We start from the raw sequence: 56,174 nt of genomic DNA, 5'->3' as shown, positions 1-56,174 counted from the left end.
CTGATGAAGCTGACCAATATGAGCGCCGTCGCCATGAGCCCCAAGGCAGGCGCACATGGCGAATTGTGCGGCATTTTGTGCATGCGCGCCGCGCTGGAAGCGCGCGGCGACGCGCGCGAGGTGATCCTTGTGCCCGAAAGCGCGCATGGCACCAATCCCGCCACGGCGGCGTTCGCGGGTTATCGCGTGGAGAACATCCCTGCGACCAAGGACGGCCGCGTCGATCTGGCGAAGCTGAAGGAACGGCTGGGTCCGGACGTGGCGGGGGTGATGATCACCAATCCCAACACCTGCGGCCTGTTCGAACGCGATATGAAGGCGATTTCCGACGCGGTGCATGCGGCAGGCGGGCTGGTTTACTGCGACGGCGCGAACTTCAACGCCATCGTCGGCAAGGTACGCCCCGGCGACCTTGGCGTCGATGCGATGCATATCAACCTGCACAAGACCTTCTCCACCCCGCATGGCGGCGGCGGTCCGGGCAGCGGGCCGGTTGTTCTGTCGGAAGCACTGGCGCCCTTCGCGCCGATCCCCTTCGTCCGCCGCGACGACAAGGGACGGCTGCGCATGGTGGAGGAACGCGCACGCGCCGATCATGCCGCGCAAAGCTTTGGCCGCATGGCCGCGTTCCACGGGCAAATGGGCATGTTCACCCGCGCGCTGACCTATATGCTGTCGCATGGCGCCGACGGGCTGCGTCAGGTTGCCGAGGATGCGGTGCTGAATGCGAACTACATTCTGCGCAGCCTCGAAGACGTGCTCGACGCGCCCTATGGCGATGCCGGCCCGTGCATGCACGAGGCTTTGTTCAGCGATGACGACCTGCCCGAAGGCATGACGACGCTCGACATCGCCAAGGGGCTGATCGACGAAGGGTTCCACCCGATGACGGTCTATTTCCCGCTGGTCGTGCATGGCGCGATGCTGGTCGAACCGACCGAGACGGAGAGCAAGATCGGCCTCGACCGGCTGATCGGATCGCTCCGTTCGCTGGCAGAGCGGGCGAAGGCGGGTGACGAGACGCTGAAATCCGCGCCCCATTTCGCCCCGCGCCGCCGGATGGATGAGACCAAGGCCGCCCGCAAACCCGTGCTGACGTGGAAATCCGCGCCCGGTCAGGCAGGCGAACCGGCGCTGAGCGAGCTGGGCGGAAGCTGATGCAGGACGGCGGCGGCGATGGCGGCACGCATGCGGGCGTGCGCTTTCCGCCGCCGCTGATCTTTCTGGGGCTGTTGCTGGCGGGGCTGGCGGCGGACGATCTTCTGGCGCTCAACCCCGCGATACCGCAATGGCTGCGCGCAGCGGGCTATGTGATCGCGGCCACCGGCCTGCTGTCGATCGCATGGGCGCTGGCGCAATTCCGGCAGGCGGGAAATAACCCCGAACCGTGGAAGCCGGACACTGCCTTCGTTGCGGCGGGCCTGTATCGCATTACCCGCAACCCGATGTATCTGGGCATGGCGCTAGCCTATCTGGGGCTGGCGCTGGCGATGGACAGCCTTGGCGCGCTGCTGCTGTGGCCGGTCGCCGTCGCGCTGATCGACCGTCTGGTCATCGCGCGTGAGGAACGCCATTTGCTACGGCGTTTCGGCCCGGCTTACGAGGAATACCGAACCCGTGTCCGCCGCTGGATCTGATAGGCCCGACAGGGGGCACGACCCTGCCGACCGCTGGGTGGACGACCGCCGCCACGCCCCCGCGACGCAGCGCAACCGCGAACCCATTGGCGATTGTCTGGCCACGATCCTGCCTGCCACCGGCCTCGTGCTGGAAGTGGCAAGCGGGTCGGGCGAACATGCGCTGTTTTTCGCGCGGCGATTTCCTGCGCTGGAATGGCAGCCCAGCGATCCCGATGCGGATGCGATCCGGTCCATCGCCGCATGGCGCGGGGCGGAGGGCACCGCGAACCTGCGTGCGCCGGTGATGCTGGATGCCAGCGCGCCCGACTGGCCGGTGGACCGGGCCGATGCGATGCTATGCGTGAACATGGTCCATATCAGCCCGTGGGACGCGACAATCGGCCTGTTCGCGGGGGCCGCGCGTGTGCTGCCTGCCGGTGCGCCGCTGGTGATCTATGGCCCGTTCCGCTCTGCCGATATTCCCACCGCCCCGTCCAATCTGGAATTCGACCGGTCGCTGAAAATGCGCGATCCGCGTTGGGGGCTGCGCGATCTGGCCGATGTCGATGCGCTGGCACAGGCAAGCGGGCTGATGCCGGCGGCGCGGCATGGGATGCCCGCCCATAATATGCTGCTGGAATTTCGCCGCATATGAAAACGCCCGCCGATGGGGCGGGCGCTTTGCATGTGCGACTTCGGCAAGAAATTAATCGATGGCGTCTTCGCCGGCCTTGCCGACCGATTCGATATCCTCACCCGCACCCTTGACGGTGTTGCAGGCGGTTGCGGTCAGCGCCAGCGAGCCAAGCGCGCAGGCAATAGCGATACGACGGATCATAAGACGGCTCCTTCGGTTTCTGTTGGGCGAATAACGCTGTGACAGTTAACCGGTTCCGCAGCATGCGATTTGCCCTTACGGTTCCATCGTGCGCATCCGCCTGCGCCGCAAGATCTGTTCGCGCACCACGATGATCACGCCCGCCGCGATAATCAGCGGCGCGCCCAGCCACAGGCTGGCAGGCGGCAGGCTTGCGAACAGGTACCAGCCATAGAACGCCGCCGCGATCAGCGAGACGTAATCCATCACGATGACGCTGGCGACCTGCCCAAAGCGCAGAGCAAGGGTCAGCAGAACCTGTGCCAGCGTGCCCGATACGCCAATGGCCAGCAGAAGCGCGAAATCGACCGGATCGCTCGTCCATCCGTCGAAGAGCGACCAGACCAGCAGCAACGGCGACGTGAACAGCGAGAAATAGAGCACGATCACCACGCTGTTTTCCGTTTGCGCCAGATCGCGGATCTGGATCGAGACGACCGCCACCATAAAGGCCGCCGCAATCGCGACGCAGGCCCCGATCAGCGGAATGTCCGCTCCGCCCGGGCCCGCCACCAGCAGCACGCCGGCAAAGCCCAGCAATACCGCCATCCAGCGCCATTTGCCGACATGTTCGTGCAGCACCACGGCCGACAGGATCACGGCAAAGATCGGCGCGGTAAAGCTGAAGGTCGTGGACACCGCCAGCGGCAGCAGGATGGGGGACAGGAAATTCAGAACCATGCCCGTTCCGCCGTAGAGCGAGCGCATGAAATGCCCGCCCAGACGTTTCGTGCGCAGCACCGCAAAGCCGCTGGTCAGCCCCAGCCACACCAGCAGGATCGGGATCGATGTCGCCTGCCGCACCAGCAGCATATGCGACAGTGGCAGCCCGTGTTCGTGGCCCAGCTTTACCATGGCGAACATGGTGGCCAGCGTCAGCGCCGCGCCCAGCCGCAGCACCAGTGCCAGCGTGGGCCGTTGATGCGCCTGCGGCCGTGCGCCCGTTTCGGCCTGTTCGCTGCCGGTCGCGGCCGTGTTTTCCGCAGCTTCGGCCACAAGCGTGTCGGGCGTTTCGTCGGCAGGGCTTGGGGTGCGGGCCATGGGGCCCTATGGAACCGTCACGCCCTGCGGATCAAGCGCGTTTTTGCGCTGCAGCATGGCATGATGACGGAAAGGGCGCAAAAGTGATCGACTGGCTGATCGCAAGCGATGCGGGGCACTGGACGATGCTGGCGGCGGCGGCGCTGCTGGTGGCGGCACTCGCATGGCTGGGCGACTGGCGCAGGGCGCGCAGGGCCGTGCCCGATGCGGTGGGCTGCATGCCATGGACCGCGGTATTCATGGCCGCGCTGCTGGTGACGGTGATCGCCGGAACGCTGGCGTTCCTGACGTGGATGTCGCCCTAGGCGCGCGGATCAAGCGGATCAAAAGGGGGGGGCGCAACCGAAGCTGCCGCCCCCGAACGCCTTACAGACAGGCCTGCAGGAATGCCTGATCGAAGCCGTACTGGCGTGCCTTTTCCAGCGTATAGGGGCGCAGGCCGGTCGAACGGTGCTCGCCGATGATCTTGCCGTCCTCACCCTCGTCCAGATATTCGAACTTGAACAGGTCCTGCGTGACGATGACGTCGCCTTCCATGCCGATCACCTCGGTAATCTGCGTGGTGCGGCGCGAACCATCGCGCAGACGCTTTACCTGTACGATCAGGTCCACCGAATCCGCGATCTGCTTCGAAATCGCGGCCTTGGGGATCTTGATGTCGCCCATCAGGATCATGTTTTCCATACGGCCAAGGCATTCGCGCGGGCTGTTGGAGTGGAGCGTACACATCGAACCGTCGTGGCCCGTGTTCATGGCGGCCAGCAGGTCGAAACATTCGGCGCCACGGATTTCGCCCAGGATGATGCGGTCAGGACGCATACGCAGGGCGTTCTTCACAAGGTCGCCGATGGTGATCGCGCCTTCGCCTTCAAGGTTCGGCGGGCGCGTTTCCAGCGGCAGCCAGTGCGGCTGCTGCAAGCGAAGTTCGGCGGCGTCCTCGATCGTCAGCACGCGTTCGCCCGGGTCGATCATCTTGGACAATGCGTTCAGCATCGTCGTCTTACCCGAACCCGTACCGCCCGAAATCACGATATTCATCCGGCTGGCGCCCGCGATTTTCAGCGCGGTGGCCATATTGTCGGACATCGAACCGAAATCGCGCAGCATGTCGATCGTGATCGGCTTTTCGGAAAACTTACGGATCGAGATCGCCGTGCCCTTCAGGCTGAGCGGCGGGACGATGACGTTGACGCGGCTGCCGTCCTTCAGGCGGGCGTCGGCCAGCGGGGTCGTCTGGTCGACGCGGCGGCCGACCTGGTTCACGATGCGTTGCGCGATCTGGAACAGATGCTGTTCGTCGCGGAACTGGATCTTGGCGAGCTGCAGCTTGCCCTTTTTCTCGATATAGGTCTGCTGCGGGCCGTTGACCATGATATCGGACACGTCAGGGTCGTTCAGCAGCTCTTCGAGCGGGCCAAAGCCCAGCAGCTCGTCGACCAGCACTTTTTCCAGCGCGAATTGCTCGCGCCGGTTCAGCGTGATCTTCAGCTCCTGAAGAACCTCCATGATGATCGGACGGAATTCTTCCGACAGCTCTTCCTTGGTCAGCGTGGCGGCCGCTTCGGGGTCGACGCGTTCCAGCAGGCGGGGAAGCACCTGTTCCTTGATCTTGTGAACGCTGGCCTCGAACCCCTCGGGGCCCTTGTCCGCCTCGTGCACCGCGTTCGACCGTTCGGCGAGGCGGGCCAGCGCCTCGTCCTGCGCATCGGGCTTATGTTCGGGCAGGGGCGGGAATTGTTCGTCCATGCCGGGCGGCGGCGGCGGAGTGGTGCGCAGCGGTTCGGACCCGCCCTTCATCGGCCGGGCAACCCCGAATGCGGGGCGCTGCCCCATGCCGCCCATTCCGTTCTTCCGGCCGAAAGCGTTCATTCCAAACTCCGCAACATGCGATCAGGTTCGCCGACAGAGACACCTCCCGGTTCGGCTGTGACGGGCTATGCCGGAATTTGGTGAATAAGTTGTAAAACTCTCGTGCCTCGAAGCGCGGGATTTGCTCTTCTAAAATCCAGTCAGTCACGTTTTCTTAGTACAGCAGGCCCACACGGCAACAGCGGGTCGTGCGCGGTTGGCAGCCGCTACGTGGAAGCGACTATCGGGAGTGGAAGTTGCTGATTAAGATCGCCAAAAGCAACGTCAGCTGGTTGGCGCTGGACCGAATTGCAAGACTGGCCCTGGGACTTTTGGTAGGGGTTCTGGTGGCGCGCTATCTTGGTCCGTACGATTACGGTCGTCTAAACCTGTCGATAGCCTATGCTGGAATTTTTGCTGCCCTTTCTACTGTTGGCTTAGAGGCCGTCGCTGTCAGTCGATTAGCAGACGGCCATCACGATCAGGCGGCCGTCGTGGGGACGGGGTTGATGATCCGACTGGCTGGCTCGGTTGTCGCCGTCTTGCTCGCAAGCCTCTCGGCAGCACTTATCCAAGGTGATGCCGCTCTGGTTATATTGACCGCAATTTCCTCCGGTGTTTTCATCGCGCAGGCAGGCTACGTACTCGATTGGCTGGCGCAGGCGCAGCATAGGAATTGGATTCCGTCCGTCGCGCAAACAAGTGCTTCAATATGTTCTGGCTTAGTCAAGATGTGGTTGATCATTTGGGAAGCCGATCTCGTATGGTTCGCACTCTCGAACGTTGCAGAGGCGGCATTGGCCAGTCTCGCCATGTTTGCCTTATTTCGTTCGCGTAGGCTGGATATAAGTTTCCGCTTCGATGGCAGTCTTGCGCGAACTATGCTCACGGACGCACTTCCGCTGGTAATTTCCGGCTTTGCGTTCTTTATCTATACGAGAATGGACCTGATCATGTTGGGCCGAATAGCTGGAGAGAACGATGTTGGAAACTACAGTGCTGCCTTACGTATCGGTGAAGCGATAGGCTTCATACCACTCGCATTCATTACTGTAGGATTTCCGAAATGGGTGCGACTGTTCGGTAAAGATCGCCAAGCATACGAGAGGAATATTCTTATCGATTTCCGTAGGATAGTCGTAATTTCATTAGTAATTTCGTCTATTGTTTCGTTGTCGGCCCAGTCGATCTGCCAGTTCCTCTATGGTGATCGGTTCGACGATGCGTCCGACATCCTAGTGGTGAGTGCATGGATATCCGCCTTGTCTGTGTGGGGATTTGCCAGTAGCAGGCTGATCATAATCGAAGGAAATGCCAATCTGATCGTCTACCGAAACCTTGCAGGTATAGCTGTCAACTTCGTCGGTAATGCGATTCTTATCCCTATTTTGGGAGCGGTTGGTTCGGCATTGTCGACTGTTACTGCCTATTTATGCGCCAATTTTCTGTTTTACGCTTTTTCAAGCAAGTTGAGACCTTTGTTGATTCTTTACATGCGTTGTTTTCTAACGATACCTGCTTCATTTAAAGTGCAAATCAAATGACGATCGCGCTGTTTGATCCATCTATTTCTTCCGAAAATCTTGGCGACCAAATTATTCGCGACGCTGTTCTGACTGAATTGACGAGGCGAATGCCGGAGCAGCAGATCGTGCATCTTCCTACGCAGGAAATAATTGCAAAACATTCGATCCGCATCGCTTGTGAGGCGGACTGGCGCATCGTTGGCGGAACGAATCTACTGTCAGCCCATATGTTGCGTTATCGTCAGTGGCAGATCGGGTGGAGGACGGCGCGCAGGATCGGCCCAGTACTGCTGTGCGGCGTTGGCTGGTGGCAGTATCAAGGCAAGCCGGACGCATACACCAAAGCGGTTCTACGTGCGGCGCTTTCCCGCGACGGCCTGCACTCGGTAAGAGACGAGTATACCAAGCAGAAACTGGCTTCCATCGGCATCACCAATGTTGTCAATACCGGTTGCCCAACAATGTGGGCCGAAGGTTTTGGTCAAGAGGCCAGCAGGACGAAGCGCTCTAATGCTGTCTTATTCACTCTCACTGACTATCATCCAAACCCCGATCGTGACCGACTTCTTATCGGGGTTTTGAAATCAATTTATGAGGATTTGCTATTTTGGCCGCAGGGAAAAGGGGATCGTCGGTATTTGTCCAGCCTCGAATGTGACGATGGCATTCGAGTGATCGAACCGAGCCTTTCGGCATTCGATAGCTTACTGAAGCCCGGCGCGATCGATTATGTCGGCACTCGCCTCCATGGCGGCATTAGGGCGATACAAAATGGTGTTCGCACTATCATCGTGGCAATTGACAATCGAAGCACAGAGCTTGCGAAGCAGACAGGGCTTCCTGTCGTTGAAGCCCTGAACGACTCTCGCTTGCGGGCTTCTATTATCGGCAGTGTTCCGCAGATCAGCGTCAATGCCGAAGCTATCGCGCAATGGCGGGCGCAATTCGGTTAGTCGGCCAAAGGCTGTGATGTCTCTGACCCGCGTCCTTCACATCTCTCAATCCGATTGTCGGGGCGGGGCGGCGATTGCGGCGCGGCGATTGGTGCAGGCGCAGCGCGATGCCGGCATCGATGCGCACATGCTGGTGCTCGACAGATCGGGGCGTGAAGACTGGGGCCACGAATACGCGGGCCCTGTCCGGCGCATTCGGATCAGGGCGCAACGCTTTGCGGCCAAGCGGCTTTGCCGGATATTGTCGCATCATGACCGGCAGGCGATGCGCACGCTGGCGTTGTTCGATGCGGGGCTGGGCCCGCATGTGGCGGCGTTGCGGCCCGATGTGGTCCATCTCCACTGGCTGGGTGCGGAAAGTGCCGGACTGGGCGATATGGCGATGGTCGGAACGAAGGCGCGGAACGGGCATGGCGGGCAGGCAGCGGCGCCGGTCGTCTGGACGTGCCACGACGAATGGGCATTCGGCGGCGCGGCACATTACGACGGTTCCGACGAATATCGTCATGCGTTTCGCGCGCGCCCGTTTCATGATCCCGACCGCTGGACGATGCGCCGCAAGATGCGAAAATGGCAGGGATGGCGACCGACTCTGATCGCGCCGAGCCGGTGGATGGCCGAACGCGCGGCGCAATCGCCGGTCGCTCGCGACTGGCCGGTACAGGTCATTCCCAATACGCTGCCATTCGACCGCTTTGCCACACAGCCAAGGGAACGGGCACGTGAAACGCTGGGGCTGAACCCCGACGGGTATTATCTTCTTTCCGGTGCAATTGGCGGCACCGGCGATCCGCGCAAGGGTTTCGATCTTCTGGCTGCGGCGCTGGATCTCTTGCCGCCGGAATTAAAGGCGCGGACCACCTTGCTGGGTTTTGGCGGGGCCAAGGCCACCTCGCTGGTCAATGGTGTCACGCATCATGCGTTCGGACCGGTCGACGACGAACGCGCGCTGGCAGCGATCTATAACGCTGCCGATGTCTTCATCCTGCCGTCGCGACTAGATAATCTGCCCAATACATTGCTGGAGGCGCAGGCCTGCGGGACGCCGTGTCTGGCCTTTGATGTCGGCGGCGTAATGGATGCGTTGCCGGCCCCGGAATCCGCGCTTGTCCCCGCCTTTCAGATCGACGCGATGGCGCGCGCCATTGTGGCGCAATATTCAGGCATTGGCGATGTCGATCGTGCACGATTGCGGGGCCACGCACTGGCGCGTTTCGGCGGCGAGACGGTGACAGCACAGCACCGTTCGCTTTACGAAGAGCTGATCCGGACCAAAGGTGGCGAAGAGTAAATGACCGGCAGCGAACATGGGGGACACACATTGACGACGCATGGCGGGCCCGCGACGGACAGGCCCAGATTTACCATCGTCACTGCCAGCTTCAACGCACTGGCCGGGCTGCGGCGCACAGTCGAAAACGTGGCAGCACAGGATTTTCCGGATGTCGAACATGTCATCGTTGACGGAGGATCGAGCGACGGGTCGCGGGAGTATCTGGAATCGCAGGGGCAAAAATTGCGCTGGATCAGCGAGCCGGACGAAGGGATCGCTGATGCATTGAACAAGGGGATCGCCATGGCGAGGGGCGATTATATCCTTGTTCTGCAGGCCGAGGATGTGTTCGTCGACGCCACCAGCCTTTCTTCGGTAGCGCGCGATCTGGGCGATACAGGCCGGTTCGGCACGATCGATATTGCCGCTTACGAGGTGATCCTCGATTTCGGTGACCGGACCGTTCTGCGCAAGGCAAGGCCGCTGGGCTGGCTGAGCAGCTTCAAGATGACCTGTCCGCATCAGGGCATGTTCGTTGCGCGCTCGCTATATGCGCGGATCGGCAGTTTCGACGCATCCTACCGTGTGGCGATGGATTACGAATGGCTGCTGCGGGCGCGCAACGCGGGTGCGCGCCTGCTCGCCTTCAGCCGCCCCGTCGCGATTATGCCCGCAACCGGCGTCAGCACGCAGACGGGCTGGTCATCGGTGGCGCGCCGGCTGGACGAGGATCGCAGGCTGCAGGATCAGCACGCCACCAGCGGGCTGCAAAAAATGGCCAGCGGCGTGTTCTGGTCCGTTTACAAGCCGTTCAAGCAGGTGAAGGCGCGCATCGGTTCGGGGCCGGGGTGACCCCGGTGCTGACCATCGTTCTGTGCTTCTATAACGAGGAGCAGTGGATCGCGCGCACGCTTGCCAGCCTTGCGACGCAGACCGACCGGCGTTTCTCATTGATCCTTGTCGACAATGGCTCGACCGACGGCAGCGTGGCGGCAGCGCGTTCGGCATTGAAGGGGATGGCCGATATCGACGCCCGATTTATCAGCGAACCGGTCGCAGGCAAGATCCATGCATTGCGGGCAGGCACGATGGCTGCCGGAACGCGCTATGTCGCGACGATCGATGCCGATACGATCTATCCACCCCATTATACGGCGACGCTACTGGCGATGTTCGCCCGGCGGCCCGATGCATCCTGCGCCATCGGGTTTGGCTTGCCGCCCAACGGCGTGGACGGCTGGACGCATCGCAAGCTGCGATTTTTTGCGTGGGCCTTGCCGCGCAAATGCCATTCGGGCGGTTATGCGCAGGCCTTTGATACTGCGCGGCTGATGGCGAGTGGCGGTTTCGATGCGAAGCGCTGGCCCTATGTGCTGGAGGATCACGAGATCGTGAACGCGATCGCGAAATCGGGGCCTATACTCTATCATCGCGACCTTTATTGCTTTCCGTCCGATCGCCGCAGCGACCGCTCCGCAGTCGGCTGGACGCTGGCGGAACGCATTGCCTACAAGGTGCTGCCGGTCGCGGTCATGGACCGTTTCTTTTACAGCTTTCTGGCCGGACGTTTCCTGCGGCGCGGGGCAGCTAATGTCGCGCTGCGCAATCAGGATCAGTGGAACCGCGCGGATTAGGTGAAGGCCGCCAGTGTCTGGGCCGCTGCGCGCTGCCAGTCGAAATGCTGCCCTGCCGCTTTCTGCGATGCGATCAGCCGGGACGACCGCGCGGTATCAGGCCATTTCTCCACCGTCACGACAGCCGCAGCCCACGCAGGCGCATCGGCAGGCGGCAGCAGCCGGCCCGTAACCCCGTCGATCACCGCATCGCGCAGCCCGTCGCAATCGGCAGCCAGCACCATGCCGCCTGCCGCCGCCGCTTCGGGTGCGACAAGACCGAACCCCTCGTATTCGCCGTTCGCCATCGGGATATTGGGGATCACCACGGCCAGCGCATCGCGATAGGCGCGTATCAAGGCCTCTCCGTGCAGCGCGCCAAGGAAGTGTACGCGCGGATTGTCCAGCATTGCACGTTCGGTTTCGTTCCAGCCCGTGCCCGCGATATCCAGCGTGATATGGGCGGGCAGCAAGGGCAGCACCTCGCGGATGAACCAGCCGCACCCCTTGCGTTCGATCAGGCGGCCCGCGAACAGCAGGCGGCCGTTATGCGTCCCGTCGGGCGGCGGTGCGACAATATCGGTGGCCAGCGGCACGATAGCGGAATTGTGCCAGCCAGTCTCGCGCAGCACCTCTGCCGTGGCCCGCGAATTCGCGATGATCATTGTGTTGCGCAAAAGCCGTGCGCCCAGCCGCAGATAGGCGCCATACAGATGCCCCCTGATCCCGCCGCGCCGGTGATAGGCGACATCGGTGCCATGGGCGGCGATGGCGATCCGCGGCGCACCACGCAGCATGGCCACCAACGCCAATGGCCATATCGCCATATCGCCCAGCAGCGCGGCATCGGGCGTGACGGGCAGGGCGAACAGGCGGCGGATGACCGTAAAGGGAAACGCCAGCAGGCTGACCGCCGATGGCGGCATTCCGTCATCCTTGCCGGGCAGGGCGATCGGTTCCAGCGCGCACAGCCGGGCGAGCGCCTCGGCCATGCGGATCGACCATGTTTCCATCCCGCCCACGGCGGGAGCCCATTTGCGCGTGATAAAGACCATCGACAGGGGCATTTCACCGGCCATGAAGCATCAATATCCGAGCCACAGATCGCCCTGTGGCGCTTTGCCCTGGGGCGGATCGGCAATGTCGGCCCACACCAGCCGCGCGGGGCGCTTGCTACCATTGGCAAGTAAATACATGCCTCTTGCGATGGTGACGATATCGCCCGCCTCGTGCGGGACGCCATCGACAGAGACATCATGGCCTTCGACACGATAGCGGCCGGGGATCAGAAACTCGCTGTCTATCGCCGAACCGGCTGGCAACGACTTGCCCGCCAGCCAGATCGTGCCCCAGTATCGCACGTAATTCTCGCGCCAGGCCCGTGCGTCTTCGGGCAGCAATATGGCCGTTCTGTCCCCGCCGGTCAGGGCGGCGGTGACCATGATGTCGTTTTCGATCAGCAAGGGGACCGTCTGCGTTTCCATCGCCGCGCGATAGCTGTTGGTGCCCGCGCGCCGATATTGCTCGATGCCCCACGGCGTCATGAAGCCGTTGGCCTTCCTGAAGCTGCCGATCATGCCGCTGTGATCGAAATAGGCAGTGCCTTGCGGAAACATGCGCTGGGCCGCATCGGTCACGGATTGCTGGCTGGCCAGCACCTTGCGGTCATCGCTGGCCCATGTCGCCAGCGCGATGGCCAGCATCACCGCGATAACCGGCAGCGCGCCGAAACGCGATCGCAGCCAGTCCAGCCCGCATGATGCCGCAATGGCCAGCGGCGGCAGCAGGAACACATAGAAATACCCGGCGCTGTTGCGATAAAGGGCAAGCGTCAGCACCGGCATCCAAAGCCCTGCCAGCGCCCATTTCGCCGCGCGGGAAAGCCCGCTTCGGGCGATGGCGAGGGGCGCGGTCAGGATCAGCAATGCGAACAAAGGCGCAAGACTGGCTGCCTTGACGATCATCCGCCAATAGGGCGGCACGCCGATAAAGAACATGTCGCTGGCCGAACGGTTCAGCACCGCGCCCGCTTGCGCGCCGGTATCGGGAACGGTCGGTGAAGGCGCTGATGCAGCCTGCGCCAACGGTGCGGCCGAAGCGGCAATCGCGGCGGCGTGCCACAGATAAAGCGCGGCGAATATCGCCAGCGCGGCAAGGCCGATCGCCGCTATCCGCAGCCCGGTGGCGCGGTCGCGACCCGCCTCTGCCCAGCGCAGCCATGCCATGCCAAGGAAGGCGGGCGCGTAAAGCACGGCCTTGATCGTAATCATTCCCGCCAGCCCGATCAGCGCACCGGTCAGCAGCACGCTCCACCAGCGCAGTGGTGCACGCGCCAGAACGGCTAGTGCGACCACCAGCGAGGCGGTGACCGGAGGATCGACACGGAACGACATGCCGTGTTGCAGCACGTAACCGGCCGAAAGATAGGCCAGCACCGCCAGCGCCGACACAAGCGGATCGGTAAAACGGCGCGCCAGCGCATAGATAACGCCCAGCGTGACGAGTTCGAACCCGAACATCGGAATGCGCGCGGCCAGAATGTGATCGACCGTGCTGCCCGGCAAAGCCAGCAGCCATTGGAACGCATGGACGTGGATCGTCTGGAGCGGGGTCGGCAATTGGCCCCGCGCGAACTGGGCGACCTGACCGTAAAAGAAGAATTCGTCCCAATTGACAGCACGCGTGAAAATCAGGGCAAACTGCAAGGCCAGCAACAGGGCAATGGCGGCAATGGTCAGCCGTATCGCACCATGGGTCGAAGGGCCGCCGTCCGCGGCTGCGGGTTGCATGTGCCTATCGCTTACAAGCGCGTCCATATCGCCCCGTTCAAACTGTTTTTTGCCGGAAGATCGGGGTTGCGACCCCAGATCAGCCGCGCGTCGGATTTGCCCGCTGGCGCGATAGTGTGATTGCCGCGCGAAATATCGATGATGCTGCCCGGGGGCAGGATGCGTCCGTCGACGGTGACCGGTCCGCCGATCACCGTATAGGGGCCGGGCACGAGAAAGCGGCTGCTGCGCGGTTCATCGGATGCGGCGATGTCGCGCCCCGCCACAAAGATCGCGCCGGTTACCTGCACATAGTTCTCACGCAGCGCAAACGTATCCTCGGGCACGAAGATGTCGTTTTCCGGATCGTCCAGCTCTGCGAACAGCCACCAGTTGGTCAGCAGCAAGGGTACAGGCTCTGCCTCCATCGCGCGGACATAGCTGGGCACGCCTTGCGCGGCGTATCCCTTCATGCCCCATGGTGTCATGAACCCGTTGCGCTTGGGGAACGCGGCGATCATGCCGGGGTGATCGAAATAGGCGACCGGTTCGGGAAAGATGCGATGCACCGCATCGATCAGCGCGCGCTGGTTGGCCAGCACATCGCTGCGCTCTGTAGCCAGCGTCGCGAGTGAGGGTGCGGCAAGCGCGGCGGCAATCAATAGCGTCGGGCATTTGGCCCGCAGCGGCGCCATTACGGCGATACAGGCAATGCTGACTGGCGCGAGGATGAACACGAAATAATAGCTCGCCGTGTTTTCATAGAATGCCAGCGTGACGACCGGCAGCCACAGGCCCGCCAGCGCGATGCGTTGCGGCCCGCTGAAATGCCGTCCGCGCAGCAGCGCAAACGGCGTGGCAATCGTCATGGCGGTCAGTGTCAAAGCCATCAGCGCGCCCTTGAGGATCATGCCCAGATTATTGGGCATGCCCAGAAAGAACATGCGCTCCGCCGCGTCGCCCAGCAGATGGCCCGATGCGGCATTTGCCTTGCCGATCCCGCCCGATCGATCCGTGGCGGCATCGGTTACGCCGCTGGCATGCAAGGCATAGAACATGGCGAAAAGAGCGACCGTCATGGCGCCGAACATTGCCACGCGCATCAGGGCGGGCCACGGGCGATCCGCCTCGCGCCAGCGCATATAGGCGATTGCGGCAAAGGGCGGCGCATAGAAAATCGCCTTGATCGTGAACATCGCAGCCAGCGCCGCCGATGCCGCGCCGCCAATGGCCATGATCCAGTATCGCGGCCCGCCCGGCGGCATCCACGCCAGCATGGCCAGGGAACCCGTCAAGGCTGCGGTTGCCGCCGGATCGGTGCGGAAGGAAAATCCGTGTTGGAGGACATAGCCCGCCGACAGATAGGCGAGCGCCGCCAGAAGCGCGCCCGAACGATCCGTAAAGCGGCGCGACACGGCATAGATCGCGACCAAAGCGGCACATTCGCATGCCAGCATGACAGTGCGGGCGGCTATGATTGCGTCGATCTCGTGGTCGAACATGGCCGGTAGCCAGACGAACAGGCGGACATGGATATTCTGAAGCGCACGGTTCAGATCGCCGCCCGCAAAGCGGACGACCTCGCCGTAATAGAAGAATTCGTCCCAGTTGATGGCGCGCGTATGCACCATCACGGCCTGTGCGATCAGCAGTAGTGCGATGGCAACCGACGGCCAGATGGCACTTTCCGCATCGGGCAGGGCAGCCCTTGGCCCGGTGCGGGCATGCAAGGGCGCGGACCGCATGGCTCAACGGCTCCGGCGGGTGGGCGTGCGCTTGGCCTTGGCGGGAAGGGGAACCACATCCGCGGCCCGTTCGCCGGTCGGGTCTATGGCAGGCGCCTTGGCGGAGGTGGCGTCCTGTTCCGCCAGCCGTTCCTCCAGCTTGCGGACCTTGTGCAGCGTGGCTTCCAGCAGCTTGCGATTGGCAGTGATCAGGTCGGCCAGCATGCCCATCACGGCCACCAGCGCGCCCAGCACCAGCAGCGCGCCGCCGATGACCAGCGACTGGATATGGCCGCCGCCATCGCCGTTTAAATAAAACCACAGGAACCGCAGGATCGGGACCAGCCCTGCAAAGGCCAGCAGCAGACCGGTGCCCACGAACACGCGCAGCGCGTTATAGGTGGTATAGGCCCGCGCGATGGTGACACCGGTCTGGCCGATAAAACGCGGAATCGATGTGAACAGGCGCGACGGGCGCGGCGTGGCATGGGTGCGCACCGGCACGCTGGCGATCGCCATGCGCTTGCGCCCGGCCTGGATCAGCATGTCGGTGGTATAGCTGAATTCGGTGGTGATCGTGATGCGCTGCGCCGCCTCGCGGCTGATGGCGCGGAAACCGCTGACCGCGTCGGTGATTTCCGTGCCCGACAGACCGCGAACCACGGCGCTGCCCAGACGTTGCAGGCGGCGTTTGAACGGACCGAAATGCGCATTCTTGCCGACACCGCGGTCGCCGATGACGATATCGGCCTCTCCGCGCAGGATCGGCTGGACCAGTGCCGCGATATCCGCGCCCTCGTACTGGCCGTCGGCATCGGTGTTGACGATGATATCGGCGCCCGCCGCCAGACAGGCGTCCAGCCCGGACTGGAACGCATTGGCCAGCCCGCGATTGCGGCGATGGCGAACGATATGCTGCACACCCCATTTGCGCGCGACTTCGGAGGTATTGTCCCTGGACCCGTCATCGATGATCAGCACTTCGATCGTATCGATGCCGGCAATCTCGTGCGGCAGGGCAGCCAGTGTCGCGGGCAGGTCGTCTGCCTCGTTCAAACACGGAATCTGGATGATAAGCCGCGTCAATCTCATTCCCCCTGGCACGCAAGACTAGTCGATAGAGCGGCTATGGGCAATTTCGCTTGAGAAAACGTTAACCATGAGCGGTAATATCCGGGCGCGACCGGCGGCGCCTATTCAAAGCGCGCGCGATAATCCTCCAACGCATCGGCCAGCCCGTCGCGCAAGTCGATCCGCGGTGCCCAGCCCATGTCCGCCATCATCGTGCCATCCATGATCTTGCGCGGCGTTCCGTCCGGTTTCGATGCATCGAATTCGACGCGGCCTGCGAACCCCACAATGCCGGCGATCAGCCGCGCCAGATCGGCAATCGCGATCTCTCGCCCGCTACCCACGTTCACATGTCCTTCGGCCGAATAATGTTCGAGCAAAAAGACGCATCCGTCCGCCAGATCGCTGACATGCATGAATTCGCGCAAGGGGGTGCCGGTGCCCCAGACGGTCAGCGCAGCATCGCCATTCGCCTTGGCGGTGCTGGCCTTGCGTATCAGAGCGGGAACGACGTGGCTGCCATCAGGATCGTAATTGTCGCCGGGCCCGTACAGATTGGTCGGCATTGCCGATATAAAGTCACAGCCATACTGGCGGCGATAGGACTGGCACAGCATGATCCCCGCGATCTTTGCAACTGCGTACCATTGGTTGGTGGGCTCCAGCGGGCCGGTCAGCAGGCTGTCTTCACGGATCGGCTGCGGGGCCATGCGCGGATAGATGCATGACGATCCCAGAAACAAGAGCTTGCGGCAGCCATGCTGTCGCGCGGCTTCGATGATATTCGCCTCGATCATCAGATTGTCGTAAAGGAATTCGGCCGGGCGACTGTCATTCGCCTTGATGCCGCCGACCCTTGCTGCGGCAACGATCACCACCTCGGGGGCATTGGCCGAAAACCAGGTGCGGACAGCGGCCTGATCGCGAAGGTCGATCTCGCGCGGAGCGGTCTGGATTTCGCAGTCTTCGCTGGCCAGACGCCGGACGAGTGCCTGCCCGACCATACCGCGATGCCCGGCGACATAAACCCGCTTTCCGGCCAGCACAAAGCTCATGCGCTGCCCTTGGCGATCGGCGCATCGCGCATGACTTGCAGATCGGCATCGACCATCTCGCGTACCAGCTCGCGGACCGGGGTTTCGTGCCTCCACCCCAGTTCGCGATGCGCCTTGGACGGGTCGCCCAGCAGCAGGTCCACCTCGGTCGGGCGGAAATAACGGGGATCGATTTCAAGCACGCATCGACCGGTTTTCAGGCAATAGGCTTTCTCTTCGACTCCGCTGCCCCTCAGTTCGACCGGCATGCCGGCATCTTCGAATGCCCATAGTACGAAATCGCGTACCGACGTCGTTTCGCCGGTCGCCAGCACATAATCGCCCGGCTCGTCCTGCTGGACCATCTGCCACATGCCGCGTGCATATTCGCGTGCATGGCCCCAGTCGCGCCGCGCGTCGAGATTGCCGATATACAGCCTGTCCTGCCGGCCCAGCGCGATGGCCGCGGCGGCACGGGTAATCTTGCGTGTGACAAAGGTTTCGCCGCGCAGCGGGCTTTCATGATTGAACAGGATGCCGTTCGAGGCATGGATGCCATAGGCTTCGCGGTAATTGACCGTAATCCAATAGGCATACAGCTTGGCCACGGCATAGGGCGAGCGCGGGTAGAACGGCGTGGTTTCGCTTTGCGGCACCTGCTGGGCAAGGCCGTATAATTCGCTCGTCGACGCCTGATAGAATCGCGTCCGTTGTTCCATGCCCAGAATACGGATCGCCTCCAGCAGGCGCAGCGTGCCCATTGCGTCGGAATTCGCGGTATATTCGGGCGTTTCAAAGCTGACCTGCACATGGCTTTGCGCGGCCAGATTGTAAATTTCGTCGGGCTGCACTTCCTGTACGATGCGGATCAGATTGGTCGCATCGGTCAGATCGCCATAATGCAGCTGAAAGGTCTGGTTCTGCACATGGGGATCTTCGTAAATATCCTCGATCCGGCCCGTATTGAACGAGGATGAACGGCGCTTTACGCCATGAACGACATATCCTTTTTCCAGCAGCAGCCGCGCCAGATAGGCGCCGTCCTGTCCGGTAACGCCGGTGATCAATGCCGTCTTGCCGCTCATGTTTTCCTCGTACTGGCTATCGGGCGGGACCGTGCGTCATGGGTGCGGGCATGACAAGGTGTGGCCATCGCTTGTCGTCAGCAAGTAGGGTGGCGCGATGACCCGCGATCCGGATCCACCGCTCTGCTGGCTGTGCGCGCGGCCTTTGGGACAGCGGGTGGAGCGGCATCATACGGTGCCGAAAAGCAGGGGAGGGCGGGTGACGGTCGATGTGCACCCGATCTGTCACCGCAGCCTGCACGCGCGCTTTACCAATGCAGAGCTGGCGCGGCTAGGCGATGATGTGGCGGCAGTGCGGCGCGATGCCGACATGGCCGCCTTTCTGCGCTGGATCGCGCGAAAGCCCCCCGACTTCCACGCGCCCACACGCAAGCGGAACTAGGCCCGGGCGCGCAAGCGGAATTAGGCCGAGACGCGCAAGCGGAATGAGACCTGGACGCGCAAGCGGAACAGGGCCGGAATCTCAGGCCAGACGCAGCAGGCGCTGTAACAGGCCGGGTTCTTCCAGCGGCTGGATGCGGCCATAACGCTGACGCCGCATATTGGCGTCGGTAAATGGCCGCGGACTACTCCAGGCATCCTTGCCCGATTGATGGAATGTATATCTCGACACGCTCTTGCCCCCTTGGCAGTCGATATGGATGAGTATCGCTTAGCGGGCCCTTTAAGACGAGCGCGAGTTGTCAGCTTTCGATCCGCAGCTTTATCCACAGTCGCGCGCCATACAAAGGTTAATGCCAAGGGTCGGAAACGATTGACATTTTTGTCAGCGCAGACCCGCAACCTATTGTCCCCACGCACTTGCCGGCAGGCGATGGCGCGAAAGCCACACGGGCGGCGCGAAATAAAAAGGCCCGCGCGCGGCGGGCCCTTTGAAAGGTCGCTCGTCAGTTATGCACAGGCGGCGCAGTCGAATCGCGCCGGTGCGACAGGACGGATCAGTCCTCGACGTGCTCGGCCAGAACGGTCAGACCCGCGTCGCCAACCTCGGCAAAGCCGCCCGAGACGGTGATGACTTCGGGCGCGGCGCCGGCAGTCTTGTAGATGCGCATCTGGCCGTCGGCGATGGTCGACATGAAGGGCGCGTGCCCTTCCAGCACGCCGAACGCACCCTCGCTGCCGGGGACTTCCACCATGTGAACGTCTTCCGAGCGGACCAGCTTGGCCGGAGTTACGAGTTCGAAATGCAGCGCCATCGTTTCAGCTTTCAATCTTTATCGTGAAGGAGAGGGCGGAAGCGCGCTGCCTCCGCCCGTCTCAATCCAATCAGGCGTCTTCGGCCAGCTTCTTGGCCTTCTCGACCGCCTCGTCGATGCCGCCGACCATATAGAAGGCTGCTTCGGGCAGGTGGTCGTATTCGCCTTCGACAACGGCCTTGAACGACTTCACCGTGTCTTCCAGCTGGACGAACTTGCCGGGGATGCCGGTGAAGACTTCGGCCACGTGGAACGGCTGCGACAGGAACTTCTGGATCTTGCGCGCGCGCTGGACGGTGAGCTTATCTTCTTCCGACAGCTCGTCCATGCCCAGAATGGCGATGATGTCCTGCAGCGACTTGTACTTCTGCAGCGTTTCCTGAACCGCGCGGGCCGTTTCATAGTGCTCTGCACCGACGACGCGGGGTTCCAGAACGCGGCTGGTCGAATCCAGCGGGTCAACCGCGGGATAGATGCCCAGTTCCGAAATCGCGCGGTTCAGCGTGGTCGTCGCGTCAAGGTGAGCGAACGAGGTGGCCGGTGCAGGGTCGGTAAGGTCGTCGGCAGGCACGTAGATAGCCTGAACCGAGGTGATCGAACCCTTGGTGGTCGAGGTGATGCGTTCCTGCAGCGCGCCCATGTCGGTCGACAGGGTGGGCTGGTAACCCACGGCCGAAGGAATACGGCCAAGCAGGGCCGACACTTCCGAACCCGCCTGGGTAAAGCGGAAGATGTTGTCGACGAAGAACAGAACGTCCTGCCCTTCCTGATCGCGGAAATATTCCGCCATGGTCAGGCCCGACAGCGCCACGCGGGCACGCGCGCCCGGGGGTTCGTTCATCTGGCCGAAGACGAGCGCCACCTTGGAACCGTCCGAGGTTGCGTTGCCGTCGGCATCCTTGGCGATAACGCCCGCGTCGAGGAATTCGTGATAGAGGTCGTTGCCCTCACGGGTACGCTCACCCACGCCCGCGAACACGGACACGCCGCCGTGGCCCTTCGCGATATTGTTGATGAGTTCCTGGATGAGCACGGTCTTACCCACGCCCGCGCCGCCGAACAGGCCGATCTTGCCGCCCTTCGCATAGGGGGCGAGCAGGTCGATGACCTTGATGCCGGTGACCAGAATGGCCGCTTCGGTCGACTGGTCGACGAATTCGGGAGCCTTGGCGTGGATCGGCGCATGCATGTCCGAACCGACGGGGCCGCGTTCGTCGATGGGCTCGCCCACCACGTTCATGATGCGGCCCAGCGTCTTGGGGCCGACAGGAACCGAAATCTGCGCGCCGGTGTTCGCCACCGGCTGGCCGCGGGTCAGGCCGTCGGTCGCGTCCATGGCGATGGTGCGAACCGTGTTCTCGCCAAGGTGCTGCGCCACTTCGAGCACAAGGCGTTGGCCGTTGTTCTCGGTTTCCAGCGCGGTGAGGATCGCGGGCAGCTCGCCTTCAAAGATCACGTCGACGACAGCGCCGATGACCTGGCTGATCTTGCCCTGTGCGGGGACATTCGATGTGCCCGAGAAGTCGAGCGTGGGTGCGGTGGCCATGGGTGTTTCCTTGCCTATTACTTAGAGCGCTTCGGCGCCCGCGATAATTTCGATAAGTTCGGTGGTGATCGCCGCCTGACGGCTGCGGTTGTACTGGATCGTCAGCTTGTTGATCAGGTCGCCGGCATTGCGCGTGGCATTGTCCATCGCGGTCATCGACGCGCCCTGTTCCGACGCATTGTTCTCAAGCAGAGCCTTGAAGATCTGCGTCTTCAGATAGCGGGGGAGCAGCGCTTCGAGGATTTCTTCCTCGCCGGGCTCGTACTCCACTACCGCGTCGCTCTCGGCAGCAGCCCCCTCGGGAGCGGCGACCGGGATGATCTGCTGCTCGGTCGGGACCTGCGCCAATGCGCTCTGGAACCGCGAGTAAAACAGATGCGCCACGTCGAAACGGCCATCCTCGTACATGCCGACCAGCTCGTCCGCAATCTGCTCGGCCTCGTTAAAGCCGGCTTCGCGCACATGGGTCGTGTCGAACTGCACGCCGATCCGGTCGGGGTGGGTGCGACGGATCACCGGACGGCCCTTGCGGCCGATCAGGTAGAACTCGACGTCCTTGCCCTCGGCCAGCAGCGCCTTTGCCTTGGCGAGTGCCGCCTTGACGATGTTCGAGTTGAACGCGCCCGCCAGACCCTTGTCCGAATTGGCGACGACCAGAAGATGCTTCTGGGTCGAGCCGGTTCCGGCCAGCAGCTTGGGTGCATTGTCGCTCTTGCCCACTTTCGTGGACAGGCTTGCCATGACGCCCGTCAGCCGTTCGGCATAGGGGCGTGCGGCTTCCGCCGCGGCCTGCGCCTTGCGCAGCTTCGCGGCGGCCACCATCTGCTTGGCCTTGGTGATCTTCTGGGTCGATTTGACCGAGTTGATCCGGCCCTTGAGTTCCTTCAGCGAGGCCATGACGGCTCCCTAGCTACCTCTTGGACCTTAGGCGAATTGCTTGGCAAAAGCCTGAAGCGCGGCGACGGTCTTGTCCTTCGTCTCGCCTTCGAACTTCTGCGTGGTGCGGATTTCGGCCAGCACGTCGCTGTGCTGCGTACGCATGAACGACAGCATTTCGGCTTCGTATTCGGTCACGCGGTCGACCGCGATCCCGTCGACATACCCGTTGGTGCCGGCAAAGATCGACACGACCTGCTCTTCGAACGGCAGGGGCGAGAACTGCGGCTGCTTCAGCAGCTCGGTCAGGCGCGCGCCGCGGTTCAGCAGCTTTTGCGTCGAGGCGTCGAGGTCCGAACCGAACTGGGCGAATGCCGCCATTTCGCGGTATTGCGCCAGCTCCAGCTTGATCGAACCGGCGACCTTCTTCATCGCCTTGGTCTGGGCCGAACCGCCCACGCGGCTGACCGACAGGCCCACGTTGATCGCGGGACGGATGCCCTGGAAGAACAGGCCGGTTTCAAGGAAGATCTGGCCGTCGGTGATCGAGATCACATTGGTCGGAATATAGGCCGACACGTCGCCTGCCTGCGTTTCGATGATGGGAAGGGCGGTCAGCGAACCGGCGCCGTTTTCCTCGTTCATCTTGGCCGCACGCTCCAGCAGGCGGCTGTGCAGGTAGAACACGTCGCCGGGGTAGGCTTCGCGGCCCGGAGGACGACGCAGCAGCAGCGACATCTGACGATAGGCGACGGCCTGCTTGGAAAGATCGTCATACACGATCACGGCGTGCATGCCGTTGTCGCGGAAGAATTCGCCCATCGCGCAGCCGGTATAGGGCGCGAGGAACTGCAGCGGAGCAGGCTCCGAAGCGGTGGCGGCGACGACGATCGAATATTCCATCGCGCCGTTTTCTTCGAGCTGGCGCACGATCTGCGCGACGGTCGAACGCTTCTGGCCGACGGCGACATAGATGCAGTACAGCTTCTTGCCTTCGTCGTCGCCCTGATTGACTTCCTTCTGGTTGATGAAGGTGTCGATGGCGACGGCGGTCTTGCCGGTCTGGCGGTCGCCGATGATCAGCTCGCGCTGGCCGCGGCCGACGGGGACGAGCGCGTCAACGGCTTTCAGGCCGGTCTGCACGGGTTCGTGCACCGATTTGCGCGGGATGATGCCCGGCGCCTTCACTTCGACGCGCGAACGCTTGTCCGCGACGATCGGGCCCTTGCCGTCGATCGGGTTGCCCAGTGCGTCGACGACGCGGCCCAACAGGCCCTTGCCGACGGGGACGTCCACGATGGTGCCGGTGCGCTTGACCTGGTCGCCTTCCTTGATGGCGGCGTCCGAGCCGAAGATCACGACGCCGACATTGTCAGCCTCGAGGTTGAGGGCCATGCCCTGCGTGCCGTCGGAGAATTCGACCATCTCGCCGGCCTGAACCTTGTCGAGGCCGTGGATGCGGGCGATGCCGTCACCCACCGAGAGGACGGAACCGACCTCGCTTACCTGTGCTTCGGTGCCGAAGCTGGCAATCTGGTCCTTGATGACCTTCGAGATTTCTGCGGCGCGGATTTCCATGGATCTAAGTGCCTTTTCCTAAGGACCCCCAGTTCAAGCGAACAGGTCAGGTCAGCCCTTCATGGCCTGGGCGAGAGAGTTGAGACGGGTGCGGATCGAGCTGTCGATCTGGCGGCTGCCGATCTTTACGATCAGCCCGCCAAGGATCGAAGGATCGACCTCGGTGCGAACTTTGACGTCGCGGCCTTCGCGCGCGGTCAGCTTTTGCGTCAGCGCCATCACCTGCGAATCGTCCAGCGGGTGCGCGCTGGTGACGTCGGCGGTCACTTCGCCGCGCTGGGCGGCGGCGATGGTGGCGAATGCGCGGATCATGTCCGGCAGGCTCGACAGGCGGCGGTTCTTGGCCAGCACGCCCAGGAAATTCTTGGTCAGCGGGGCAAGATGCAGGTGATCGGCGACGCCCGCAACGGCAGCGCCCGCCTGCTTGCGGCTGATTTCCGGGTCCTTCAGCAAGGCGGCAAGATCGGCCGATTCGGCAATCGCCGAACGCAGCGTCTCAAGGTCGCCCTCGACCGAAGTAACCTGGTTCTCGTCCACTGCCAGTTCGAACAGTGCCGAGGCGTAGCGCCCCGCAAGACTGGCCGTGATGCCGCCCGTATTCTCCACGCTTGTCCTGTCCTCAATGCATGCCGTGAAACGGCCCTACCCCCGAACGCCTTGGCCATGCCCCGCGCTGTCACGAATACTGTGTAGCGCAAATGCACGGCACGCGGGATGCGTCCGTTACGGCGGCGCGCCTAGCAATGAAACCGCGATATGACAACCGGCGCGCGGCGTGTTTTGGGGCGTAACCATACCAATTGGCGAGGGCAAAGCCCCAACGGGCGGGGAAATGGCGCGTTTCAGCCGTTTTCGCCGCCCCCGGGAATCTCCGCGCTCGCGGTTTCATCCTTCGCAGGAGCGATTTCGCCCGGTTCGCAGCGATAGACCAGCCGTTCGTTGGGCGTATCGGGCAGCAATTGGCGAATCGCCTCCTGCTGGTCGCCCAGATCGCGGGCGGCATCGGGGCCCGCCCCGCAGGCCGGCGCCTGATAGGACCCGCGCGCTTCCCGCGCCGCGCCCATGGTGTTGAGGTCGAGGAAATAGCGGTCGGTACGCAGGCTGCGCGTGGCCGGGTCATAGCGCGATACCGAAACCGTCTGTTCGCTGTCGGGCACCATGATTCGCGTCCAGCCATCGGACGAGATGCCATATTGCGTGCGCCCGTTGACGCAGCCTTCCTCGTCCCATTGCAGTTCGACATCATTGCTGTTCGACACGGTGACGCGGCTGCGGTCGGGCAGGAAGCGGCAGATGAAACGGCCCTTGTCCACGCTGGCCGACGGGGTTTGCGTCTTGGCAGGGGCCGTCAGAATGGCGCGCTGCGCATCGTCCCCGCGTTCGATCACGTCGCTGACCGACGGGCGCGCGATCCATGCGGCCAGCGCGGCCAGCAGGGAAAACACCGTAAAGGCCCCGGCGGCCATCGCCTGTTCGCGGCGCTGGTTGTCGAGCAGATAGACGCCGCCAAGCCCGCCCATCATGGCGAACACCACCATCAGCCCGGCAAGGCCCATCAGCGTGTCGCGCTCGTCAATGGCGTCCAGTTCGGCGCGGCGGGCGGATTTTTCGGCAGCCAGATTGCGTTCGGCAGAGGCGGCGGCAAGGCGGGCGCGCTGTTCGGCTTCTTCGCGCAGGGATCGTGCCGTTTCCTCGGCATCCAGATCGGCGAGCGAGCGGCATTCGCTGGCGCTGGTGCGCGCGGTTACGCCTGCCGCGCGCAGGAACGGGGCCAGTTCGCGCATCGACACCGCGAAATAGAATTCCGAATCGCTGCCATTGTCGCTGATCGTGCCGAACGCGTTGACGCCGACCACGCGGCCGCAGGGGTCGAGCAGGGGGCCGCCCGAATTGCCGACGCCGATCGCGGCCGTATGCAGGATCGTATCGTAATCGGCCGACGAACGCCCCGCCGAAACCTGCCCGCGCGTCTTCACCGGCGGCTGCGGAGAGACAAGCCCGTTGAGGCCGAGGCCCAGCGCCTGGTCGACATTGGCGGGATAGCCCACAGCATAGACGTCCTGCCCGTCCTCCACCCGTCCCGAATAGAGCGTCGATACGGGAAGCGAGGCATCCTCGGTCAGTTCGACCAGAGCCAGATCGACATCGCCCGCCACGCGCACGATCCGCGCGAAGTAGCCGGTGCGCCCCTGCGCGGGCACGATGCCAAGGCGCAGCCGGTCATCCTCTAGCAGAGGGGCCAGCACATGCGCATTGGTGACGATCAGCTTGGGCGTGACGGCAAAGCCGGTGCCATGGCCGATGACGTCATAGCCCGACGAATCGCGCATCACGATCACCACGCGCACGACCGAGCGGGCGGCGGCATTGATGTCGGCGGTATCGGCGCGCGCGCTTTGCACGCCGCCCGGCAGCACCGTGCCCGCCAGCGCCAGCATCAGCGCAAGCGCCATCACGCGCATGGCAGCGACCAGCCGCGCCGGTGCAGAAAGCGCGCCCTGCGCGGTTCGATTGTGTTTCAGCATTCCGCCAACGTCCATGGCTGCGGGCCTTAGCGGGTTTCGACGGGGCATGGCAGGGGTTTTCGCCGTGATCCCACAGGGATTCTGGCATGCTGCCATTCCATCCGGATTGGTCCGGTTTGAAATCGGCTTTCGGGATGCGCCGCGCGGCGCAAGGGGCTAGAACCGCAGGCATGACCGAAACAAGCCCCCTTTCTGTGCCCAGGGCCGAAGCGCTGGCTGCCTTTGCGCGGCGCGACAAGGAATATGACGGGCGCTTTGTCGTGGGGGTGCGCACGACCGGCATCTATTGCCGCCCCAGTTGCCCCGCGCGGCGGCCAAAGCCGGAAAACATGGCGCTTTATCCCGATATACCGGCGGCAAAGGCAGCGGGATTACGCGCGTGCAAACGCTGCCTGCCCGACGATGCGATGGAGGATAAGGACGCGGTGCATGCCGCGCTGGCGGCGATCCGCGCGGCTGGCGGGCCGGTGGCGATGGCTGTGCTGGCAGGGCGGACAGGCTATTCCCCCGATCATCTGCAACGCATTTTCCGCCGCGCGACCGGCATCAGCCCTGCCGCCTATGGCCGCGCCCTGCGGCTGGAACGCGCGCGCGACGCGCTGGGAAAGGAAGCGAATGTGACCGATGCGATCATGGACGCGGGCTATGAAGCCCCCTCGCGCTTTTACGACGACGCAAAAGGAAAGCTGGGCATGACCCCGTCGGCATGGCAGCGCGGGGGAGAGGGCGTGACGATCCGCTGGGCGGTGGTGCCGACCGGCCTTGGCGACATGCTGGTCGCCGCGACCGACAAGGGCGTCTGCCGACTGTCCTTTAACGAAACCGCCGACGCGCTGGCCGAACGTTTCCCCAGGGCGCAACTGGCGCAGGGCGATGCCGCATTCGCCGCGCTGCTGGCGCGGGTAACGGCAGAGGTCGAGGCGCCGGGCAGCGATCCCGATATCCCGCTGGATGTGAAGGGCACTGCCTTTCAGGAACGCATCTGGGCCGAATTGCGCCGCATTCCCGCCGGCGAAACGCGCAGCTATGCCGAGCTTGCGGCGGCAGCCGGTCATCCACGGGCCGTGCGCGCGGCAGGCAGTGCCAACGGGGCGAACAATGTGGCGGTGCTGATCCCCTGCCACCGCGTGGTGCGCGCCGACGGCAGCGTGGGCGGTTATGCCTATGGGGCCGAAATCAAAAGCGAATTGCTGAAGCGCGAAAGCGCGCGCCCCGCCAAGGGGAGCGCGCGCAAAGGCTGATCAGTCCTCGTCTTCTTCGGGATCTTCCCAACCCGGATGAAGCTCTTCCAAAGCCTTGGTCTTGTCGCCCGCCTCGATCTCCTCGACGCGTTCGGACAGACGTTCGACCGTGTCGCCGCCATGCGGGTTATAGACGATGGGCCCCAGCACGGCGATCGCTTCCTTGTCGCGGTTCTCGGTCAGCAATTGCCAAGCCAGCGACTGGCGGATGCGGTCGTCGAACTTGGCCAGCGAATAGGCCCGCTCCAGCGCGATGATCGCGTCTTCGGGCGGGGTTTCGCCTGCCAGCACGAAGGAATGGTAATATCCCGACAAGGCACGCGGATCGTCGGGATTGATCCGGTTCGCCGCGATATATGCGCTGCGCATCGTGGCATATTGCGCCGGATCGTCCTCTGCCCGTTCCTCGGCCACGCGGGCCAGATAGATATGGGCATCGGCCGAATCCGCATCGATGGCGAGCATCCGGCGGGCCAGACCCGTCGCCTCGTCATAATTCTCGGCGTCGAATTCGGCTTCCATCGCCATGCGCAGAACCGCCATGTTCTGCGGATAGCTTGCGACCAGCGACCGCGCCTTGGGCACCAGAGACGCGGCCTCGTCCTCGTCCACTCCCACGCTCGACAGCATGTGAATATCCATTGCGGCGGCGGCGCCTGCGTCAAGCTGGCGGACCGTGGCTTCGGGCATTTCGAAATTGGCCAGCTTCACCTCGGTAATGCGGGCGCGGCCACGGCGATAGGAATCGAGTTCCTTTTCCAGCTGGTCAAGATCGCCGAACGCAGCCTTTGCCGCCTCGATCGGTTCCTCGCCGCGGTTCATCGCGGTCAGATACTGGGCCAGCTGGCCCGCGCGCGACGGTTCGATCGACAGATAGCTCGTCAGCAGCCAGCCATAGGAATAATCCTGATAGGCATCGAGGCCGGTCATATCCTCGTAATCGATGGGATCGAGCATTTTTTCGATCGGCTGGCTGTACCAGTACAGCATGGACGAGCGCGATTCGGGCGCGCGGCCGATGCGGAAACCGTCGTCGATCAGATCGACCGTGCCGAACAATTCGGCAAAGCCCTCGCTATACCAGCGCGGATAGGCGGCGGGGCTGTGCTGATACATGAAATAATGGGTGTATTCGTGGAACAGCACTTCGTTCGGCGGAATGCTTTCGCCGCCCTTGCGCGCGCCATAGGAGCCGCGCCGGCGCGGTTCGCGCAGCGGTACAAAGGCGACCGATCCGCCCGCACGGCTGATGAAAAAGCCCGCAACGCTGGTCGAATCGACCAGCCGCCCGATGTCGCGCGTGTCGCCGAACTGGAACACGCTCAATTTCTGGGCGTCGGTCATCGGCGCATTGTCCATCGCCACTCCGCGCATAAAGCGCAGGGCCGCGTCCAGACGTTCCATGTCGATGGCCAGTTCCTTGGCCGAATCCTCGCCGCCGGTGGAATAGATGTTGAAATGATCGGTGCTTGCGACCCACCAATCCTCTGCCTGCGCCGGAACGGCGGCCAGCATGGCCGCCGCGGCGATCAGTGTCCTTAGCATGTACAGTCCCTTTGGTTACTTCAGCCCCTTGATTAGAAAGGCACTGTGCACAGTCCGACAGGGGATTTGAAGCCTTTAAGTTACCCCTGAAACGAGATTTCGCGCCATTTTCGCGCGATTTCAGCCGTTCAGACGAAACTATAGGGGTCGATGTCGACGCCGATGCGCACGCCTTGCGGGTGATCGATCGGGCCCAGCCATTCGCGGATTGTCTGCTGCAGCGCGGCGCTGCGGCGGGCATTGACCAGCAGGCGATAGCGATAGCGGCCGCGCAGCATCGACAGCGGTGCGGGGGCGGGGCCGAATACGGCGATATCGTCCAGCCGCGGCGCGCTGCCGCCGATCTTGCGGGCGGCTTCGGCGGCTTCGGCCTCGTCCTCGCTTGACACGATGATCGCGGCCCAGCGGCCGAATGGCGGCGCGCCCGCATGGCGGCGGGCATCGCTCTCGGCCTCGTAAAACGCATCGCGGTCATAGGCGGCGAGCGCGGCGATGACGGGCGCTTCGGGATGGCGCGTCTGGATCAGCACTTCGCCCGGCTTGGCGGCGCGGCCCGCGCGGCCCGCGACCTGCGCGATCTGCTGATAGCTGCGTTCGGCGGCGCGCAGATCGCCGCCCTCAAGCCCCAGATCGGCATCGATCACGCCGACCAGCGTGAGTTCGGGGAAGTGATAGCCCTTGGTCACCAGCTGCGTGCCGACGATCACATCGATTTCGCCCGCTTGCGCCGCATCGACGAATTCCCCGATCTTGTCCGGGCTGGAAAGCGTGTCCGACGTGACGACGGCGGTGCGGGCGTCGGGGAAGATCTCGGCCACCTCGTCCGCGATGCGTTCGACGCCGGGGCCGCAGGCGGCAAGGCAATCGCTCTCACCACATTCGGGGCAGGCGTCGGGGCTTTTCACCTGATGCCCGCAATGGTGGCAGGCAAGGCGGCGGGTCAGCCGGTGTTCGACCAGCCATGCCGAACAATTGGGGCACTGGAACCGGTAACCGCACTGGCGGCAAAGGGTCAGCGGGGCATAGCCGCGACGGTTGAGGAACAATAGCGCCTGTTCCCCGCGCTCCAGCCGCTCCTTTATCGCGGAGACGAGCGAGGGCGCGATCCAGCGGCCGCGCGGGGGGCTTTCCTCGCGCAGGTCGACGATGCGGATATCGGGCAAAACCGCGCCGCCGAAACGGGCGGGCAGGTCGATTTTCTCATACACCCCCGCCTCGGCCATTTGCAGGCTTTCCAATGCGGGCGTCGCGCTGGCGAGAATGGCGGGAATATTTTCGAACCGCGCGCGCATCACGGCCACATCGCGCGCGTTATAGCGCACGCCGTCGTCCTGCTTGAAGCTGATCTCGTGCGCTTCGTCGACGACGATCAGGCCAAGGTCGGCAAACGGCAGGAACAGCGCCGACCGCGCGCCGACCACCACGCTGGCGCCGCCTTCGGACACTTGCCGCCATGCGCGGCGGCGGTCCGACTGTTTCTGCGCGCTGTGCCAGACGGTGGGGGCCACGCCGAAACGCGCCTCGAACCGTTTCAGGAAATTCTGCGTCAGCGCGATTTCGGGCAGCAGCACCAGCACCTGCCGCCCCAGCCGCAGCGCTTCGGCCACGCCTTCGAAATAGGTTTCGGTCTTGCCCGATCCGGTCACCCCGTCCAGCAGTATGGGGGCGAATTTGCGGGCGCGCACCGCATCGATGAAACGGTCGGCAGCCGCCTGTTGCCCGTCTGACAGATCGGGCGGGGCATGATCGGGGCGGGGCGCATCGAAGGGCCGGTCGATGGCGACCTCGACCGCTTCCAGACAGCCGGCATTGACCAGCCCGCGCAGGACCGCTTCGGATACGCCCGCAAGGTCCGCCAGTTCGCGGATCGTGCCTTGCTCTCCGTCCAGCGCCGACAGCGCCGCATCGCGCTGCGGGGTCATGCGCGGCGGCTCTGCGCCGGTCAGCCGGTATTCTGTGACCGTCCCGCCCCCGCGCAGCGCCGCGCTGGACGATAATGCCATGCGCGCCACGCTGGCCATCGAGGCGCAGTAATAATCCGCCGTCCATTCGATCAGCCGCCGCAGCGGGGCGCGCAGCGGTTCCACCGGCAATGCGCCCAGCAGCGGGCGAAGGCGCGAATCCGGAACCTCTGTCCCGGGCAGTCGTTCGCTTTCCCACACGATGCCAGTCACTTGCCGTGGCCCCAGGGGTGCGACGACCACGCTGCCGGCTTCCAGTGCCATGCCATCGGGCACGCGGTAATCCAGCGGACCCAATGCGGCATTCATGACGAGGAGACGGACGCGGTTCATCTTGCCACCCATATGGCGGCTGCCGCGCCCCGATGGAAGCGTCCGGATTTCGGGGAGAGAGAGGATTTGAATATGGAAAACGCCGTCACGCCCCTTTCCGCCACTGCGAGCCGCCGCCGGTTTCTGGCCTTTGCCGCGGCGGGAACGGGGGCTTTGGCGCTATCGGGCTGCGCGACCTATGGCGGGTTCAGCTATACCGAGGCGATCCGCCGCCTGCTGACCGTCGCGTCGCAGGATGCGTTCGAACAATTGCTGGCACCCGACGGGTTTTACGACACGCAGCTGGCGCGGCTTGCGGTGGACGACGCGCTGGCGGGGCGGGGCGGGGCGATCGCCTCCATCCTCGGCTCCACCATCGTGCGCGAACGCATGATGCGCGAATTTAACAGCATCGCGGCCGAAGGCGCCTATCGCGCGGCGCCCGTGGTGGCCGATACGGTGCGGGTGATCGGCATCCAGAACGCCGCCGCGCTGATCGCCGGCGGGCCGACCGCCGCGACCGGATTCCTGCGCCAGAACATGGGCCAGCAACTGATCGAGGTGATGCTGCCCGAAGTGTCCGATGCGCTGCGCGTGGTGAACGATCCGGTGCTGGGCCCCGCCTTGTCGCAACTGGCGGGCGTCGATCTGTCGGGCGTGGCGGGTTCGCTGACCCGGCGGACCGAGGATGCGATCTGGACTGCCATCGGCCAGCGGGAAAGCGCCATCCGCGCCGATCCCTATGCCACCAACGATCCGTTGCTGATCGGCGCGTTCGGGATGCGGTGACCGGTCAGAACCGCCGCAAGACCGAGATTTGCGGCACGTGGGCCAGCACATTGGGTTCGTCGGCGACGGGGTGATAGATCAGCAGATAGCCCGCCGTCGCCTCGATCCCGCGGCCCAGTTCGCGGGTGACGGCGATATTGGCGCGCAACTGGTCGGTCCCCGTATCGCCGCCCTGCCGTTTGTTGCGCAGGCGCAGCAGCCATTCGCCCGATGCGGCCAGCCGCGTTTTCGGGTCCAGCCGCCAGCTATGCTGGATCCGTTCGCGCAGCCGCAATTCGGTGCGGTCGCCATCGTCGTAAAACCGCTGTTCGAACTGGCTGCGCAGCGCAAAGCCGCGCCGGGCAAGCGTTACGCGTTCGAAAAGGCGCCATTCGACCACCCCGCCGGTTTCGAAATGCGCCACCCCGCCGCCCAGCCGCACCAGCGGGGTCAGCGTGGTATCGGCGCTGGCGCGGATCAGGAACTGGTCGTCGCCCGATGCATCGTCGCGCAGCCGGTATCCGATATCCGCCACCAGCGGCGTATCGGGCGCAACGGCGGTTTCGGCGCTGGCCATGGTCCACAGCTGGAACTCCTGCTCTTCCGCAACGGCGCTCGCCGGTTGCAAAAGGGCGGACAGGGCGGCAATGCGGACCGCACAGACGAACAGGGCGCGACTCATGTTTGCCCCCATAACCCCGTGGCGCATTCAAAAGCGCGGAAGAAATGGACCTTTCCCGATGAAATTCTTCGCCGACACTGCCGATACCGCCGAAATCGCCGAGCTGGCCGCGACCGGCCTGCTGGATGGCGTGACCACCAACCCCAGCCTGATCGCCAAGTCGGGCCGCGATTTCATGGAAGTGACGAAGGAAATCTGCGGACTGACCGACGGGCCGGTCAGCGCCGAAGTCGTCGCTCTCGACCATGAAACGATGATGAAAGAGGCCGAGGTGCTGCGCAAGATCGCGGACAATGTCTGCATCAAGGTGCCGCTGACCATCGACGGTCTGAAAACCTGCCGCGCGCTGACGAATGACGGCACGCAGGTCAATGTCACGCTCTGCTTCTCGGCCAATCAGGCGCTTTTGGCGGCCAAGGCGGGGGCGACTTTCGTGTCGCCCTTCCTTGGACGGCATGACGATAACGGCTTCGACGGCCTCTCGCTGATCGAGGATATTCGCCTGATCTATGACAATTACCTGTTCGAAACGCAGATTCTGGCCGCGTCGATCCGCCATCCCGTCCATGTGCTGGAATGCGCCAAGATCGGCGCCGATGTCGGCACCATGCCGCCCAAGGTGATCAAGGCGCTGGCCAATCACGTTCTGACCGACAAGGGCATCGAAGGTTTCATGAAGGACTGGGCCGCGACCGGCCAATCGATCCTGTAAGGCGGAAGGCCCTTTTGGCAGAAGAATCGAATCTCGACCGTTTTCGCGCCGCATTGACCGGAACGGCCCGCGCCGTGGCCGAGGATGCGGAGATCGAAGTCAGCTGGACGTCGGACACCCCCGCGCAAGTGGGGAACAGCGTCCGCGTGCCCATGCCGGGCCGCAAGCTGGAGGCTGGCCCCGTTGCCATCGCGCGCGGGGTGGCCGACAGCTTTGCCCTGAAACAGCGGCACCACAACAGCGCGCTGCACAACCGGATGCGCCCGTCGGACGCGCTGGCGCGGCAGGCGTTCGATGCGGTCGAACAGGTGCGCTGGGAAGCCATCGGCGCCAATGCCATGACCGGCACGCGCGCCAATCTGGCCGCTGCGCTGGATAAAAGGCTGGCGGCGGATTCGATCACCCGCGCCGACCGGGCAGAGGATGTGCCCATCGCCACCGCGCTCGCCCTGATGCTGCGCGAACATCTGACGGGTCAGGCCGCGCCCGAAGCGGCACAGGACGGACTTGCCCTGCGGCGCGAGGCGATTGCGGCCGCCATCGGCGACGATTTCGACCGTCTGGCCGATGTGCTGAACGACCAGAAGGCATTCCAGAAGGGCGCGCTCGACCTGCTCCGCCATCTGGAAATGGTCGAGCTGGACATGCAGTCCGAACAGGAGATCGACGAAGGCGACGAGCCCGAGGGCGAGGACGGCGATCAGGACGACAGCCCCGAGGAAGAGCAGCCCTCGGACGAGAAATCGAACCCCGTCGATGCCGCTGCCGAGCCGCAGGACAGCGAGGGCGAGAACGACGGCGAGGACGAGGGCGAGTTCGACGCAGACGGCGAATTCGATCCGGGCGAGGATGCCGAGGAAGGCATGATGCCCGTGCGGCCCAACCGCCCATGGACCGATCTGCCCGACGATTTCGATTACAAGGCGTTCACCGACGATTTCGACGAGATCATCGGCGCGGCCGATCTTTGCGACGAGGAAGAGCTGACACGGCTGCGCACCTATCTCGACGCGCAGCTAAAGGGCTTGCAGGGCGTGGTGACGAAGCTCGCCAACCGGTTGCAACGCCGCCTGATGGCGCAGCAGAACCGGTCGTGGGACTTCGATCAGGAAGAAGGGCTGCTCGATGCCGCCCGTCTGGCGCGGGTGGTGATCTCGCCCGGTTCGTCATTGAGCTACAAGATCGAGCGCGATCAGGAATTCAAGGACACGGTCGTCACCCTGCTGATCGACAATTCAGGGTCGATGCGCGGGCGGCCGATCTCTATCGCCGCGATCAGCGCCGACGTGCTGGCCCGCACGCTGGAACGCTGCGGCGTGAAGACCGAAATCCTCGGCTTCACGACCCGCGCGTGGAAGGGCGGGCAAAGCCGCGAGCAATGGCTGTCGAGGGGCAAGCCCGAAAATCCGGGCCGCCTCAACGATCTTCGCCATATCGTTTACAAGCAGGCGGACGAGCCATGGCGGCGCGCGCGTCGCAATCTGGGCCTGATGATGCGCGAAGGGCTGCTGAAGGAAAACATCGACGGCGAGGCCTTGATGTGGGCGCATGCGCGCCTGCTGGCGCGGCCCGAGGATCGCCGCATCCTGATGGTGATTTCCGATGGCGCGCCGGTCGACGATTCCACCCTGTCGGTCAACAGCGCCGGCTATCTGGAAGCGCATCTGCGCAAGGTGATCGAGTGGATCGAGAAGAAATCGCCGGTCGAGCTGATGGCGATCGGCATCGGCCACGATGTCACCCGCTATTACCGCCGCGCCGTCACGATCATGGATGCCGAACAATTGGGCGGAACCATGATCGAGCAATTGGCGGGCCTGTTCGAAGGCGATTAGGTACAGGTCGGGCCGGTCGGGCCGGTCGGCCCTGACCCGAATAAGCCTAACCCGAATAAAGCGTCAGCACGCCAGCCTCGTCAGGGGCGGAGGCAAGCCGCGCGGCTTCGCTCTTGTGCAATTCGCGTTGCAGCCGGCGGGCCTGATAGGAATGGCGCGCGGTGATGATATTGGCCTGCACCTCGCGCCCCTGAAAAGCGGCGGGCAGGGCAGGCAGATCGTCCATGGCGGCAATCGCCTCCATCGCATCCCTGTCCAGCCATGGCTTGCCCGACGAACGCATCAGGCGAAGATTGGCGGGCTGCCCGTCGACCAGTTCGAAACGGATCTGGACGATGGCATCGGGAATATCGGGCGGCATGTCGGCGCGCGCGCGATGCAGATTGCGGTCCAGCCGCCGCGACGCGGTGGCCGACCATTGCGCGGCATCGGGCGCGGCATCGACCAGAATGGGCGCGCCGTTTTCCTGGCCTGCGTTGGCCGGTTGTGCATTGGCTGGCTGGGCGGCGGCTGGCTGGGTCAGGGCGGCACAGATACTGCCCGCCAGAATGACGGCAAATCTCCTCATCGTTCTGTCCTTTCGGTCATGCAAATCCGCAAAGAACTGCCCCGGCAACCGCGCCCGGATGGTGGCACGGGTGTGACAACGGGGGGGTGTTGCTGCCGGGGCAGTTCCTGCGTGGTGACGGCTTACCCTGCTCTCCTGCTTCCCGGGTTCAGCGCGATCACCGTCCGGTCGGGTCCGCTCGATGCCATGCGCGCTTCCTCCACGGCGATCAGCTCGTCATGCAGGTCGCGAAAAGCATCCTCGTCGCGGGCCGTGATGATATTGGCCTGCACCGTCCGCGTATTATCGGCGGTATAGGGAATGTCGGACATGTTGTTCAGCCGCTCGACCGAACGCACGGCCTGACGGTCCAGCCAGCGGTCGCCCGACTGGCGGTGCACGCGGACATTGACGGGATGGCCGTCCGCAACCTCGAACCGGATCTGGACAAGGCCATTGGGCAGGATTTCACGCGGCGCGGGCCGGATTTTCATCAGTTCCCGATCCAGGTCCTGCGAAACATCCTGCGCCCATTGCGCGGTCAGATTGCCCGCATCGACAAGGATGGGCGGGTTCTTGTCCTGCTTGGCAATGGTCGGCGCCGATCCCAACAGCACAATGGCCGCGGTGGCGGTTGCTAGTAATCTTTTCATCGGTACATCCTCCAGTTGAAAGGAATAACCGGCCGACAGGCAAAATCGCTGGTAACGCGACCCTGATGGAAATGCGATCAAGACGAGTGGTCGGTCGTGAACATATTCTGTTCTGTTCAGTCCCGCGCCGCTTTTCGCGCGGCTTTCCTAAACTGTCAAAGCCAATCCCCGAATCCGTGCTTATATTACGCAAATTCGACATCAATATTGTGCGGCCGCGAAGGATCGCATCGGGCGCGGCGATTTTCTGGCTGCGATGGCGCAGAATGAAATTGTGGCGATCCCGCCCCGATCCGACTCGCTGCCCGACGACGGGGGCGCCCTGACGGCGCCAACGCTACGCTGCCGGTGCTTGACCTTGCGCCGCGCCCGCGTAAGGCAGCGCGCCATGACCGACAACGCGCTCACCCTGTTCAATTCGCTGACCCGCAAGGCAGAGGCGTTCACCCCCGTCCATCCGGGAGAAGCGCGCGTCTATAGCTGCGGGCCGACGGTCTATAACTATCCGCATATCGGCAATATGCGCGCCTATGTCTTTGCCGATATTCTGGGCCGCGTGCTGACGTGGAAGGGATATGAGCTGACCCATGTCATCAATATCACCGATGTGGGCCATCTGACCGACGATGCCGACGCGGGCGAGGACAAGATGGAGAAGATGGCGGCGGCCAGATCGCAAAGCATCTGGGACATCGCCGAGCATTACACGCAGGCCTATTGGGCCGATGTGGCGGCGCTGAACATCCGCCAGCCCGCGCAATGGACGATCGCAACCGATTACATCGAAAAGATGATCGCCTTTGCCGAACGGATCGCGCCCAAACATTGCTACGAACTCGACAGCGGTCTCTATTTCGATGTGTCGACCGTCGCCGATTACGGGCGGCTGGCGCGCGCGGTGACCGAGGACGGGGAAGGCCGGATCGAGGCGGTCGACGGCAAGCGCAATCCGCAGGATTTTGCGATCTGGCGCAAGACGTCTGCGGGCGAGACGCGGCAGATGGAATGGGACAGCCCGTGGGGCAGGGGCGCGCCGGGCTGGCATCTGGAATGCAGCGTGATGAGCGGCGAGGTGCTGGGCTTTCCCTTCGACATCCACACCGGCGGGATCGACCACCGCGAAATCCACCACCCGAACGAAATCGCGCAGAATCAGGCGTTTTGCGAATGCGGCGGGTCCGGTTCGATGAGTTTGGCCGATGCCGCCAATTCCGGCGCGCGCATCTGGATGCACAATAATTTTCTGGTCGAGCGGTCAGGCAAGATGTCGAAGTCGTCCGGTGAATTTCTTCGCCTGCAATTGCTGATCGACAAGGGCTATCACCCGTTGGCCTATCGCATGCTGTGCCTGCAGGCGCATTACCGCAGCGAGCTGGAATTCAGCTGGGACGGGCTGGGCGCGGCACTGGTGCGGTTGAAACGCCTGTTGTCGGCGGCGCGGCCGTTACTGGGCAGCGTGGACGATGGCGCGACGCTGGCGCAGGCGCAGGCGGCAGTGACCCATCCCAAGCTGGTGCCGCTGTTAGAGAAATTCGACGCCGCGTTGGCGGACGACCTGAACACGCCGGTCGCGCTGACCGTATTGGAAGAGGCAGTGGCGGTTAAAAAGGTCGATCAGGCGCAAAAGGGCGCGCTGGTCGGCGCGATGATGTCGGCACTGGGCCTGCCGCTTCCCGATCGTGAGGCGCTGCGCCTGCGCCCCAAGGGCGCGCAGATCGACGAGGAAGAGATCGGGGATATTCTCGCCCGCCGCAAAACCGCCCGCGCCAACAGGGATTTCGCCCTGTCGGACGCGTTGCGCGACGAGCTGGCGGCAAAGGGCGTGGAAGTGATGGACGGCGATCCGCTGGGCTGGGAATGGAAGCTGGCCTGATCGCGCAGGCTGTCGCGGGTCTTAATCCTCCAGCAGCAGCAGTTCGACCTGAACCCGCAGCTTGGGTTCGGGCAGCATTTCATGCTCGACCTTCACGATCTGCGCATCGGCGACAAGCTGGCCGGGGATGCGGAATTCATGGTCGGGAAGCTTTGCCAGCAATTCCTCGCCCGCATCCACCGCGCCGCTGCCCGTAAAACACAGCGACAATGTGTGGCGCGTGCCGGCAAAGGTAATGCTGGCCCATGGCATCTCGCGGTGGATCGTTACCGCGCCCAGACCGCCTGCCAGCGCCAGCACGGCGTCCTCGAGACGTTCGGAAATGCTGCGGCGGATCGGGCGCTGCGCCTTGCGGGGCATGGGATTGTCATGAGTGGGGGCGGGTGTCCGGGTGGGGAAATCAGCGCGCATGGGGCATCTCCAGCTTGTATTTGTTCATGAAATGTTCCGCCCTTATCACCATGCGACGACGCGGTTCGCGGCCATTGCGCAGATCATGCACAAGCCGCGGGTCACGCGCCGCCATCCGTCCGAACTTGCTGGCAGGCATGCCGGTGCTGCGCAGGAATTTCTCGATTTCACGGATAAGCACTTGGAACTCCCTAATTCTCGAATCACCCGTTGGGACCATCGCGGGGTGTAAGGATCAGGTCGCAGGAGAAATCCTACTTGTCTAGGAAAAATCTTTCATGTAGGAATGAGGAATGGTCAATAATCTCGCACTCGATCCGGCCCGCCGAAGGCTGATGGAACTCGCCGACCGGCGGGGTGTCAGCCTGTTATCCCTGTCGAAGCTGATCGGCAGAAATCCCAGCTATTTGCAGCAGTTTATCCGTAAGGGCAGCCCGCGCAAGCTGGAGGAAGTGGACCGCGGCACGCTCGCCCGCTTCTTCGGTGTGGGAGAGGATGAGCTGGGCGCGCCGGAGGCAGAGGATATTTCTCCCGCAATAGCGAAATCATCGGGGAAACTTCCCGCGCCGCGCGCGCAATGGGTCGATGTGCCGCGGCTTGCGCTGGGCGCATCGGCAGGGCCGGGCGCGGTGGCAGAGGAGGATGCGCCCGTCGGCCATCTGCGGTTCGCACAGGGCTGGCTGCGCGAACTGGGGCTGACGCCCGGCGCTCTGTCGGCGCTGACCGTGGCGGGCGATTCGATGGAACCGACCCTGCGCGACGGGGACGAGATACTGGTCGCGCGCGCCGATGCCGATCCGTCAGGCCGTCTGCGCGATGGTATCCATGTCATCCGCCGCGACGGCGTGTTGCAGGTAAAGCGCCTGCAATTCGGGACGGGGCAGGCCGCGGTCATCTCGGACAATCACGCCTATCCGTCGGACATGGCGGTGCCCTTGCGCGATCTGGACGTGCTGGGCCGCGTGGTATGGAAAGGCGGAAAGGTTTAAGCCGCCACCGGCGCGGGCCGCATCCCGCCGTCGAACATCAGCGCCAGTGCCTTGCTGCGTTCGATCACCAGCCATGCGGCATAGGATATCAGCAAGGTCAGCACCATGACCGCAACCGCCTTTACCAGCGGGGGCAGCGGCACATACTGGCCCGCGAAGACCAGCCCGCAGATGACCGGCAGGTGGAACAGATAGATGACGAAGCTGGCCGCGGTAAAACGCTGCACAACCGGAATGGGCCGGTCGAACAGATGCGCAGCGATGCTGATCGACAGCTGGGTCATCAGCATGGCGGCGAATGTCTCAATAAAGCGGAACAGGGCGGGGTGCACCTGTTCCTTGGTCACGATGGCCAGCACCACCGCGATCACGGCCAATACCGCGACCAGATGCGAATAGCGCGTGACCTGCGCCACGGTTTCGCGGCTGCGCTGCAGGAAACAGCCCAGCGCGAACCATGGCGCATAGATGATCGTCTGGTCGACCCGCAGGATTTCCTGAATGATATTGGTGTTGAGGCCCGCGATATAGAATGCCTCTACCGCCAGCGCTTCCCACAGGCCGACGATGGCGGCCAGCACCAGCAGCGCCGCGACCATGTGCCGCCCCGCCAGCCGGTCGATCCGTTCGGGCAGCCGCGCCTTGGCAAAGCCGGTCTTTGCGCGGGCCAGCCAGGCGATCGCGCAGCAGAAATACAGCAGCACGATGATGAACCATAGATGCCGCACCCAATATCCGCCCGATTTCAGCGAATTGCCGATCCAGCTGTCGATGGCGGCCTGCAACGGCAGGTTCGAAATCTCGCAAAACCAGTTCATCACCGGCACCAGCACTATGATCGAGGTGACGAAGGGAATGCCCAGCCGCCGGAAACGCCCCTCCAGCCAGACCGCCGGTTCGCGCCGCGCCAGCAGCATCGCCGCGAAATAGCCTGCGATCAGATAGAATGCGGGCATTCGGAACAGGCTGATGAAGCGGGCCAGTTCGATAAAGCCGGTGACGCCTTCGCCCGATTTCACGATCCACTGCCGCCCGACCATATAAGACAGCGCCACGTGATAGGGGATGCCCAGCAGCATCAGCACGGCGCGCAGGCTGTCCCAGAAATGCTCGCGCTGCGGTTTCGCGCTGGCGGTGCTGTTGGTGTCCATCCTCTCCATCCGCCCTCAATGCCGCGAAACGATACGGGGTCAATCCGAATTCGCGGGCGCGGTTCCCCGTTTCTGCCGCCGCCTGCCCCGTGCCATAGACCCGCTTGCAATCATCCGCGCCTCCGGCCATTCCGGCCGCATGACCGATACAGCCAGCCAGCCCGCCATGCGCGCCGCGATCCTGCCCGTGACCCCGCTTCAGCAGAACTGCTCGCTGATCTGGTGCACGAAAACGATGAAGGGCGCGCTGGTCGATCCCGGCGGCGATCTCGACAGGTTGAAGGCGGGCGTCGCCAAGGCCGGTGTCACGCTGGAAAAGATCCTGGTCACCCACGGCCATCTGGACCATTGCGGCATGGCGGGCGTGTTGGCGAAGGAACTGGACCTGCCAATCGAAGGGCCGGAAGAAGCCGACCGTTTCTGGATCGCGCGGCTGGACGACGATGCGGGCCGCTGGGGCGTAGAGGCGCATACGTTCGAGCCTGACCGCTGGCTGAAGGACGGCGATACCGTCACCGTGGGCGATCTGGTGCTGGATGTCGTCCATTGCCCGGGGCACACGCCCGGCCATGTGGTATTCGTCCATCAGCCCAGCCGTTTCGCATTCGTGGGCGACGTATTGTTCAAGGGCAGCATCGGCCGCACCGATTTCCCGATGAGCGACCACCAGAGCCTGATCGACGCGATCACGCAAAAGCTGTGGCCGCTGGGCGACGACATCACCTTCGTTCCCGGCCATGGCCCGGTCAGCACATTCGGCGCGGAACGACAGACCAATCCTTTCGTTGCCGATATGGCGCTCAAGCAATAGGGTTTCGCCCTCGCAGTCCTAATTTCGGCCGGAAAATCAGACAGTCCGCGCGCAGCTATAACGGGAAGAATTCAGACATATGGCCTTGCTGGTCTTTTACGTTGCACTGGCGCTTTGCGTGTCGTTCCTGTGCTCGCTGCTCGAATCCTCGCTGCTGACGATCACGCCGACGCAGGTGCGCACGGCAGAGGAACAGGGCGCGAAATGGGCGGCCAGGCTCAAGCGGCTGAAGGATGACATCGAACGCCCGCTGGCCGCGATCCTGACACTGAACACAATCGCGCACACCATGGGCGCGGCAGGCGCGGGCGCGCAATATGCCAAGCTGTACGGCAATGGCGGAGAGGCGTTTTTCGCCGCTTTCCTGACGCTGGCCATTCTGGTGGTCACCGAAATCATCCCCAAGACGCTGGGTGCCCGCTATGCCCGCGCGCTGGCGCCGTTTTCGGCGTGGATCCTGCCGATCATGATCACCGCGCTGGGCCCGCTGGTCTGGGCATCGCGCAAGCTGACCGGTTTCATCACCATGGGGCGCGCCGCCGACAGTCCGCAGCACCGCGACGAATTGCTCGCGGTCGCCAGCCTTGGTCAGGCATCGGGCCAGATCGACAGCAGCGAGGCGCGGTTCATGAAGAACATGCTCCAGCTTCACGCGCTCAAGGCTTCGGATGTGATGACACCGCGCACGGTGGTGTTCACGCTGGCGCAGGATGTGCCGCTGGCCGATTTCGCTGCCCGCATCCGCGAGGCGCCCTATACCCGCGTGCCCGTTTATCGCGACAATGCCGATAATATCACCGGCTTCGTGATCAAGCACGAGGTGCTGTCCAGCCTGCTGAACGGGGACAGCGAGGGCGACGGGGTGAACCCGCTGATCCGTCCGCTGCCCCATGTGCTGGACGAAACGACGGTCGACCGCCTGTTCCGCCGCATGATTTCCGAACACCACCATATCATGGCGGTGGTTGACGAATATGGCACCTTCCTTGGCCTTGTGACGCTGGAGGATGTGCTGGAAACCATCTTCGGCTTCGAAATCGTGGACGAGCTGGACGAGGTTCCCGACCTGCAGGAATACGCCCGCGAATTGTCGCGCCGCCGCGTCGCGGGCGCGGCGCGCCCTTCGGCCGGTGACGGCCTGGACGGCGGGGTCTGACGCGGGGAAACACATCCTCCATTTCCGCCCGGCAGGGGAATCTTAACCCTGATCGCGGACCATGCCCGTCGATCCGTCGCCTGGAAACCCCGCGGGCGGCTGCGAGAGGAGGGGTATGATGTTCGGTTGGTTCAAAAAGAAGATGGCGCCCGAAGGCCCCGTCGATTTCGCTCTCGATATGGAAATCGCGCGTCCGGCAGCGGATATCTACCGCCTGCTCGACTGGTCCGACGACATGAACGCCAAGCGGGCCGAGGGGCAGCAGGTTCTGGCCGGCGCCGGCATCGGCCAATGGCGTCTGATCATGCAGGGGATGGAGGATGTGACCTTCCACCTCAATGTCACGCAGGAAGAGCGTGATCGCCTCTATGGCTACACGTGTCAGGCCGACCCGATGATCGGGCGGCTGGTCTCCTCGCACGAAGTGTTCCGGATCGAACCTTTGCCGGACGGCACCAGCAAGGTCTATCTGCATGTCACCGCCCAATTCATCGATGGCATGACGGAAAAAGAATTCGCCCGCGAAACCGCCTTGATGTCGCTGGGCTGCCACAGCAGCCTTGCGCGCCTCAAAATCCACGCCGAACACGGCCCCGACGCCGCCCGCGACGCACAGATCGTGGCGATGGATTAAGCGGGCGCGGGGCAGCCTATTCGTCTTCGCCCTTTGTTGCGCCCCGTTCCTTGCTTTCGCGCTTCAGCGGGCGGGAAACGGGGCATACCTCTTGCAGAAAGCCGTTGAGCGTATTGGCCAGATTGTCCTGTGCCAGCCGATAGTGAACGAATTGTCCGCGCTTTTCGCGCTCCACCAGACCGGCCGTTTCCAACACGCCCAGATGTTGTGAAACGGCGGGCTTCGAAATATCGAAACGAGCCGCGATTTCTCCTGCCGTCAGTTCCGAATGGCTAAGCAGGGCCAGAATCTTGCGCCTTACGACGGATGACAGGGCTTCGAAAACGCGTTGCATGGATGCTTATATAAGCAATTGCCTAAATGCTTTCCAGTCCCTATTAAATAAGTATTCGCTTAATTACCTAATCACTCTTCGTTTCGTGGAAGCAGGGGGCAGGGCCGATGGATGAACATTGCGAGGTTAACTGGCTGGTCGATACCGAACAGGCGAATGCACGGCAGGGAACGGTCCGCTGGGATCCGGTTCACAGCCTTTGGAACGGCGGCCATCTTGCCGTCGCCCTCGCTATCGCTCCCTTTGTGGCCAGCCCCGGTGCGGTGCTGACCGGCATTGCCCTCACCGGCCTGTTCCTCCTTCTGGGGCACTCGGTCGGGTTTCATCGTTTGCTGATCCATCAAAGCTTTCGCGTATCGCGCCCATTGTTTCGCTTTCTGATCTGGTCGGGCACGGTCGCGGGGATGAGCGGGCCCTTCTGGATCATGCGGACCCACGATCTGCGTGACTGGGCCCAGCGACAGGCCGGATGCCATGACTATCTTGCCCATCGCAGATCGATGCCCGTCGATGCGTGGTGGCAAATCCATTGCACGCTCAGGCTCGACCATCCGCCGCGTTTCGATCCGCGCAATTTGGGCAGGGACCGGTTTCTGCACTTTCTGGAAAAGACCTGGATGGCGCAGCAATTGCCGCTGGCCGCGCTGTTGTACGCGATCGGCGGGTGGGGCTTTGTCGTGTGGGGGATAAGCGTACGGATCGCGCTGACCGTACACGGACACTGGTTCGTCGGCCATCTGGCGCACCGCCGCGGTCCGCAAAGCTGGCTGGTCAAAGGGGCGGGGGTGCAGGCGCATGACGTGCCATGGGCCGCGATTCCTACCATGGGCGAGGCGTGGCATAACAACCATCACGCGTTTCCCGGTTCGGCCCGCATCGGGCTCTACCCCGGGCAAAGCGATTGGGGCTATGCCTTTATCCGCCTGCTCGAACGCACGGGCCTTGCGACCGATGTGCGAACGCCCGATATGATGATCGCGCGGCAGGCGCTGCTTGGCCCTGCGCGGGCAGGTGATCAGCGGCGATTGCGTCACCACCCTTGCTTTTCGCGCCAGAATCGGTAATGGGCGCGCCTTCGCCGCAAACTTGCGTCTTGCTGCCGGCGGGCCTTGCTGTCCGCCGCCGCTTGGCCTAGTGCGGCCCGCAAATATTGATCGTTTTTTTAAGCAGGTGCCGAAATGGCTGTTCCGAAGAGAAAAGTATCCCCGCATCGCCGTGGCAATCGCCGTGCGCATGATGCGCTCAAGCCCGCAGCGTTCCACGAATGCTCGAACTGTGGCGAGCTGAAGCGCCCGCACAATCTGTGCGACGCTTGCGGCCACTATAACGGTCGCGAAGTCGTCTCGGTCGGCTTGTAAAAGACCGACCGGCCGGAGAGTAGGATGAGTCTGCCGCGTATCGCTATCGACGCGATGGGCGGCGACGAGGGCGTGCGCGTGATGATCGAAGGCGCGGCGCTGGCCCGTCGCCGTCACGATCGCTTCAAATTCCTGCTTGTCGGCGACGAGGCGCGGATCAAGGCCGCGCTCGACAATCATCCGAATATGCGCGGCGCGTCGGAGATTCTCCACGCGCCCGAAATCGTGTCCGGCGAGGAAAAGCCGACGCAGGCCCTGCGCCGTGCGCGCAAGACATCGATGGGCATGGCGATCGATGCGGTGAAAAAGGGGGAGGCCGGCGCCGCCGTCTCTTCCGGCAATACCGGCGCGCTGATGGCCATGGCCAAGCTGTCGCTGCGCACCATGCCGGGGATCGACCGGCCCGCGCTCGCCGCGCTGATGCCGACCTTGGGCGAGACCGATATGGTCATGCTCGACCTTGGTGCGAACACCGAATGCGATGCCCGCAACCTGGTGCAGTTCGCGGTGATGGGCGCTGCCTATTCGCGCATTGCCACCGGCCTTGCCGAACCGCGCGTCCGCCTGCTGAATATCGGCACCGAAGAGACCAAGGGCACCGGCGCGCTGCGCGATGCGTCCGAAATGCTGCGCGAGGCGCAGGAACAGCTCGCCTTCAGCTTCGGCGGCTTTACCGAAGCGGACAAGATCAATCGCGGCGAAACCGATGTGGTCGTCACCGACGGGTTTTCGGGCAATATCGCGCTGAAAGCCGTGGAAGGCGCGGCGCGTTTCGTGACCGACCTGCTGAAAGAGGCGTTCCAGTCCTCGCTCCGTTCCAAGATCGGCTTCCTCGTCTCGCGCCCCGCGACCGAATTGCTGAAGCATCATCTCGATCCCAATAACCATAATGGCGCGGTGTTCCTTGGCCTTAACGGCGTGGTGGTCAAAAGCCACGGCAGCGCCAATGCCAAGGGCGTCGCCAATGCGGTTGCGTTGACGGCGCGATTGCTGGAAGAAGATTTGATCGAGCGTATTACGGCCGACCTTGCGGAAAGCGGGCTGGCTGCCAACGGGCGGACGCGGCGCACCCCCAGCGCCGCGAAAACTCCCGCCGCAGGAGAGGCATGAACAATTCCACTGGTATGATCCGGCGTAGCTGCGTCGTGGGTTCGGGCTCGGCCCTGCCGAAACGGCGCGTCACGAACGAGGAACTGGCCAAGACCGTCGATACCAGCGACGAATGGATCAGGGAACGCACCGGCATCGCCGCCCGCCATATCGTGGGCGAGGGTGAAACCACCGCGACCCTTGCCGCCGAAGCCGCGCAAAGGGCGCTGAAGGCCGCGGGGCTGACGGCTGCCGATATCTCGCTGATCGTGCTGGCGACCGCCACGCCCGACCAGACCTTTCCCTCCACCGCCAGCAAGGTGCAGAAGCTGATCGGTGCGGGCAATGCCTATGCGTTCGATGTCGCGGCGGTGTGTTCGGGCTTTCTCTATGCCATCGCCACGGCCGACGCCCTGTTGAAAGTACCTGCCGGTGCCGCCCCGAACGGCGTGCATCGCGCGCTGGTGATCGGGTCGGAAACCTTCAGCCGCATCCTCGACTGGGAAGATCGCGGCACCTGCGTCCTGTTCGGCGACGGCGCGGGCGCGATGGTGCTGGAGGCGCGCGACTTCCCCGCCGACCAGGCCGACAGCGCGCCGGGCATCATCGCCAGCCGCCTGCACACCGATGGCGAGCATAACGAACTGCTCTATGTCGATGGCGGCCCGTCGACCACCGGCACCGTGGGCAAGCTGCGGATGAAGGGGCGCGAGGTGTTCCGCCACGCCGTCACCAATCTGGCCGATGTCCTGCGCGAAGTGATGGACGAGGCCGGCGTCACCGGCGACCGGCTGGACTGGGTGGTGCCGCATCAGGCCAATGCCCGCATTCTGGATGCCACGGCGAAGAAGCTGAACCTGCCGCCCGAGAAAGTCGTCAAGACGGTGCAGGACCATGCCAATACCTCTGCCGCCAGCGTGCCGCTGGCCTATGATGTCGCGGTCAGGGACGGACGAATCCAGCCCGGCCAGCTGGTCATGCTGGAAGCGATGGGCGGCGGATTCACATGGGGCGCCTGCCTGATCCGAAGCTGACAAAAATCAGCGCGCGGTTCGATTCGCACCCTCTGGCAGGCCGAATTGTACTAGGATTAGCCAGATTGATGCCCCAACTACCCGAAAAACCCGCCTAAACCGGCATTTTGGTCCCGTTTTCATTTGGAACGCTGCGGCTGGTGTGAAATAGTTACCAGCATCGCTCGGGTCGCCTGCAACCGAGGGGAACAGGGGAATGTTGGATATGCGATCAGTCGGAACGCTGACCCGTGCCGATCTTGCCGATGTCATTCATCGTAAGGTGGGCCTCAGCCGCGCCGAATCACTGGACATGGTGGAAAGCATTCTGGGTCATATGTGTGACGCCATGTCGGATGGCGAGAATGTGAAGATTTCCGGATTCGGCACGTTTCTGCTGCGCGACAAGGGCGAACGGATCGGCCGCAACCCCAAGACGGGGATCGAGGTGCCGATCACGCCGCGCCGCGTGATGACTTTCCGTGCCAGCAAGATGCTGAAGGACAAGGTGAGCGGGCTTTAGGGCCAGCGGGCTTTGAACGGAGAATGACGTGAGCGGAGCGGGCGACCTCTTCGACGACAACAAGGACAATGCCGCCTTCCGCACGATCGGAGAGGTGGCGAATGCGCTGGGCATCAAGCCCCATGTGCTGCGCTATTGGGAAGAACAGTTCCCGATGCTGAAGCCGGTGAAACGCAGCGGCCAGCGCCGCTACTACCGGCCCGAGGATGTGGCCCTGCTGCAAACCATCGACCGCCTGCTGAACCGCGAAGGGTTCACGATCAAGGGCGCGGTGCGTGCACTAAGAAGCGGTCAGGCGGGAGAGGATGCCACACCGGTTGGTGCTGCCGCGGTTGAGGCCAAAACCGGCAATGCGCCGAATGCCGAACTGGCAGCGAAACTGCGCGCCATTCGCGGCAGACTGGCGGAGGCGCTGGTTTAGGGCGGGGCGGAGTTGCTGCGGGTTGGCGTGGATGGCAGCTAACTTTGAATTCGATACGAGAGCGGCCTTTTTGGAACCGACCGTTTGCGGATAATCTTCATTGGTCCTAGTCTTGGCGCAATAGAAATGGCTCGTGGGAGTGTGATGGTGATCAGGAAGCTGACTTCCCAAGCGCTGGATGGCTTCTTTGCAGCTTTCACGGGCTATGTTCTATGGAATTGGGTGCGGGCTCCTCAAAGCTTAGATGTGCAAGAGGCGATTTATGTCGCCTTGGCGGTATCTGTTGGCGTCGTTCTGGGAAGTTTGTGGCGAACAAAGACAAGCGCATCGTCTGACACGGAGTTCGCTGACCGCGCCAATTAGATCACGCTTCGCGAGCGAAGGCTTTAGTGCGCTTCCCACCCCGTTCCAGTTATTAGCGCGTAGAAACCGAGCACCGGAAAACAACCCCGGCCACGGCAAAGCCGCGGCTGTCACGTCGAACGACACGCTGCGGGACTATAGTCCCTCGCGGTCGCCGGCCGGGTTGCCGCCTCTGGCGACACAGGCCTCCGCTTGCTTCGCAATGCTCGGCCAGAAATCGCGGGCGGCTGCCTTTACCTTGCAAATTCCGGCCCCAGCGCGGGGTCCAGATCGCGGGGGCGGATCATGCTGATCAGACGCCCTTTCGCACTGCGCAATTCGCTCCAGTCCGCGATGTCGAGTTCGATGAGCGCGAAGGCGCCGGTCGGGAATTTCTCTTCGACGATGGCGCGCAATTCGTCCGACGGGTCGGCGGGCACCAGTTGCAGCACCAGCTCTTCCAGCCCCGGATTATGCGCGACCAGCAGCAGGTTGTCGGCCCCCGCGCCATGTTCGACCGCGCCGTCGATCAGCTGTTCGGGATCGGCCAGATAGAGCTGCTTGTCATTCACGCGGTCCACCGGCGCATGGCGGCCCATGGCATCCAGCGCGATGTCGATGGTTTCCTGCGCCCGCGCCGCGGCAGAGGCGATCACGCGGTCGAACGGCGGCTGCACCTTGGCCAATGCGCGGCCCATGGTTTCGGCTGCGCGGCGCCCCTTGGGATTGAGCCCGCGGTCGTAATCGCGGCCCGATGGCTGATGCGCCTCCGACTTGGCGTGGCGCAGCAGGCCCAGACGTTTTGTGCCCCGTGTCACAGGCGCGTCACCGCCATCTGAGAGCGCAGCATCGCTCAACCTTTCCGCTCCTCTTCGTTTTCCGCCGGTTGCGCAGAGGAAACAGATTTCTGCAACCTTTGTAAAGCGTCATCGAGCGTCAGGCGGTGAACCGGTGTCCCTTGGGGAAAGGCCGACAGCAGGCGCGACGGGAAGGCGGGCGACAGCACGACAAAGCGGCCCCTGTCCTCCTTGCTGCGGATCAGCCGGCCGAACGCCTGCGCGATCCGCGCGCGTACGATGGCGTCGTCATAGGCCTGCCGGTTGGCATCGAATTGCTGCATATGCGCGGCGCGGCGGGCGCGGTGCAGGATCGACGGCTTGGCCCACGGAACCTGCTCCATCACCACCAGCCGCAGCGAATCGCCCGGCACGTCCACCCCGTCGCGCAATGCATCGGTGCCCAGCAGGGACGCGCGCGGATCGTCGCGGAAGATATCGACCAAAGTGCCCGTGTCGATCGGGTCGACATGCTGCGCGTACAGCGGCAGCCCGCCGCGCGCCAGCCGGTCGGCAATGCGCGCATGCACCGCGCGCAGCCGCCGGATCGCGGTGAACAGGCCCAGCACGCCGCCGCCCGATGCCTCGATCAGCCTTCCATAGGCAGCCGCCAGCGCGCCGATATCGCCGCGCGGCACATCGGTCACGATCAGCACTTCGGCCTGCGATGCGTAATCGAACGGGCTCGCTGCCTCGGCCAGCTTTGGGGAAAGGCCCAGATGCCCCGCGCCCGACCGCGCCACGGCCCGCGCCCAGTCGGGATCGCGGCCCCCTTCACCGTCCGACGGGGCAGAGCGGTCGCATAATGTCGCGCTGGTCTGCATCACCCCGTGCGCGGGTTCCAGAACGGTCGCGGCAAAGGGCTTCATCGGGTCCAGCCAGTGGCGGTGCAGGCCGATATCGAACTCGCGCGCCTCGGCCCGGTCCACCGCCAGCCAGTCGACGAAATCGAGATCGGCGGGGCCGCCCATGCGCGCCAGCAACGCTTCCCACGCGGCCAGCGTATCGGTCCGCCACGACAGCGCATGGCGCGCGCCCTCGATCCGCTGGCGGGTCTGCCCGTCCATCCAGTCGGGCGCATCCTCTCCGCTGGCGATCAGCGCATCCAGCCGTGCCGTCAGCCTCAGCAGCGGCTGGCGCAGGCGGGCCAGCGCCTCGCGCGCGTCGGCGGCGGCTTCCAGAAACGGGCCGTCCAGATCGGCGGCCTCGGTCTCGATCCCGTAACCTGCCTCTCCGCTGCCGCTTTCGTCGCGCGAATGGGTCAGGCGGCGGACATGGGCCAGCAGGGTTTCGACCGCGCCCAGCGGCTCCCCTTCGGCAATGCGGGCCAGCCAGCCGTCGGCGGGCAGCATCATGGCGGCATCGCGCGCATCGGAAATCGCCTTGCCCGCCATATCGTCATAGCTGGCGACATCGGCCAGCCGCGCCGAAAGGCCGCGCCGCCGCCCGCTGCGCGCCTGACCCGCTTTCGTTTCGGGCCCCAGCACCCAGCGGCGCATCTCGATCGCCTCGCTTCCCGACAATTGCGCGGCAAAGGTCGAATCGGCGGCATCGAACAGATGATGCCCCTCGTCGAATACGATGCGGGCAGGGCGGGCGTTCGGCCCTTCCTCGCGATGTTGGGCGCGGGCGGCGTGAACCATGACCAGCGCGTGATTGGCGATGACCAGATCGGCATGGGCGGAATCGCGCGCGGCACGTTCGATGAAGCAGCGCTTGAAATGCGGGCATCCGGCATAGACGCATTCGCCGCGCCGGTCGGTCAGCGCGGCAAGGCCCCGTTTGCGGAACAGCGTGGGCAGCCAGCCGGGCAGATCCCCGCCGACCATGTCGCCATCCTCGGTAAAGGCGGCCCAGCGCGCCACCAGCTGCGCGAAAATCGCGGGCCTGCCGGTAAAGCCGCCGCCTTGCAGCGCGTCTTCCAGATTGAGGAGGCACAGATAATTGTCGCGACCCTTGCGCACCACGACGGCAGGGGTTTCGCGCGCAGCCTCGTCAGCCGGCCACGCGCGGCGGCTCTCGCGCCGCAACTGCCGTTGCAGCGCCTTGGTAAAGGTCGATACCCAGACCGTCCCGCCCGATTGCTGCGACCATAGCGAGGCGGGCGCGAGATAGCCCAGCGTCTTGCCGACACCGGTGCCTGCCTCTGCCAGCAGCATATTGGGCTGGCCCCTTTCGCGGCGCGGTTCGAACACATGGGCGGCGGCACGGGCGTAATCGCGCTGCCCCTCGCGCCGTTCGGACCCGTGACCCGTCAGATCGTCGAGCCGTTCCGACACCGCTTCGGGATCGAGCAGCGTATGCGCGGGCTGGGGGCGGGGCGGGCGTTCTTCCCATTCCGGAAGCTTGGAAAAGACCCAGCGTTCGGCCCGTTCGGGGCGTCTGACATGCGGCAACAGCAATTGCGCCCATGGCCAGCGATGCCGGACCAGCGATTGCAGCACGCTCCACGCGCCTTCGCGTTCGGCCCATCCGTCGCTCTCGCAATGCGCGAACAGCGCAGCGGCGGCGCGGGCCAGCAACAGCGGGACATCGGCCTCCCGCTCCGCTTCCGGCAGGTTCAGCGCATGGGCAAGACCGCGCGGCGTGGGCACCATGAAGCGCGCGGGATGGACGAAGGCGAACAGTTCCAGCAGGTCCAGCCCCGACAGTTCTGGATAGCCAAGGCGGCTGGCCACCAGCGGCGCGTTCAGCATCAGCAGCGGGGTTTCCGCCGCGGCCATGATCGCCTCTCCGCGCGAAAAGCTGCGCGTGTCCCCGCCGGTCATCAGCCAGCAGCCCGAATGGCTGGCATGCAGCGCGGGCAGGTTCAGGGCAGGAACAGGAGACATGCTTTCGGGCATCGACCCGAAGATAGGAATTGCGGCACGGAAAGGGAACGGCGCGAAGGGCGCTATTCCCCGTTCAGATCGGGGTGCGGCGAATGGCCTTAAGCAGCGCGCGCGTCCAGCGGTGCATCCTCCACGCGGCAGCAATCGCAGCCATCGGCGCTCAGCGTGACCAGCGCGGTCAGCTGCGCGTCGATATGCTCGCCATGTTTGGGCTCCAGCGTGCGGCGGACCAGCCGCGACACGACCGAGGGAGCGTCCTTGCCATCACCGTCGCGCTTGTGGACGAAGCCCGACACATGCATCCACTGGTGCATCAGATGGGCGGCGTAATTCACGCGGTCATCCGCCGCCATGCAGCGCGCCAGAAACCAGCGTGCGCTGAAAATCGGCAGCGTGCCGATGCGCGTCGCGCCGATCACCCCCTTGCCGTCGGCATCGTCGGGCAGATCGGCGATCTCTACCGACAGGTTCAGCGCGTGATCGCCGCAATGGCCGGATTCGCGGCCATGCACGATGCGGTCCCATACGCCTTCGCCGTCCAGTTCGCGGATATTGCCGTGGCGGCCCTGCCAGCTGGCGCTGGAATAATCGGCCTGACGGACCGACCCGCCGAAACCGGGGGCCTGAACCGCTTCGCGCAGCAGCGCGACGGACTGGCGGATGAAGGCAAGCTCGGCGTCGGTCGCGCCGGCGGTGTCGTGCAGGATTACCGATACGGTCATAATGGCTCCAACGCAGGCCATGAAAAAAGTTTCCGACAAAGCGCACGGGACGCATCTGTCAGCTTCATGACCCTAATATGATGGAGCGAATATCGGCTTAACGGCGAATTCGGGAAATGTTCATAATCGCTTTGTTCGGTATTCGGACACCTATCGCGCCGCCGCGTTTCAGCACCAATTGCCCTTGTAACCTTGCCAGCGTTCGGCCAGCCCCTCGTCAACCAGAATATCGCCAAGGCTTTGCCCGCCGCGCGTTACCCGCCGCAGCAGGCGGCCATAGCGGTCGGCTTCCTCATCGCCCTTTTCCAGAGAGAACGGCCCGTCGTTCATCAATTCGGTCAGCCGCGCGGTCGCCTGCAGGCCAAGCCGGTATTCGCGGTCGCACTGGGGCGATGATGTTTCGGGCGTATTGATGTCGAGGATGCGGATCTTGTCGCCTCCAAACCAGATCGTATCGCCATCGACCACGCAATTGATGCGCTGCGGCCCGTCGCAGCTGGTGAAATGGGCGCGCAGCACATCGTCGGGCGCGGCCACCGGCGCGGCCGGCGTCCGTTCGCCGCCATCGCCAAAGGGCAGGCCATAGCGCAGCGTGACGCCGAACCCGATCAGGAAGACGGCGAGGACGAGGATGATGAAACTGGTGGTGCGCATATCGGAATGGGAACTGCCTGTTGGGTTCAGGGGCCTGCGACGACGATACCGCCTTCGCAGCGGTTTGCCCCCATATGTCTTTTTATGGACCGGCTTTCCCGGCATGGCCCTTGAAGCCGCTTTGGTCACTGGCTTTGATTTGGAAGGGGCTGCGGGCTCCTGAAAGGGAATCACATTCCCCCGCCTGTCACGCAGCGGCACGGCGCGAAAGGGTTTGCGAAAACTCATGAACAGGCACGTTACGCCGCGAGTATCAACACGCGGTTACCCGCCGCCCTTTCGCGCAATTCGGCCAGCGACCAGCGCCGTTTCGCGGCCTCTTCCGCGCAATGCGGGCCGACGGGGCGCAGCGATCCCAGCCAGGAATGCGCCAGCCAGCCCAGCTTTTCCGCTTTGGTCGTATGGGCGCGGTGGTCCCATGCATGGGTGCCCGCCGCCTCGACCTTGCGGGCGATGCCGCCATAGATGCCGGTTGCGGCCAGCACGGCCCAGCGATGGCGAAACCGCAAACGCGCCGCGCCGATGCGGGCCGAAGCCTCGTGCGCGCGGGCAATCTCGCACGCGCGGTGGACCAGCTCGACCAGCTGGGCGCGATACATCGGCTTCATATGCTGGCCGGGCGGGATATCGACATCGACCAGCCATTCGACCGGCAGGTAACAGCGCCCCGCCGCGTCATCCTCCCACACGTCGCGCACGATATTGGCCAGCTGGAACGCAAGCCCCAGATCGCAGGCCCGCTCCAGCGTATCCTCGTCTTGCGGGGAAACGCCCATGACCAGCGCCATCATCACGCCGACCGCGCCCGCGACGTGATAGCAATATTCCATCATGTCGCCCTCGCTGCGCGGGCGCCAGTCCGCCGCGTCGAGCACGAAGCCCGCGATCACATCGTCGCAATGCGCCTGCGTGATGCCGCATTCGCGCGCCACCAGACCCAGCCCGTCGAACGCGGGATCGCCCGTCGCCTCTCCGGCCAGCGCCTGCGCGGTGCGGGTGCGGAGCAGCGCGACCCGCTCCTTCGCACCTTCCTGTTCGCCCAGAGCGCCGCCCATATCCTGCGCGTCGGCCAGATCGTCGCAGGCGCGACACCATGCATAAAGCAGCCACACCTTCTCGCGCGTTTCGCGGTCGAACAGGCGGCTGGCGGCGGAAAAGCTTTTCGAACCTTTGCCGATCGCGCGCTGCGCATGGGCGACCAGTTCGGGGCGGGACAGCATCTCGGCCATGCGGCTCAGCGCCTTGCCAGATCGGACAGCATCAGCCGCGCCGTTGCCCGCGCGCTGCCGACCACGCCCGGAATCCCCGCGCCCGGATGCGTGCCCGCGCCGGTGAAATAGAGATTGGTAATCTCGTCATCGCGGTTGTGGGTGCGGAAAAAAGCGCTTTGCGTCAGGATCGGTTCAAGGCTGAACGCGCTGCCCAGATGGGCGTTGAGGTCATGGGTGAAATCGAACGGCGTATAATGGAACTTCGTCACGATCCGGTCGTGCAGATCGGGCATCAGCCTTTTCGCGACCTCGTCCAATACGCGCTTTTCAAGGGCGGGGCCTGCCGTGTTCCAGTCCACCGGCAGCTTGCCGCGATGGGCGACGGGGACCAGCGCATAGAAGGTCGAATGCCCCTCGGGCGCCATGCCGCTGTCGGTGGCGCTGGGATGGTGGAGATAGACCGAGAAATCGCGCGGCAGCACGCCATGGTCGTAAATATCTTCCAGCAGCCCCTTATACCGCGGGCCGAACAGGATCATGTGGTGCGGAATATCGGGAAAGGTCCCCTTCACGCCGAAATGCACCACGAACAGGCTGGGCGAAAACCGCTTTTTCGCCAGCTTCGCCGCGACCTGCGGGCCGCGCCGGTTGCCGGTCAGCAAATCGCGGTAGGAATGCATCACATCGGCATTGCTGGCCACCGCGTCGAAATTTTCGCGCCACCCGCTGGCGCAGGTGATGCCCGTCGCGCGATTGCCCGCCGTTTCGATCGCGGTCACCGGATCGCCCAGCCGCACCGTGCCGCCCAGCCGCTCGAAATGCCTGACCATGCCCGCGATCAGCCGGTTGGTGCCCCCCTTGGCCCACCACACGCCGCCATCCTTTTCCAGCTTGTGGATCAGCGCATAGATCGAACTGGTCGCCATCGGATTGCCGCCCACCAGCAACGTATGAAAGCTTAACGCCTCGCGCAGTTTTTCGTCCGACACAAAGCTGGAAACGATGGAATAGACCGACCGCCACGCCTGATATTTCATCAGCGCGGGCGCGGCCTTCAGCATGGATTTGAAATCGAGGAAGGGCACATGGCCCAGCTTCACATAGCCTTCGCGCCAGACGCCTTCGGAATATTGGAGGAATTCCTCGTACCCCGCCAGATCGTCGGGATTGAGCTTCGCGATTTCGCGCGCCAGTTTCGCATTGTCGTTCGAATAATCGAAATTGGTCCCGTCGTCCCAGTTCAGGCGGTAGAACGGCATCACGGGGACCAGCTCGACATCCTCGTCCATCTCGTGATCGGTCAGCCGCCACAGCGCGCGAAGGCAATCGGGATCGGTGATGACGGTGGGGCCCGCGTCGAAGGTGAAACCTTCACGCTCCCAGAAATAGGCGCGCCCGCCGGGCTT

At 63.7% G+C, this 56,174-nt stretch carries 56 protein-coding genes (2 of these 56 running past the window's edge); 25 read left to right on the top strand and 31 right to left on the bottom strand.

The genetic code is table 11. The features are described from left to right. The 3 genes in view from gcvPB to LOZ74_RS14595 are tightly spaced (each overlapping or abutting the next) and all read left to right on the top strand, a layout consistent with a single transcriptional unit that may run on beyond the window. On the top strand, positions 1-1,158 hold the 3' portion of the coding sequence (gene gcvPB / locus LOZ74_RS14605; RefSeq protein ID WP_230291768.1) for an aminomethyl-transferring glycine dehydrogenase subunit GcvPB. The gene continues 450 nt to the left of window position 1, outside the view; 1,158 of the gene's 1,608 nt are visible here — the last part of the coding sequence; its start codon lies beyond the left edge, outside the window; the stop codon is at positions 1,156-1,158. Next, positions 1,158-1,637: an isoprenylcysteine carboxylmethyltransferase family protein gene (locus LOZ74_RS14600; RefSeq protein ID WP_230291767.1), complete on the top strand. Its 480-nt coding sequence runs from the start codon at positions 1,158-1,160 to the stop codon at positions 1,635-1,637. The genes gcvPB and LOZ74_RS14600 overlap by 1 nt, the downstream gene beginning before the upstream one ends. After that, complete coding sequence (locus LOZ74_RS14595; protein ID WP_370638840.1) at positions 1,618-2,274, top strand: DUF938 domain-containing protein; 657 nt, start codon at positions 1,618-1,620, stop codon at positions 2,272-2,274. The genes LOZ74_RS14600 and LOZ74_RS14595 overlap by 20 nt, the downstream gene beginning before the upstream one ends. A 51-nt stretch (positions 2,275-2,325) precedes the next feature. On the opposite strand, the gene LOZ74_RS14590 is transcribed toward LOZ74_RS14595, so the two are convergent. Both LOZ74_RS14590 and LOZ74_RS14585 read right to left on the bottom strand, forming a co-directional pair. Beyond that, on the bottom strand, positions 2,326-2,457 hold the full coding sequence (locus LOZ74_RS14590) for an entericidin A/B family lipoprotein (RefSeq protein ID WP_230280135.1): 132 nt from the start codon (positions 2,455-2,457) through the stop codon (positions 2,326-2,328). A gap of 75 nt (positions 2,458-2,532) precedes the next feature. Next, a complete protein-coding gene (locus LOZ74_RS14585) occupies positions 2,533-3,537 on the bottom strand; it encodes a DMT family transporter (RefSeq protein WP_230291766.1) in 1,005 nt (334 codons plus the stop codon). Positions 3,538-3,620: 83 nt separating this feature from the next. Between LOZ74_RS14585 and LOZ74_RS14580 the strand changes: the two genes are divergently transcribed. After that, positions 3,621-3,842: a hypothetical protein gene (locus LOZ74_RS14580; RefSeq protein ID WP_230291765.1), complete on the top strand. Its 222-nt coding sequence runs from the start codon at positions 3,621-3,623 to the stop codon at positions 3,840-3,842. A gap of 61 nt (positions 3,843-3,903) precedes the next feature. On the opposite strand, the gene LOZ74_RS14575 is transcribed toward LOZ74_RS14580, so the two are convergent. Then, positions 3,904-5,406, bottom strand: a complete 1,503-nt coding sequence (locus LOZ74_RS14575; RefSeq protein WP_230291764.1) for a CpaF family protein — start codon at positions 5,404-5,406, stop codon at positions 3,904-3,906. Positions 5,407-5,642: 236 nt separating this feature from the next. On the opposite strand from LOZ74_RS14575, the gene LOZ74_RS14570 reads away from it, so the two are divergent. The 5 genes from LOZ74_RS14570 (at position 5,643) to LOZ74_RS14550 (ending at position 10,771) form a co-directional block, all read left to right on the top strand. Beyond that, positions 5,643-6,929, top strand: a complete 1,287-nt coding sequence (locus LOZ74_RS14570; RefSeq protein WP_230291763.1) for a flippase — start codon at positions 5,643-5,645, stop codon at positions 6,927-6,929. Then, complete coding sequence (locus tag LOZ74_RS14565) at positions 6,926-7,864, top strand: polysaccharide pyruvyl transferase family protein (protein WP_230291762.1); 939 nt, start codon at positions 6,926-6,928, stop codon at positions 7,862-7,864. The genes LOZ74_RS14570 and LOZ74_RS14565 overlap by 4 nt, the downstream gene beginning before the upstream one ends. A gap of 91 nt (positions 7,865-7,955) precedes the next feature. Then, positions 7,956-9,155 carry a glycosyltransferase gene (locus LOZ74_RS14560; protein ID WP_230293909.1) on the top strand — a complete coding sequence of 400 codons (1,200 nt, stop codon included), beginning with the start codon at positions 7,956-7,958 and terminating at the stop codon, positions 9,153-9,155. Further along, a complete protein-coding gene (locus tag LOZ74_RS14555; protein WP_230291761.1) occupies positions 9,156-9,989 on the top strand; it encodes a glycosyltransferase family 2 protein in 834 nt (277 codons plus the stop codon). It begins immediately after the preceding gene. A 5-nt stretch (positions 9,990-9,994) separates the two neighbouring features. Next, on the top strand, positions 9,995-10,771 hold the full coding sequence (locus LOZ74_RS14550) for a glycosyltransferase family A protein (RefSeq protein ID WP_230291760.1): 777 nt from the start codon (positions 9,995-9,997) through the stop codon (positions 10,769-10,771). Here LOZ74_RS14550 and LOZ74_RS14545 read toward each other — a convergent pair. From LOZ74_RS14545 to gmd, 6 genes are all read right to left on the bottom strand, one after another. Next, positions 10,768-11,829 (bottom strand): glycosyltransferase family 4 protein, encoded by a 1,062-nt coding sequence (locus LOZ74_RS14545; protein WP_230291759.1) that lies wholly within the window; start codon positions 11,827-11,829, stop codon positions 10,768-10,770. The genes LOZ74_RS14550 and LOZ74_RS14545 overlap by 4 nt on opposite strands. Positions 11,830-11,835: 6 nt before the next feature. Further along, on the bottom strand, positions 11,836-13,539 hold the full coding sequence (locus tag LOZ74_RS14540; protein ID WP_230291758.1) for a glycosyltransferase family 39 protein: 1,704 nt from the start codon (positions 13,537-13,539) through the stop codon (positions 11,836-11,838). A gap of 11 nt (positions 13,540-13,550) precedes the next feature. After that, positions 13,551-15,248 carry a hypothetical protein gene (locus LOZ74_RS14535; protein WP_230291757.1) on the bottom strand — a complete coding sequence of 566 codons (1,698 nt, stop codon included), beginning with the start codon at positions 15,246-15,248 and terminating at the stop codon, positions 13,551-13,553. A gap of 18 nt (positions 15,249-15,266) precedes the next feature. Then, complete coding sequence (locus LOZ74_RS14530; protein ID WP_370638839.1) at positions 15,267-16,334, bottom strand: glycosyltransferase family 2 protein; 1,068 nt, start codon at positions 16,332-16,334, stop codon at positions 15,267-15,269. Between the two features lie 101 nt (positions 16,335-16,435). Then, positions 16,436-17,368 carry a GDP-L-fucose synthase gene (locus LOZ74_RS14525; RefSeq protein WP_230291755.1) on the bottom strand — a complete coding sequence of 311 codons (933 nt, stop codon included), beginning with the start codon at positions 17,366-17,368 and terminating at the stop codon, positions 16,436-16,438. Further along, entirely contained in the window at positions 17,365-18,432 is a 1,068-nt protein-coding gene (gene gmd / locus LOZ74_RS14520) for a GDP-mannose 4,6-dehydratase (protein ID WP_230291754.1), read from the bottom strand. Before gmd ends, LOZ74_RS14525 begins: the two co-directional genes overlap by 4 nt. A 97-nt stretch (positions 18,433-18,529) precedes the next feature. Between gmd and LOZ74_RS14515 the strand changes: the two genes are divergently transcribed. Next, positions 18,530-18,814, top strand: a complete 285-nt coding sequence (locus tag LOZ74_RS14515) for an HNH endonuclease (protein WP_230291753.1) — start codon at positions 18,530-18,532, stop codon at positions 18,812-18,814. A gap of 81 nt (positions 18,815-18,895) precedes the next feature. Here the strand turns inward: LOZ74_RS14515 and LOZ74_RS14510 are convergent, their stop codons facing one another. The 7 genes from LOZ74_RS14510 to LOZ74_RS14480 all read right to left on the bottom strand — a co-directional run bounded on the left by LOZ74_RS14510 (position 18,896) and on the right by LOZ74_RS14480 (position 26,168). Further along, positions 18,896-19,045: a hypothetical protein gene (locus tag LOZ74_RS14510; protein WP_230280151.1), complete on the bottom strand. Its 150-nt coding sequence runs from the start codon at positions 19,043-19,045 to the stop codon at positions 18,896-18,898. Positions 19,046-19,370: 325 nt separating this feature from the next. Then, positions 19,371-19,628, bottom strand: a complete 258-nt coding sequence (locus tag LOZ74_RS14505; protein WP_230291752.1) for an ATP synthase F1 subunit epsilon — start codon at positions 19,626-19,628, stop codon at positions 19,371-19,373. A gap of 70 nt (positions 19,629-19,698) precedes the next feature. Next, the gene (gene atpD, locus LOZ74_RS14500) at positions 19,699-21,174 is read right to left on the bottom strand and encodes a F0F1 ATP synthase subunit beta (protein ID WP_230291751.1); all 1,476 of its coding nucleotides are present in this window, start codon (positions 21,172-21,174) and stop codon (positions 19,699-19,701) included. 21 nt (positions 21,175-21,195) lie between these two features. Beyond that, positions 21,196-22,071, bottom strand: coding sequence for a F0F1 ATP synthase subunit gamma (locus LOZ74_RS14495; RefSeq protein WP_230291750.1), 876 nt, complete (start codon positions 22,069-22,071; stop codon positions 21,196-21,198). A 27-nt stretch (positions 22,072-22,098) separates the two neighbouring features. Next, a complete protein-coding gene (gene atpA, locus LOZ74_RS14490) occupies positions 22,099-23,628 on the bottom strand; it encodes a F0F1 ATP synthase subunit alpha (RefSeq protein ID WP_230291749.1) in 1,530 nt (509 codons plus the stop codon). A gap of 51 nt (positions 23,629-23,679) precedes the next feature. Then, a complete protein-coding gene (locus tag LOZ74_RS14485) occupies positions 23,680-24,234 on the bottom strand; it encodes a F0F1 ATP synthase subunit delta (protein WP_230291748.1) in 555 nt (184 codons plus the stop codon). A gap of 236 nt (positions 24,235-24,470) precedes the next feature. Then, positions 24,471-26,168: a S1C family serine protease gene (locus LOZ74_RS14480; RefSeq protein ID WP_230291747.1), complete on the bottom strand. Its 1,698-nt coding sequence runs from the start codon at positions 26,166-26,168 to the stop codon at positions 24,471-24,473. Positions 26,169-26,323: 155 nt separating this feature from the next. Here LOZ74_RS14480 and LOZ74_RS14475 point away from each other — a divergent pair, with 155 nt between their 5' ends. Then, a complete protein-coding gene (locus LOZ74_RS14475; RefSeq protein WP_230291746.1) occupies positions 26,324-27,394 on the top strand; it encodes a bifunctional transcriptional activator/DNA repair enzyme AdaA in 1,071 nt (356 codons plus the stop codon). Here LOZ74_RS14475 and LOZ74_RS14470 read toward each other — a convergent pair whose 3' ends face one another. Further along, complete coding sequence (locus LOZ74_RS14470; protein WP_230291745.1) at positions 27,395-28,939, bottom strand: lipopolysaccharide assembly protein LapB; 1,545 nt, start codon at positions 28,937-28,939, stop codon at positions 27,395-27,397. It lies immediately after the preceding gene. 128 nt (positions 28,940-29,067) lie between these two features. Beyond that, positions 29,068-31,233 carry a primosomal protein N' gene (locus LOZ74_RS14465; RefSeq protein ID WP_230293908.1) on the bottom strand — a complete coding sequence of 722 codons (2,166 nt, stop codon included), beginning with the start codon at positions 31,231-31,233 and terminating at the stop codon, positions 29,068-29,070. Positions 31,234-31,305: 72 nt separating this feature from the next. Here LOZ74_RS14465 and LOZ74_RS14460 point away from each other — a divergent pair, with 72 nt between their 5' ends. Then, on the top strand, positions 31,306-32,001 hold the full coding sequence (locus LOZ74_RS14460; protein ID WP_230291744.1) for a DUF4197 domain-containing protein: 696 nt from the start codon (positions 31,306-31,308) through the stop codon (positions 31,999-32,001). Positions 32,002-32,005: 4 nt separating this feature from the next. On the opposite strand, the gene LOZ74_RS14455 is transcribed toward LOZ74_RS14460, so the two are convergent. Next, positions 32,006-32,662 (bottom strand): DUF2490 domain-containing protein, encoded by a 657-nt coding sequence (locus tag LOZ74_RS14455; RefSeq protein WP_230291743.1) that lies wholly within the window; start codon positions 32,660-32,662, stop codon positions 32,006-32,008. Positions 32,663-32,720: 58 nt separating this feature from the next. On the opposite strand from LOZ74_RS14455, the gene fsa reads away from it, so the two are divergent. Both fsa and cobT read left to right on the top strand, forming a co-directional pair. Then, complete coding sequence (gene fsa / locus LOZ74_RS14450; RefSeq protein ID WP_230291742.1) at positions 32,721-33,374, top strand: fructose-6-phosphate aldolase; 654 nt, start codon at positions 32,721-32,723, stop codon at positions 33,372-33,374. Positions 33,375-33,388: 14 nt separating this feature from the next. After that, positions 33,389-35,209, top strand: a complete 1,821-nt coding sequence (gene cobT / locus LOZ74_RS14445) for a cobaltochelatase subunit CobT (RefSeq protein ID WP_230291741.1) — start codon at positions 33,389-33,391, stop codon at positions 35,207-35,209. Positions 35,210-35,255: 46 nt separating this feature from the next. Here cobT and LOZ74_RS14440 read toward each other — a convergent pair whose 3' ends face one another. Further along, the gene (locus LOZ74_RS14440; RefSeq protein WP_230291740.1) at positions 35,256-35,777 is read right to left on the bottom strand and encodes an energy transducer TonB; all 522 of its coding nucleotides are present in this window, start codon (positions 35,775-35,777) and stop codon (positions 35,256-35,258) included. Positions 35,778-35,899: 122 nt separating this feature from the next. Then, positions 35,900-36,409: an energy transducer TonB gene (locus LOZ74_RS14435; protein ID WP_230291739.1), complete on the bottom strand. Its 510-nt coding sequence runs from the start codon at positions 36,407-36,409 to the stop codon at positions 35,900-35,902. A gap of 388 nt (positions 36,410-36,797) precedes the next feature. Between LOZ74_RS14435 and cysS the strand changes: the two genes are divergently transcribed. Next, complete coding sequence (gene cysS, locus LOZ74_RS14430) at positions 36,798-38,282, top strand: cysteine--tRNA ligase (protein WP_230291738.1); 1,485 nt, start codon at positions 36,798-36,800, stop codon at positions 38,280-38,282. Between the two features lie 21 nt (positions 38,283-38,303). Here cysS and LOZ74_RS14425 read toward each other — a convergent pair whose 3' ends face one another. Then, the gene (locus LOZ74_RS14425; protein ID WP_230291737.1) at positions 38,304-38,693 is read right to left on the bottom strand and encodes a hypothetical protein; all 390 of its coding nucleotides are present in this window, start codon (positions 38,691-38,693) and stop codon (positions 38,304-38,306) included. Continuing rightward, positions 38,683-38,874, bottom strand: a complete 192-nt coding sequence (locus LOZ74_RS14420; protein ID WP_230291736.1) for a hypothetical protein — start codon at positions 38,872-38,874, stop codon at positions 38,683-38,685. Before LOZ74_RS14420 ends, LOZ74_RS14425 begins: the two co-directional genes overlap by 11 nt. Positions 38,875-38,986: 112 nt before the next feature. On the opposite strand from LOZ74_RS14420, the gene LOZ74_RS14415 reads away from it, so the two are divergent. Then, a complete protein-coding gene (locus LOZ74_RS14415) occupies positions 38,987-39,682 on the top strand; it encodes a LexA family transcriptional regulator (RefSeq protein ID WP_230291735.1) in 696 nt (231 codons plus the stop codon). Here the strand turns inward: LOZ74_RS14415 and LOZ74_RS14410 are convergent. Beyond that, positions 39,679-40,833 carry an acyltransferase family protein gene (locus tag LOZ74_RS14410; protein WP_230291734.1) on the bottom strand — a complete coding sequence of 385 codons (1,155 nt, stop codon included), beginning with the start codon at positions 40,831-40,833 and terminating at the stop codon, positions 39,679-39,681. The two genes, LOZ74_RS14415 and LOZ74_RS14410, sit on opposite strands and share 4 nt — an antisense overlap. Positions 40,834-40,999: 166 nt before the next feature. Between LOZ74_RS14410 and LOZ74_RS14405 the strand changes: the two genes are divergently transcribed. From LOZ74_RS14405 to LOZ74_RS14395, 3 genes are all read left to right on the top strand, one after another. Further along, positions 41,000-41,644 (top strand): MBL fold metallo-hydrolase, encoded by a 645-nt coding sequence (locus tag LOZ74_RS14405; protein WP_230293907.1) that lies wholly within the window; start codon positions 41,000-41,002, stop codon positions 41,642-41,644. Between the two features lie 79 nt (positions 41,645-41,723). Next, positions 41,724-42,800 (top strand): CNNM domain-containing protein, encoded by a 1,077-nt coding sequence (locus LOZ74_RS14400; protein ID WP_230291733.1) that lies wholly within the window; start codon positions 41,724-41,726, stop codon positions 42,798-42,800. Positions 42,801-42,915: 115 nt separating this feature from the next. Then, positions 42,916-43,434, top strand: coding sequence for an SRPBCC domain-containing protein (locus tag LOZ74_RS14395; RefSeq protein WP_230291732.1), 519 nt, complete (start codon positions 42,916-42,918; stop codon positions 43,432-43,434). 16 nt (positions 43,435-43,450) lie between these two features. Here the strand turns inward: LOZ74_RS14395 and LOZ74_RS14390 are convergent, their stop codons facing one another. Beyond that, complete coding sequence (locus tag LOZ74_RS14390) at positions 43,451-43,768, bottom strand: metalloregulator ArsR/SmtB family transcription factor (RefSeq protein ID WP_230291731.1); 318 nt, start codon at positions 43,766-43,768, stop codon at positions 43,451-43,453. A gap of 107 nt (positions 43,769-43,875) precedes the next feature. Here LOZ74_RS14390 and LOZ74_RS14385 point away from each other — a divergent pair, with 107 nt between their 5' ends. The 6 genes from LOZ74_RS14385 to LOZ74_RS14360 all read left to right on the top strand — a co-directional run bounded on the left by LOZ74_RS14385 (position 43,876) and on the right by LOZ74_RS14360 (position 48,172). Next, positions 43,876-44,832, top strand: coding sequence for an acyl-CoA desaturase (locus tag LOZ74_RS14385; protein WP_230291730.1), 957 nt, complete (start codon positions 43,876-43,878; stop codon positions 44,830-44,832). 114 nt (positions 44,833-44,946) lie between these two features. Continuing rightward, positions 44,947-45,126, top strand: a complete 180-nt coding sequence (gene rpmF / locus LOZ74_RS14380) for a 50S ribosomal protein L32 (protein WP_230280173.1) — start codon at positions 44,947-44,949, stop codon at positions 45,124-45,126. A 24-nt stretch (positions 45,127-45,150) separates the two neighbouring features. Continuing rightward, positions 45,151-46,236 (top strand): phosphate acyltransferase PlsX, encoded by a 1,086-nt coding sequence (plsX, locus tag LOZ74_RS14375; protein WP_230291729.1) that lies wholly within the window; start codon positions 45,151-45,153, stop codon positions 46,234-46,236. 14 nt (positions 46,237-46,250) lie between these two features. Continuing rightward, on the top strand, positions 46,251-47,249 hold the full coding sequence (locus LOZ74_RS14370; protein WP_230293906.1) for a beta-ketoacyl-ACP synthase III: 999 nt from the start codon (positions 46,251-46,253) through the stop codon (positions 47,247-47,249). A gap of 205 nt (positions 47,250-47,454) precedes the next feature. Next, positions 47,455-47,751, top strand: coding sequence for an integration host factor subunit alpha (locus LOZ74_RS14365; protein WP_230280175.1), 297 nt, complete (start codon positions 47,455-47,457; stop codon positions 47,749-47,751). A gap of 28 nt (positions 47,752-47,779) precedes the next feature. Further along, positions 47,780-48,172 carry a MerR family transcriptional regulator gene (locus LOZ74_RS14360; RefSeq protein WP_230291728.1) on the top strand — a complete coding sequence of 131 codons (393 nt, stop codon included), beginning with the start codon at positions 47,780-47,782 and terminating at the stop codon, positions 48,170-48,172. A 596-nt stretch (positions 48,173-48,768) separates the two neighbouring features. Here the strand turns inward: LOZ74_RS14360 and LOZ74_RS14355 are convergent. The 6 genes from LOZ74_RS14355 to LOZ74_RS14330 all read right to left on the bottom strand — a co-directional run. Further along, positions 48,769-49,371, bottom strand: a complete 603-nt coding sequence (locus LOZ74_RS14355; RefSeq protein WP_230291727.1) for a histidine phosphatase family protein — start codon at positions 49,369-49,371, stop codon at positions 48,769-48,771. Continuing rightward, the gene (locus LOZ74_RS14350) at positions 49,368-52,181 is read right to left on the bottom strand and encodes an ATP-dependent DNA helicase (RefSeq protein ID WP_230291726.1); all 2,814 of its coding nucleotides are present in this window, start codon (positions 52,179-52,181) and stop codon (positions 49,368-49,370) included. The genes LOZ74_RS14355 and LOZ74_RS14350 overlap by 4 nt, the downstream gene beginning before the upstream one ends. A 98-nt stretch (positions 52,182-52,279) precedes the next feature. Next, positions 52,280-52,903 carry a hypothetical protein gene (locus LOZ74_RS14345; protein ID WP_230291725.1) on the bottom strand — a complete coding sequence of 208 codons (624 nt, stop codon included), beginning with the start codon at positions 52,901-52,903 and terminating at the stop codon, positions 52,280-52,282. 168 nt (positions 52,904-53,071) lie between these two features. Beyond that, positions 53,072-53,557: a thermonuclease family protein gene (locus tag LOZ74_RS14340; protein ID WP_230291724.1), complete on the bottom strand. Its 486-nt coding sequence runs from the start codon at positions 53,555-53,557 to the stop codon at positions 53,072-53,074. 239 nt (positions 53,558-53,796) lie between these two features. Then, complete coding sequence (locus LOZ74_RS14335; protein ID WP_230291723.1) at positions 53,797-54,786, bottom strand: phytoene/squalene synthase family protein; 990 nt, start codon at positions 54,784-54,786, stop codon at positions 53,797-53,799. 5 nt (positions 54,787-54,791) lie between these two features. Next, positions 54,792-56,174 carry the 3' portion of a phytoene desaturase gene (locus LOZ74_RS14330; protein ID WP_230291722.1) on the bottom strand. The gene runs 126 nt beyond the window's last position, so the window shows 1,383 of its 1,509 coding nt (coding positions 127-1,509); its start codon lies off the right edge, out of view — the gene reads right to left on this strand; its stop codon occupies positions 54,792-54,794.

The organism is Croceicoccus sp. Ery5 (genome assembly GCF_020985325.1).
In the GTDB taxonomy this organism is placed as follows: Bacteria; Pseudomonadota; Alphaproteobacteria; order Sphingomonadales; family Sphingomonadaceae; genus Croceicoccus.
This window is presented reverse-complemented; position numbering and strand designations above follow the sequence as displayed.

Excerpts from the sequence above, each read along its gene's own strand:
- LOZ74_RS14365 (WP_230280175.1), top strand. The coding sequence starts at position 47,455 with ATGCGATCAGTCGGAACGCTGACCCGTGCCGATCTTGCCGATGTCATT.
- LOZ74_RS14505 (WP_230291752.1), bottom strand. The coding sequence starts at position 19,628 with ATGGCGCTGCATTTCGAACTCGTAACTCCGGCCAAGCTGGTCCGCTCG.
- gmd (WP_230291754.1), bottom strand. The coding sequence starts at position 18,432 with ATGAGCGGCAAGACGGCATTGATCACCGGCGTTACCGGACAGGACGGC.
- LOZ74_RS14480 (WP_230291747.1), bottom strand. The coding sequence starts at position 26,168 with ATGGACGTTGGCGGAATGCTGAAACACAATCGAACCGCGCAGGGCGCG.
- LOZ74_RS14385 (WP_230291730.1), top strand. The coding sequence starts at position 43,876 with ATGGATGAACATTGCGAGGTTAACTGGCTGGTCGATACCGAACAGGCG.
- rpmF (WP_230280173.1), top strand. The coding sequence starts at position 44,947 with ATGGCTGTTCCGAAGAGAAAAGTATCCCCGCATCGCCGTGGCAATCGC.
- LOZ74_RS14395 (WP_230291732.1), top strand. The coding sequence starts at position 42,916 with ATGATGTTCGGTTGGTTCAAAAAGAAGATGGCGCCCGAAGGCCCCGTC.
- LOZ74_RS14475 (WP_230291746.1), top strand. The coding sequence starts at position 26,324 with ATGACCGAAACAAGCCCCCTTTCTGTGCCCAGGGCCGAAGCGCTGGCT.
- atpD (WP_230291751.1), bottom strand. The coding sequence starts at position 21,174 with ATGGCCACCGCACCCACGCTCGACTTCTCGGGCACATCGAATGTCCCC.
- LOZ74_RS14530 (WP_370638839.1), bottom strand. The coding sequence starts at position 16,334 with ATGAGATTGACGCGGCTTATCATCCAGATTCCGTGTTTGAACGAGGCA.
- LOZ74_RS14495 (WP_230291750.1), bottom strand. The coding sequence starts at position 22,071 with ATGGCCTCGCTGAAGGAACTCAAGGGCCGGATCAACTCGGTCAAATCG.
- LOZ74_RS14415 (WP_230291735.1), top strand. The coding sequence starts at position 38,987 with ATGGTCAATAATCTCGCACTCGATCCGGCCCGCCGAAGGCTGATGGAA.
- LOZ74_RS14425 (WP_230291737.1), bottom strand. The coding sequence starts at position 38,693 with ATGCGCGCTGATTTCCCCACCCGGACACCCGCCCCCACTCATGACAAT.
- LOZ74_RS14585 (WP_230291766.1), bottom strand. The coding sequence starts at position 3,537 with ATGGCCCGCACCCCAAGCCCTGCCGACGAAACGCCCGACACGCTTGTG.
- LOZ74_RS14545 (WP_230291759.1), bottom strand. The coding sequence starts at position 11,829 with ATGGCCGGTGAAATGCCCCTGTCGATGGTCTTTATCACGCGCAAATGG.
- LOZ74_RS14470 (WP_230291745.1), bottom strand. The coding sequence starts at position 28,939 with ATGCTAAGGACACTGATCGCCGCGGCGGCCATGCTGGCCGCCGTTCCG.
- LOZ74_RS14335 (WP_230291723.1), bottom strand. The coding sequence starts at position 54,786 with ATGGCCGAGATGCTGTCCCGCCCCGAACTGGTCGCCCATGCGCAGCGC.
- LOZ74_RS14525 (WP_230291755.1), bottom strand. The coding sequence starts at position 17,368 with ATGAGCTTTGTGCTGGCCGGAAAGCGGGTTTATGTCGCCGGGCATCGC.
- LOZ74_RS14575 (WP_230291764.1), bottom strand. The coding sequence starts at position 5,406 with ATGAACGCTTTCGGCCGGAAGAACGGAATGGGCGGCATGGGGCAGCGC.
- cysS (WP_230291738.1), top strand. The coding sequence starts at position 36,798 with ATGACCGACAACGCGCTCACCCTGTTCAATTCGCTGACCCGCAAGGCA.
- LOZ74_RS14515 (WP_230291753.1), top strand. The coding sequence starts at position 18,530 with ATGACCCGCGATCCGGATCCACCGCTCTGCTGGCTGTGCGCGCGGCCT.
- LOZ74_RS14590 (WP_230280135.1), bottom strand. The coding sequence starts at position 2,457 with ATGATCCGTCGTATCGCTATTGCCTGCGCGCTTGGCTCGCTGGCGCTG.
- LOZ74_RS14410 (WP_230291734.1), bottom strand. The coding sequence starts at position 40,833 with ATGGACACCAACAGCACCGCCAGCGCGAAACCGCAGCGCGAGCATTTC.
- LOZ74_RS14540 (WP_230291758.1), bottom strand. The coding sequence starts at position 13,539 with ATGCAACCCGCAGCCGCGGACGGCGGCCCTTCGACCCATGGTGCGATA.
- LOZ74_RS14555 (WP_230291761.1), top strand. The coding sequence starts at position 9,156 with ATGACCGGCAGCGAACATGGGGGACACACATTGACGACGCATGGCGGG.
- atpA (WP_230291749.1), bottom strand. The coding sequence starts at position 23,628 with ATGGAAATCCGCGCCGCAGAAATCTCGAAGGTCATCAAGGACCAGATT.
- LOZ74_RS14340 (WP_230291724.1), bottom strand. The coding sequence starts at position 53,557 with ATGCGCACCACCAGTTTCATCATCCTCGTCCTCGCCGTCTTCCTGATC.
- plsX (WP_230291729.1), top strand. The coding sequence starts at position 45,151 with ATGAGTCTGCCGCGTATCGCTATCGACGCGATGGGCGGCGACGAGGGC.
- LOZ74_RS14565 (WP_230291762.1), top strand. The coding sequence starts at position 6,926 with ATGACGATCGCGCTGTTTGATCCATCTATTTCTTCCGAAAATCTTGGC.
- fsa (WP_230291742.1), top strand. The coding sequence starts at position 32,721 with ATGAAATTCTTCGCCGACACTGCCGATACCGCCGAAATCGCCGAGCTG.
- LOZ74_RS14600 (WP_230291767.1), top strand. The coding sequence starts at position 1,158 with ATGCAGGACGGCGGCGGCGATGGCGGCACGCATGCGGGCGTGCGCTTT.
- LOZ74_RS14455 (WP_230291743.1), bottom strand. The coding sequence starts at position 32,662 with ATGAGTCGCGCCCTGTTCGTCTGTGCGGTCCGCATTGCCGCCCTGTCC.
- LOZ74_RS14405 (WP_230293907.1), top strand. The coding sequence starts at position 41,000 with ATGCGCGCCGCGATCCTGCCCGTGACCCCGCTTCAGCAGAACTGCTCG.
- LOZ74_RS14440 (WP_230291740.1), bottom strand. The coding sequence starts at position 35,777 with ATGAGGAGATTTGCCGTCATTCTGGCGGGCAGTATCTGTGCCGCCCTG.
- LOZ74_RS14400 (WP_230291733.1), top strand. The coding sequence starts at position 41,724 with ATGGCCTTGCTGGTCTTTTACGTTGCACTGGCGCTTTGCGTGTCGTTC.
- LOZ74_RS14350 (WP_230291726.1), bottom strand. The coding sequence starts at position 52,181 with ATGTCTCCTGTTCCTGCCCTGAACCTGCCCGCGCTGCATGCCAGCCAT.
- LOZ74_RS14390 (WP_230291731.1), bottom strand. The coding sequence starts at position 43,768 with ATGCAACGCGTTTTCGAAGCCCTGTCATCCGTCGTAAGGCGCAAGATT.
- LOZ74_RS14460 (WP_230291744.1), top strand. The coding sequence starts at position 31,306 with ATGGAAAACGCCGTCACGCCCCTTTCCGCCACTGCGAGCCGCCGCCGG.
- LOZ74_RS14435 (WP_230291739.1), bottom strand. The coding sequence starts at position 36,409 with ATGAAAAGATTACTAGCAACCGCCACCGCGGCCATTGTGCTGTTGGGA.
- LOZ74_RS14370 (WP_230293906.1), top strand. The coding sequence starts at position 46,251 with ATGATCCGGCGTAGCTGCGTCGTGGGTTCGGGCTCGGCCCTGCCGAAA.
- LOZ74_RS14465 (WP_230293908.1), bottom strand. The coding sequence starts at position 31,233 with ATGAACCGCGTCCGTCTCCTCGTCATGAATGCCGCATTGGGTCCGCTG.
- LOZ74_RS14345 (WP_230291725.1), bottom strand. The coding sequence starts at position 52,903 with ATGACCGTATCGGTAATCCTGCACGACACCGCCGGCGCGACCGACGCC.